Annotated in this window: 51 protein-coding genes, 1 tRNA gene and 1 riboswitch (1 of these 53 running past the window's edge); of the genes, 12 read left to right on the top strand and 40 right to left on the bottom strand. The window is 36.0% G+C overall.

Translation table 11 applies throughout. The annotated features are described in order from the left end of the window. The 3 genes from I5677_RS11060 to I5677_RS11050 form a co-directional block, all read left to right on the top strand. Positions 1-227, top strand: partial view of a response regulator transcription factor gene (locus I5677_RS11060; RefSeq protein ID WP_197661650.1) — the end only. It extends 436 nt beyond the left edge of the window; only the last 227 of its 663 coding nucleotides appear in the window; its start codon lies off the left edge, out of view; the stop codon is at positions 225-227. Further along, positions 224-1,612 (top strand): sensor histidine kinase, encoded by a 1,389-nt coding sequence (locus tag I5677_RS11055; protein ID WP_197661649.1) that lies wholly within the window; start codon positions 224-226, stop codon positions 1,610-1,612. The genes I5677_RS11060 and I5677_RS11055 overlap by 4 nt, the downstream gene beginning before the upstream one ends. Positions 1,613-1,859: 247 nt before the next feature. Then, positions 1,860-2,642, top strand: a complete 783-nt coding sequence (locus I5677_RS11050; RefSeq protein ID WP_197661648.1) for a hypothetical protein — start codon at positions 1,860-1,862, stop codon at positions 2,640-2,642. Positions 2,643-2,815: 173 nt separating this feature from the next. Here I5677_RS11050 and I5677_RS11045 read toward each other — a convergent pair whose 3' ends face one another. The 9 genes from I5677_RS11045 to gpr form a co-directional block, all read right to left on the bottom strand. Continuing rightward, the gene (locus I5677_RS11045; protein ID WP_197661647.1) at positions 2,816-3,844 is read right to left on the bottom strand and encodes a 50S ribosomal protein L11 methyltransferase; all 1,029 of its coding nucleotides are present in this window, start codon (positions 3,842-3,844) and stop codon (positions 2,816-2,818) included. A 211-nt stretch (positions 3,845-4,055) separates the two neighbouring features. Then, positions 4,056-5,192, bottom strand: coding sequence for a molecular chaperone DnaJ (gene dnaJ, locus I5677_RS11040; protein ID WP_197661646.1), 1,137 nt, complete (start codon positions 5,190-5,192; stop codon positions 4,056-4,058). Positions 5,193-5,514: 322 nt separating this feature from the next. Further along, positions 5,515-7,386, bottom strand: a complete 1,872-nt coding sequence (gene dnaK, locus I5677_RS11035; RefSeq protein ID WP_197661645.1) for a molecular chaperone DnaK — start codon at positions 7,384-7,386, stop codon at positions 5,515-5,517. Positions 7,387-7,497: 111 nt separating this feature from the next. After that, complete coding sequence (gene grpE / locus I5677_RS11030; protein ID WP_197661715.1) at positions 7,498-8,187, bottom strand: nucleotide exchange factor GrpE; 690 nt, start codon at positions 8,185-8,187, stop codon at positions 7,498-7,500. Positions 8,188-8,272: 85 nt separating this feature from the next. Next, positions 8,273-9,313: a heat-inducible transcriptional repressor HrcA gene (gene hrcA, locus I5677_RS11025; protein WP_197661644.1), complete on the bottom strand. Its 1,041-nt coding sequence runs from the start codon at positions 9,311-9,313 to the stop codon at positions 8,273-8,275. 463 nt (positions 9,314-9,776) lie between these two features. After that, complete coding sequence (gene hemW, locus I5677_RS11020) at positions 9,777-11,078, bottom strand: radical SAM family heme chaperone HemW (RefSeq protein ID WP_197661643.1); 1,302 nt, start codon at positions 11,076-11,078, stop codon at positions 9,777-9,779. A gap of 356 nt (positions 11,079-11,434) precedes the next feature. Next, positions 11,435-13,246: a translation elongation factor 4 gene (gene lepA / locus I5677_RS11015; protein ID WP_197661642.1), complete on the bottom strand. Its 1,812-nt coding sequence runs from the start codon at positions 13,244-13,246 to the stop codon at positions 11,435-11,437. A 266-nt stretch (positions 13,247-13,512) separates the two neighbouring features. After that, a complete protein-coding gene (locus I5677_RS11010; protein WP_197661641.1) occupies positions 13,513-14,904 on the bottom strand; it encodes a stage II sporulation protein P in 1,392 nt (463 codons plus the stop codon). A gap of 127 nt (positions 14,905-15,031) precedes the next feature. Continuing rightward, positions 15,032-15,943, bottom strand: a complete 912-nt coding sequence (gene gpr / locus I5677_RS11005; protein ID WP_197661640.1) for a GPR endopeptidase — start codon at positions 15,941-15,943, stop codon at positions 15,032-15,034. Positions 15,944-16,199: 256 nt separating this feature from the next. On the opposite strand from gpr, the gene rpsT reads away from it, so the two are divergent. Beyond that, positions 16,200-16,463: a 30S ribosomal protein S20 gene (gene rpsT, locus I5677_RS11000; RefSeq protein WP_197661639.1), complete on the top strand. Its 264-nt coding sequence runs from the start codon at positions 16,200-16,202 to the stop codon at positions 16,461-16,463. A 237-nt stretch (positions 16,464-16,700) separates the two neighbouring features. On the opposite strand, the gene I5677_RS10995 is transcribed toward rpsT, so the two are convergent. The 12 genes from I5677_RS10995 to I5677_RS10940 all read right to left on the bottom strand — a co-directional run bounded on the left by I5677_RS10995 (position 16,701) and on the right by I5677_RS10940 (position 30,064). After that, positions 16,701-18,995 carry a YcdB/YcdC domain-containing protein gene (locus tag I5677_RS10995; RefSeq protein ID WP_197661638.1) on the bottom strand — a complete coding sequence of 765 codons (2,295 nt, stop codon included), beginning with the start codon at positions 18,993-18,995 and terminating at the stop codon, positions 16,701-16,703. 276 nt (positions 18,996-19,271) lie between these two features. Then, positions 19,272-19,357, bottom strand: a tRNA-Ser gene (locus tag I5677_RS10990). Between the two features lie 77 nt (positions 19,358-19,434). Continuing rightward, positions 19,435-20,421 carry a DNA polymerase III subunit delta gene (gene holA, locus I5677_RS10985; RefSeq protein ID WP_197661637.1) on the bottom strand — a complete coding sequence of 329 codons (987 nt, stop codon included), beginning with the start codon at positions 20,419-20,421 and terminating at the stop codon, positions 19,435-19,437. 81 nt (positions 20,422-20,502) lie between these two features. After that, a complete protein-coding gene (lepB, locus tag I5677_RS10980; protein WP_197661636.1) occupies positions 20,503-21,207 on the bottom strand; it encodes a signal peptidase I in 705 nt (234 codons plus the stop codon). A gap of 215 nt (positions 21,208-21,422) precedes the next feature. Further along, a complete protein-coding gene (rpoZ, locus tag I5677_RS10975; RefSeq protein ID WP_197661635.1) occupies positions 21,423-21,683 on the bottom strand; it encodes a DNA-directed RNA polymerase subunit omega in 261 nt (86 codons plus the stop codon). Between the two features lie 101 nt (positions 21,684-21,784). Further along, positions 21,785-22,093 carry a DUF370 domain-containing protein gene (locus I5677_RS10970; protein ID WP_206762697.1) on the bottom strand — a complete coding sequence of 103 codons (309 nt, stop codon included), beginning with the start codon at positions 22,091-22,093 and terminating at the stop codon, positions 21,785-21,787. A gap of 24 nt (positions 22,094-22,117) precedes the next feature. Beyond that, positions 22,118-22,996, bottom strand: coding sequence for a YicC/YloC family endoribonuclease (locus I5677_RS10965; protein WP_197661713.1), 879 nt, complete (start codon positions 22,994-22,996; stop codon positions 22,118-22,120). A gap of 262 nt (positions 22,997-23,258) precedes the next feature. Next, on the bottom strand, positions 23,259-24,077 hold the full coding sequence (locus I5677_RS10960; protein WP_197661634.1) for an N-acetylmuramoyl-L-alanine amidase: 819 nt from the start codon (positions 24,075-24,077) through the stop codon (positions 23,259-23,261). 437 nt (positions 24,078-24,514) lie between these two features. Further along, positions 24,515-25,450, bottom strand: coding sequence for a cysteine synthase A (cysK, locus tag I5677_RS10955; RefSeq protein ID WP_197661633.1), 936 nt, complete (start codon positions 25,448-25,450; stop codon positions 24,515-24,517). A gap of 4 nt (positions 25,451-25,454) precedes the next feature. Next, on the bottom strand, positions 25,455-26,753 hold the full coding sequence (locus tag I5677_RS10950; RefSeq protein WP_197661632.1) for an O-acetylhomoserine aminocarboxypropyltransferase/cysteine synthase family protein: 1,299 nt from the start codon (positions 26,751-26,753) through the stop codon (positions 25,455-25,457). Between the two features lie 244 nt (positions 26,754-26,997). Then, positions 26,998-27,435: an RrF2 family transcriptional regulator gene (locus I5677_RS10945; RefSeq protein WP_197661631.1), complete on the bottom strand. Its 438-nt coding sequence runs from the start codon at positions 27,433-27,435 to the stop codon at positions 26,998-27,000. A 64-nt stretch (positions 27,436-27,499) separates the two neighbouring features. Beyond that, positions 27,500-30,064 (bottom strand): cation-translocating P-type ATPase, encoded by a 2,565-nt coding sequence (locus I5677_RS10940; protein WP_197661630.1) that lies wholly within the window; start codon positions 30,062-30,064, stop codon positions 27,500-27,502. Between the two features lie 79 nt (positions 30,065-30,143). Further along, a riboswitch (NiCo riboswitch) is annotated at positions 30,144-30,266 on the bottom strand. Positions 30,267-30,635: 369 nt separating this feature from the next. Between I5677_RS10940 and I5677_RS10935 the strand changes: the two genes are divergently transcribed. Next, the gene (locus tag I5677_RS10935) at positions 30,636-31,460 is read left to right on the top strand and encodes a Cof-type HAD-IIB family hydrolase (protein WP_197661629.1); all 825 of its coding nucleotides are present in this window, start codon (positions 30,636-30,638) and stop codon (positions 31,458-31,460) included. A gap of 124 nt (positions 31,461-31,584) precedes the next feature. Here I5677_RS10935 and I5677_RS10930 read toward each other — a convergent pair whose 3' ends face one another. The 10 genes from I5677_RS10930 to I5677_RS10885 all read right to left on the bottom strand — a co-directional run bounded on the left by I5677_RS10930 (position 31,585) and on the right by I5677_RS10885 (position 42,502). After that, positions 31,585-32,505: a DMT family transporter gene (locus tag I5677_RS10930; RefSeq protein WP_197661628.1), complete on the bottom strand. Its 921-nt coding sequence runs from the start codon at positions 32,503-32,505 to the stop codon at positions 31,585-31,587. A 375-nt stretch (positions 32,506-32,880) separates the two neighbouring features. Next, complete coding sequence (locus I5677_RS10925; protein ID WP_197661627.1) at positions 32,881-33,852, bottom strand: ABC transporter permease; 972 nt, start codon at positions 33,850-33,852, stop codon at positions 32,881-32,883. A gap of 2 nt (positions 33,853-33,854) precedes the next feature. Then, positions 33,855-35,201 (bottom strand): ABC transporter permease, encoded by a 1,347-nt coding sequence (locus I5677_RS10920; protein WP_197661626.1) that lies wholly within the window; start codon positions 35,199-35,201, stop codon positions 33,855-33,857. Beyond that, positions 35,191-36,738 carry an ABC transporter ATP-binding protein gene (locus I5677_RS10915; RefSeq protein ID WP_330617902.1) on the bottom strand — a complete coding sequence of 516 codons (1,548 nt, stop codon included), beginning with the start codon at positions 36,736-36,738 and terminating at the stop codon, positions 35,191-35,193. The genes I5677_RS10920 and I5677_RS10915 overlap by 11 nt, the downstream gene beginning before the upstream one ends. A gap of 537 nt (positions 36,739-37,275) precedes the next feature. Continuing rightward, entirely contained in the window at positions 37,276-38,412 is a 1,137-nt protein-coding gene (locus I5677_RS10910) for a BMP family lipoprotein (protein WP_197661625.1), read from the bottom strand. Positions 38,413-38,837: 425 nt separating this feature from the next. Then, complete coding sequence (locus tag I5677_RS10905; protein WP_197661624.1) at positions 38,838-39,593, bottom strand: peroxiredoxin; 756 nt, start codon at positions 39,591-39,593, stop codon at positions 38,838-38,840. Positions 39,594-39,947: 354 nt separating this feature from the next. Next, positions 39,948-40,712: an ATP-binding protein gene (locus tag I5677_RS10900; protein WP_197661623.1), complete on the bottom strand. Its 765-nt coding sequence runs from the start codon at positions 40,710-40,712 to the stop codon at positions 39,948-39,950. Between the two features lie 232 nt (positions 40,713-40,944). Further along, positions 40,945-41,547, bottom strand: a complete 603-nt coding sequence (locus tag I5677_RS10895; protein WP_197661622.1) for a thymidine kinase — start codon at positions 41,545-41,547, stop codon at positions 40,945-40,947. Between the two features lie 28 nt (positions 41,548-41,575). Further along, positions 41,576-42,070 (bottom strand): Gx transporter family protein, encoded by a 495-nt coding sequence (locus tag I5677_RS10890; RefSeq protein WP_197661621.1) that lies wholly within the window; start codon positions 42,068-42,070, stop codon positions 41,576-41,578. A 12-nt stretch (positions 42,071-42,082) separates the two neighbouring features. Continuing rightward, on the bottom strand, positions 42,083-42,502 hold the full coding sequence (locus tag I5677_RS10885; protein WP_197661620.1) for a NusG domain II-containing protein: 420 nt from the start codon (positions 42,500-42,502) through the stop codon (positions 42,083-42,085). 491 nt (positions 42,503-42,993) lie between these two features. Here I5677_RS10885 and I5677_RS10880 point away from each other — a divergent pair, with 491 nt between their 5' ends. After that, the gene (locus I5677_RS10880) at positions 42,994-43,983 is read left to right on the top strand and encodes an FAD:protein FMN transferase (RefSeq protein ID WP_408632536.1); all 990 of its coding nucleotides are present in this window, start codon (positions 42,994-42,996) and stop codon (positions 43,981-43,983) included. A 2-nt stretch (positions 43,984-43,985) separates the two neighbouring features. Here I5677_RS10880 and I5677_RS10875 read toward each other — a convergent pair whose 3' ends face one another. After that, entirely contained in the window at positions 43,986-44,813 is an 828-nt protein-coding gene (locus I5677_RS10875; RefSeq protein WP_197661618.1) for an Mrp/NBP35 family ATP-binding protein, read from the bottom strand. Between the two features lie 35 nt (positions 44,814-44,848). Continuing rightward, positions 44,849-45,193, bottom strand: coding sequence for a DUF134 domain-containing protein (locus I5677_RS10870; protein ID WP_197661617.1), 345 nt, complete (start codon positions 45,191-45,193; stop codon positions 44,849-44,851). Positions 45,194-45,471: 278 nt separating this feature from the next. Between I5677_RS10870 and I5677_RS10865 the strand changes: the two genes are divergently transcribed. Together I5677_RS10865 and I5677_RS10860 are read left to right on the top strand one after the other, a co-directional pair. Then, positions 45,472-46,512, top strand: a complete 1,041-nt coding sequence (locus I5677_RS10865; protein ID WP_197661616.1) for a DUF4474 domain-containing protein — start codon at positions 45,472-45,474, stop codon at positions 46,510-46,512. 13 nt (positions 46,513-46,525) lie between these two features. Then, positions 46,526-47,440: a metallophosphoesterase gene (locus I5677_RS10860; RefSeq protein WP_197661615.1), complete on the top strand. Its 915-nt coding sequence runs from the start codon at positions 46,526-46,528 to the stop codon at positions 47,438-47,440. A gap of 205 nt (positions 47,441-47,645) precedes the next feature. On the opposite strand, the gene I5677_RS10855 is transcribed toward I5677_RS10860, so the two are convergent. After that, complete coding sequence (locus I5677_RS10855; protein ID WP_197661614.1) at positions 47,646-48,212, bottom strand: flavin reductase family protein; 567 nt, start codon at positions 48,210-48,212, stop codon at positions 47,646-47,648. 283 nt (positions 48,213-48,495) lie between these two features. Here I5677_RS10855 and I5677_RS10850 point away from each other — a divergent pair, with 283 nt between their 5' ends. From I5677_RS10850 to I5677_RS10840, 3 genes are all read left to right on the top strand, one after another. Further along, positions 48,496-48,690, top strand: coding sequence for a ferredoxin (locus I5677_RS10850; RefSeq protein ID WP_197661613.1), 195 nt, complete (start codon positions 48,496-48,498; stop codon positions 48,688-48,690). A 67-nt stretch (positions 48,691-48,757) separates the two neighbouring features. Continuing rightward, a complete protein-coding gene (locus I5677_RS10845) occupies positions 48,758-49,033 on the top strand; it encodes a GNAT family N-acetyltransferase (RefSeq protein ID WP_197661612.1) in 276 nt (91 codons plus the stop codon). A gap of 208 nt (positions 49,034-49,241) precedes the next feature. Continuing rightward, entirely contained in the window at positions 49,242-49,952 is a 711-nt protein-coding gene (locus I5677_RS10840; protein WP_197661611.1) for a DUF421 domain-containing protein, read from the top strand. Here I5677_RS10840 and I5677_RS10835 read toward each other — a convergent pair. Beyond that, entirely contained in the window at positions 49,932-50,075 is a 144-nt protein-coding gene (locus tag I5677_RS10835) for a hypothetical protein (protein ID WP_197661610.1), read from the bottom strand. The genes I5677_RS10840 and I5677_RS10835 overlap by 21 nt on opposite strands. Before the next feature lie 305 nt (positions 50,076-50,380). On the opposite strand from I5677_RS10835, the gene I5677_RS10830 reads away from it, so the two are divergent. After that, on the top strand, positions 50,381-51,487 hold the full coding sequence (locus I5677_RS10830) for a M23 family metallopeptidase (RefSeq protein WP_243456571.1): 1,107 nt from the start codon (positions 50,381-50,383) through the stop codon (positions 51,485-51,487). Between the two features lie 492 nt (positions 51,488-51,979). On the opposite strand, the gene I5677_RS10825 is transcribed toward I5677_RS10830, so the two are convergent. From I5677_RS10825 to I5677_RS10805, 5 genes are all read right to left on the bottom strand, one after another. Then, positions 51,980-53,080, bottom strand: a complete 1,101-nt coding sequence (locus tag I5677_RS10825; protein ID WP_197661608.1) for a GerAB/ArcD/ProY family transporter — start codon at positions 53,078-53,080, stop codon at positions 51,980-51,982. 203 nt (positions 53,081-53,283) lie between these two features. Further along, the gene (locus I5677_RS10820) at positions 53,284-54,387 is read right to left on the bottom strand and encodes a Ger(x)C family spore germination protein (RefSeq protein ID WP_197661607.1); all 1,104 of its coding nucleotides are present in this window, start codon (positions 54,385-54,387) and stop codon (positions 53,284-53,286) included. Beyond that, a complete protein-coding gene (locus I5677_RS10815) occupies positions 54,388-55,860 on the bottom strand; it encodes a spore germination protein (RefSeq protein WP_197661606.1) in 1,473 nt (490 codons plus the stop codon). A 369-nt stretch (positions 55,861-56,229) separates the two neighbouring features. Continuing rightward, on the bottom strand, positions 56,230-56,496 hold the full coding sequence (locus I5677_RS10810; RefSeq protein WP_197661605.1) for a DUF6514 family protein: 267 nt from the start codon (positions 56,494-56,496) through the stop codon (positions 56,230-56,232). 737 nt (positions 56,497-57,233) lie between these two features. Then, a partial coding sequence (locus tag I5677_RS10805; protein WP_243456570.1) for a thiamine pyrophosphate-dependent enzyme occupies positions 57,234-57,671 on the bottom strand: 438 nt, incomplete at its 5' end.

Below are 57,671 nucleotides of genomic sequence, written 5' to 3'. Positions count from 1 at the left end.
TAGACCTTACCGCTCAGGAATTTGCTCTATTGGAAATCCTCATACAAAACCGAAACCTGGCATTAACCAGGGAACAATTGCTGGAAGCCGCATGGGGTTATGATTATATGGGTGAGACCAGAACCGTTGATATGCACATTCAAAGACTAAGAAAAAAACTGGATTGGGATAATGTGATAAAAACCGTATATAAATACGGGTATCGTTTGGAGGTTCCTAAGGAATGAAGCTTTGGATCAGAATATTTTTAAGCATATTACTGGTATCTTTAACCACCCTACTAGTAAGTTCTGTTATTATCATAAATAGAAATCATTTATCCAATCTCAAGCAGGAGCAGGACCGTTCATTGAATGAATTTGAGTTTATCACCTCATCAATAGGTAATAATATGGATTTCACTGCTTCTTCTATTGATACTATGGTGACTTTACTTAATCGTTATGGCAACTACTATGCCCAAAGGGGAATCCATCTGATGTTTTATAAGGATGGACAATATCTTTATAATAGTTTCACCGAAATCGAACAAGACGCCTATGATAAATTGTTATCGGTAAAAGAAAACACAAAGATGCTTCAGGTTTTTGAAGAGAATGGGAAGCATTTTATCATGGTATCCGGTTTACCGGTCGATCAAAAGACTGTATTTCTCTATGCGAGAGAAATTAATGAAATCTATACTGCAAGAGAAATAAGCATACGCCTAACCGTTTTACTATCCTTTGGATTGGTGATTTTACTAGGGCTACTTTCGTATCTTTATTCCAAATGGATTACCAGACCCATCCATTTGTTACAAAAAGGCGCTGTCTCTATCTCTCAAGGAGATTATAGTGTCCGTATTCCCGGTACCAAGGATGAATTTAACGATCTTGCAATTGCTTTTAATAAAATGGCATCTGCTGTAGAAAACAGAACACAGGAATTAAAAGACAGAGCCAAAGAGCTTCAGATATTCATCGATGATTTATCCCATGAGATGAATACACCCCTTACCTCCATTCAAGGCTACGCCGAGTTTTTACAAAATGCCAACGCCTCAGAGGAACAGAGAATAAAGGCCGCTGGCAATATACGTACCCAGGCAAGAAGAATGAAAGATATTTATACAAAGCTCATGACCCTCACTTTGGCAAGGGAGCATAAACCGGACATAGCTAAAGTGAATGTGAATAATCTTCTTTCAGATCTACAGGATACCTTTGATGTTATGTTAAAAGACCATAACATACAATGGAATACCGAAAACCATCTAACCGATCTGCACATTGATCGTACCTTAATTCATATGTTACTGAGTAACCTGGTTAAAAACAGTATACAAGCTATGCCGGAGGGTGGACGAATTCATATCAGGGCTTATAAAGAGTCATCGAAACCGGTTATTGAAGTATCGGATAATGGGATTGGCATACCTGAAGATAAAATCGATCAAGTAATAAAACCTTTTTTTCGGGTCGATAAGTCAAGATCTAGAAAAACCGGTGGAGCCGGCTTAGGTTTATCCATATGCAAAAACATTGCAGATATTCACAACGCACAATTATCCATTCATTCAAGGGAAGGGAAAGGAACCACCATAAGAATTAAATTCGACTATTTATCCTAATCCTCAACTTCTTTATTCATTTATAATAGAAGTGTTGTACTCTCATTGTACGGTAGGTTGTATTATGTTATTAACTCAGTTTATGTATCTATATATCAAATATTTGCTACTTTACTAACTAAGTGATAAGCTTAATTTACAACTTTGTTACAACTTTTATGTTTGTCGGATATATCTGTCCTTTACAATAAATTTAGATAATCAGTAAAGACATTATCACAAACATATTGAAAGGAAGAAAATATTTATGAAAAAATTATCTCTTATACTTATAATCCTATCCATCTCATTCTTAACATTTTATGGCTGCTCGAAGGCCGAGGTTGAGAAACATCCTGTAACTCTGACGGAAGAAAATAATAAAGATATTACCCGTCCCGAAGATGATGCATCAGAGGACACTGCTCTTTCGGAGGAGCCCTCAAGCGTTGATGATAAAACGAATGAGGAAAATACCACAGAACTCTCAGACGATCCTTCAGCAGATAAAGGGAACGATAATACATCAAAAGCGGAAGGAAAACCCCAAAAATATACCATTATCTTAGAGGGTATGGAGGAAGAATTCAGTGGTAGAATCTATAAAAGCAGATTGGGTTATCAGATGGTTTATGATATAGAGCGTTTCAATCAAATTGGCCATACCGAAGATGCAGACATTTATATGACCGAGAATCTCAATCCGGAGCTTTATCCTTTTGTATACCTAATCGTTAGAACAGTTAGTGATGAAGAAATTAATAATGATTTACTCTACTTTAACGGGGTTACAACAGAGCCAAATACCGATGGTCGTATTCCTGTAGAAGAAAGCGAAAAAGAAGTTGACAATGTTATGATCGGTGATTACGAAGCAGAACATTATATTTTAAGGACGGGAAATGAATGGAACTCTCCTGTAAGAAACTTGTATGTAATAAAAACGGAAAGCAATACCTTCGCGATTGAAACTCAATATTTTGTTGAGGCTGAGGAAGGATATGGAGCCCGTATGAAAGCAATGCTTGATACCTTTAAAATAATAGAATAAGAGGGCTTAAGGATTAATTATAAAACTCTACATCGAATACATTCCTAATTATCATATTATATATATAACAAAATCTCCCGGAAGTATCATCAATCGATACCTCCGGGAGTATTTTAACTATATGGACATTCGTCCACATAGAGTTCCCCATCTTAATAATGACAACCTAGTTCTTATTTTTTTGCCACAAAACAAACCCAATCACCCATCTTATTCACTTCTAAAATCTCAAAGCTGTTCCAAAGAAGGGCTTCTCTTACATCCTTTTCCTTAGTATTAATGATTCCAGAACTAATAAAAATACCTCCGGGTTTTATATTCTCTCCAATCACCTTTGAAAGAGGAATAATAACATCTGCCAATATGTTCGCAACTACAATATCATATTTATTTTGTCCTAACTGAGTTCGAAGCATATCATTCTCAATAATATTCCCGGTAACGAATACTAATCCGCCCGAGATTTTATCTGTTATATCCGAATTATCTGATCCAAAATGATACTCCGAAGCTTTTAGCAGGTCCAGCTCTGAAGGTTTGAGCCCATTCACTCTGGCGTTTTCAATCGCTGCATCCGTAGCAAGAGGATCAATGTCCATACCGATTACATAGTTAGCTCCAAATTTACTAGCTATGATCGATAAGATACCACTACCACTACCGGCATCTAATACCATGTATCCGGGTTTCATATATTTTTTTAGACTTAAGATACATAGTTTTGTTGTTTCATGAGCTCCTGTACCAAAGGAGGTTCCCGGATCAATTTCAATCACCATATCTGTAGGATTATGTTCCGTTAGCTCTTCCCAAGTAGGTTTTATGACAATTGTGTCATCAATACGAAAAGGCTTAAAAAATTGCTTCCAATTATTAATCCAATCCTTATCCTCCGTGTCGGATATCCGGATATTACCACTGCCAATATTAACATATTCGGAGAGTTCCTTTAAGCCTACCTCTACCTCACGAAGAATTTTATTAGAATCATCGGAAGCCTCGATATAGAAGCTTACTGTTGCTGTACCATCATCCTCTCCCAGCTCCGGAAGAAAATCAATAAACAGACGTTTTCTCTCCTCTTCTGTAATCTGAATCTTATCAGCAATCTCAATTCCTTCTATTCCCAGTTCACTTAACATATTACTGATTAAGTCAACCGCCTCCGTTGTTGTATCTAAGGTAAATTTAGTCCACTTCATAGCGCTCTCCAATTTAATACAAATCCAAAGATAAGCATATCAACTTTCATTTATGCTTATCTTCTCTTGTTTTTGTATTGTTTATTATATTGTTTTTAGTTAGTTTTGATTATTAGTGTTATAGTTTTTTTAGTTTTTGCTTTTACTTCTGATTGTTATAGATTATGAAATAATTAATCTCATTATATTAAATTTACCGAAACAGTTCTCTTCATTTCCAGAATTTTTTCTTTCCTTTTTCCTTCTCATCACTTTCGTTATGATCTTTTTTTCCTGTCATTGCTTCATCGAATTTTTTCAAAAGTTCTTTCTGTTCAGAAGTCAATCCTGTCGGTACCTGAACAACTAAAGTGACATAATGATCCCCTCTGATGCTCTTATTACGTAAGGTCGGAACACCCTTTTCTCTTAATCGAACTTTGGTATCGGTCTGAGTTCCCGGTTTTACATTATAAATTACATCTCCGTCAACGGTGCTAATTCTTATGTCTCCACCTAAAACTGCCGTAGCATAAGAAATAGGTGCTGTCGAGAATATATCATAATCCTGACGTTGGAAAATCGGATGTCTGCTTACCTGTACTTCTACTAAAAGGTCTCCTCTGCCACCACCATTGGTTCCCGGTTCACCCTTTCCACGAATCCTTACACTCTGTCCATTGTCAATACCCGCAGGAATTGATACCTTAATTTTCTTTTTACTGTTAATATAGCCGCTTCCATAACATTCAGGACATTTTTCTTTGATGATTTTACCGGTCCCTTTACAATCCGGACAGGTTTGTACATTTCGAATCATTCCAAATAAAGATTGCTGCGTATATACAACTTGACCTTTACCACCGCATTTAGAGCAGGTTTCCGCATGGGTTCCCTGTTTTGCTCCACTGCCATGGCAGACAGAACATTCATCCTTTAGAGTAAGCTCCAGCTCCTTTTCAACACCAAATACAGCTTCTTCAAAGGTAATTCTGACAGCGGTCCTAAGATTAGCGCCCTGCATTGGTCCATTGCTTGAGCGTCCCCGCCGTCCTCCGAATAAGTCGCCAAAGATATCTCCAAAGATATCTCCCATATCAAAACCGTTGAAATCAAAACCTCCGGCCCCTCCGGCTCCACCTTCAAAAGCAGAATGTCCAAATTGGTCATACTGTCTGCGTTTATCCGGATCACTTAACACCGCGTAGGCTTCCGAAGCTTCCTTAAATTTAGCCTCAGCCGTCTTATCTCCGGAGTTGGTATCAGGATGGTATTTTTTTGCAAGTTGTCTGTATGCTTTTTTTAACTCATCATCCGTAGCTGTCTTACTGACACCCAGGACCTCATAATAATCTCTCTTATCTGCCATCTTACCCTTCACCTTTCATAGCCAGAACTTTTGTATAGGCAAATAGGCAGCCTCTTAGACCACCTATTAAAATCCATATTAAAATCTTTACTATCTTACTTTAAATTCACTGTTTCGTCAAGAATTCTATAAACATATTACGATTTATCTAAAAGAATGAGTACTACAAGTGTAGACTTCAATAAAAAGGGTTTTACAGATTTACTATGGATCATCCACTGCCTTAATTCAATTAATCAAAATCTATAGGCAGTGGAATGACCATATTGATTGACTAACAGTTTCAAATCATATCATTGATACGATCTAATAAATAAAATTCTTATACTTCTGTGTAATCGCCGTCAACCACATCATCTCCGGCATAGCTTTGGGAAGCTCCGGCATCCCCTGCACCGGACATATCAGGACCTGCTCCTGCTCCGGCAGCACCACTCTGCTCATATAATTTAGCAAACAACGCCTGTGCATCGTTCATTAATTTTTCTTTCGCCGCTTTAATGTCAGCCACTTCACCCTCGCTCATTACTTCAGGGTTGGATTTTTCAACCAATTCTTTTAACCTTGCTAGATCTGCTTCTACGGTTGCTTTATCACTTTCACTAATCTTATCGCCAACCTCACTTAAAGCTTTTTCTGTCTGGAATACCATGGAATCTGCTTCGTTTCTTACATCAACTGCTTCCTTACGTCTCTTATCTTGAGCCTCATATTCTGCTGCTTCCTTCACTGCTTTATCAATATCAGCATCGGATAGGTTAGAGCTGGCAGTAATGGTAATATGCTGCTCTCTTCCGGTACCTAGATCCTTCGCAGATACATTTACAATACCGTTAGCATCAATATCGAAGGTTACTTCAATTTGAGGAACACCTCTTCTTGCCGGCGGAATACCATCCAGACGGAATTGACCAAGACTTTTGTTATCTTTCGCAAACTGTCTTTCACCCTGTACTACATTAATATCAACCGCAGTCTGGTTATCGGCAGCTGTGGAGAAAATCTGGCTCTTCTTGGTAGGAATAGTAGTATTTCTCTCAATTAATTTCGTTGCTACACCACCAAGGGTTTCGATGGAAAGAGATAACGGAGTTACATCCAGTAAGAGGATGTCTCCTGCACCTGCATCGCCTGCTAATTTACCACCCTGAATGGATGCACCTATTGCAACACATTCATCAGGATTCAAGGTCTTGCTAGGTTCCTGACCGGTAAGCTGTTTTACCTTATCCTGAACAGCAGGAATACGGGTAGATCCACCAACTAATAATACTTTCTTAAGTTCCGATGCTGAAATACCTGCATCCTTTAAGGCATTTTGTACCGGTGCTGTTGTTCTTTCCACTAGATCATGAGTTAATTCATTGAATTTTGCACGGGTTAAGTTCAAGTCAAAATGCTTCGGTCCGTCTGCAGTGGCAGTAATAAACGGAAGATTAATATTAGTTGTGGTTGCAGTAGATAATTCCTTTTTCGCCTTCTCTGCAGCTTCCTTAAGTCTTTGTAATGCCATCTTATCTAAGGATAAATCCACACCATCGGACTTCTTAAACTCCTCAATCATATATCTGGTAATTCTCTCATCAAAGTCATCACCACCAAGACGATTATCGCCGGAGGTTGCTAAAACTTCAATTACGCCATCACCGATTTCAATAATGGATACGTCGAAAGTACCTCCACCAAGGTCATAAACCATAATTTTCTGCTCATGTTCGTTGTCAAGACCATAAGCCAGTGCAGCGGCTGTAGGCTCGTTGATAATTCTTTTTACTTCAAGACCTGCAATTTTACCTGCATCTTTGGTTGCCTGTCTTTGTGCATCGTTAAAATATGCCGGTACAGTAATAACTGCTTCCGTAACCTTCTCACCCAGATAGCTTTCTGCATCTGCTTTTAACTTTTGTAAAACCATAGCGGAGATTTCTTGGGGAGAAAATCTCTTATCATCGATTTTAACTCTGTAATCAGTACCCATATGTCTTTTGATGGATGATATCGTCTTATCTGAATTGGTAACTGCCTGACGTTTGGCAGGCTCGCCCACCAATCTTTCACCTGTTTTGGTAAATGCGACTACGGACGGAGTCGTTCTGGAACCTTCGGTATTTGCAATAACTACTGGCTTTCCGCCTTCCATAACGGCAACACATGAATTTGTGGTACCTAAGTCAATTCCTATTATTTTTCCCATGTCTTTTTCCTCCTATATTATTATTAATTAATCAACAAATAAACCTATCTTCTATTGCTTCAATTCCTATTTGAAATACGACTGCTTTTTGCCACCTATATAAACAGCCGTTTAATTCACAACTTTAACCATACTGTGTCTTACTACGATATCACGGTATAAATAACCCTTTTGAAATTCATCGGATATAATATTCTCACCGAGATTTTCATCCTCTCCATGCATCACAGCATTATGAAGAGCCGGATCAAATTCCTTGCCTACCGCTTCAATCGGCTTCACACCGATTTCTTCTAAAGCACTGACTAACTGCTTGTAGATTAGTTCAATTCCCTGGGCAAAGGCACTTCCCTTTTCCTTCTCGCTAACTGTTCCCAATCCTCTCTCAAAATTATCTACAATCGGAAGTAATTTCTCGATAACACTTTTCGCTCCGATATCATACATCTGAGATTTTTCTTTTTCTGAACGTTTGCGGAAGTTATCAAATTCAGCCATGTTTCTCATCAATCGATCCGTTAATTCTTCAATCTTTTGATCTTTAGCTGTCATTTCCTTGTTTTTGTTACTTTTAAAGAAGTTTTTCATTGATTTTTCTTGCTTTTCACCGGAAGCATCCACGGCATTCGATTCCTCATCATTTACTTCCTCAGTATTTTGCATTGTATCGGTATCGATTTCAGTATCCTCCTCAACCAGATTATCACCTTCCTCAGAAGCTGCTATATTAGAATCATTCATAAGCGTATCTGTCTCCGGGTCTATTTGTTCATTCAATGTTTCAAATGATTGCTCCTTCATTTCTTTCTCCTTTTCCATGGCAGCTTTCATTATCTCAATTGCCTTATCCCTATCTTCCAAGTCTATCCTTTACCACCTTTCCTGCCTAAGTTTTCTTCTTAAATATATCATCCAGCTGCACCATCAAGGTTTGCAGTGTAGACACTACTTTTTCATAATCCATGCGTTTTGGACCAATGATACCTACTTTTCCATATACTCCTTCTTCAATCTCGTAGGTGGCCGTTACAACGGAACAGTCCTTCATGGATTTCACCGGGGATTCATCACCAATATAAACTTGAATACCTCTGTTTTCTTCACCATCCATTTTATCCTGAATGATCTCTGTAAGCATCTTTTTCTCTTCTAAGGTGTATAAGAGCTCACAGGCCTTTTCTCTATCACTTAACTCCGGATATTTTAATATATTAGTTGTACCGGAAGTATATATTTCAATATCATCCTCTTCCGATACTGCCTGCATAATGGCATCAAGAATATCGTTGACAATTGTTCTGTAATCGCCTGCCTGTTCTTTCATCTTGGTTATCACAGGTAAGTTTATTTCTGATAAATCCAAGCCTTGTAAAAATGTATTTAAAACAATATTTAATTTTAATATTGTTTCTTTATTTAAGGATGTTGATAGTTGTATAATTTTATTCTTTACAATGTTTCTTTCAAAAACGATGACAGCCAATAATTGATTATCATCCACCTCAGTTAATTGAAGGAATTTCACTTTCTTTTTGTATTGAGGTGTGGAAACCATGGTAGTATAGTTTGTATTCACGGCCAAAAGCTTTGCTACCTGCTGTAATAAACTTTCCAATCGATCTGCCTTTTGAACTAAAATTTCCTTCATATCTTCTACTTCTTTCATCTTATCCTTTAGAAGCATATCAACGTAAAGACGGTATCCTTTATCCGAAGGAATTCTTCCTGCTGAGGTATGAGGTTGAACAATATAACCCATTTCCTCCAGATCAGACATTTCATTTCGTATCGTAGCAGAACTTAAATTCAAATCCGTATACTTTGAGATGGTTCTGGAACCTACAGGCTCTCCGGTTTCCAGATAATTATGGATGATCGCCTGCAATATTTTTAATTTTCTTTCATCCAGTTCCTGCACTAAACCCACCTCAATCCTTTTGTTTTATTCTAAAATAAAAGTTCTTTTTGTATTTGTTAGCACTCACCTTGATAGAGTGCTAATATCTACATATAAAATATCACTATCATTTTCTTTTGTCAAGGATATTTTATAATTTAATAAAAAGATTGCAAATAAAACCGTCTGATAATTTAGCTCTAATTTCATTTAAAAAAGAGCTACCGCTCTAATCCTCATTATATAATTTGTTTGTATTATATATCTGTCGAGTCTATAATCTTTATTCTGAAAAAGGAGCTATTATGTAATATGCCAGATGCTTAAGATTATAACCCGTCTGACTGCTACATCTATTTTCTATCAGATACACATTCTTGTGTATATCGTCAAATCGCTTAATTACTTTACTTTTTTTTCATAATAATAATTTGTGCATTGTATTTGTATATTTTAAATTATAAAAAAGGGGCTACAGCCCCTTTAATCAAAATCAATCAAGTAAAAATTGTGATAATACCTGATTACTAATGTCAACCCCATATTCAGATAACTTCAGTTTATCCCCTTCACTAATAAGTAAAGTATTTTTAATTAAATGATCAATCACTTCTCCGAATATTGTATGAATACTTACATTAAAGCATTCAAAGAAATAATTCTTACTGATTCCCTTATCCCGTCTAAGACCTAGAAACATAAATTCCTCCATACGGTCTTTTATCGATAAAACTTGAAGGTTTTCCCTTATACCGACAGAATCTTTCAAAATACTGGTAAACACGTTTCTATCATGCTTAAATCGTGCATTTTCTTCATTCGTGTAAAATTTATTGCACGTCTTTATATATTGATTCAGTTCCGTAATATTATGAAACCGTACGTTTTGCACCAAAGAAGATGCTCCTAGTCCTAAGCCTAAATACTCCGTTCCTGTCCAATAAGAATTATTGTGTATGCATTCGTAGCCCTCTTTTGCATAATTGGATATTTCATATCGTTGATACCCATGTTCCTGTAATATTTGCTTCGTCCTCATATACATCTTACGGTCTTCCTCTTCATCCGGAAGTTCTTCTTCGTTTATTATTTTATCAGATTTCTTATATTCATGATTATTCCCATATCGTTTATAAAACGGAGTTCCTTCTTCAATAATCAGGCTATAGGCAGAAATATGTTCCGGATTTAAAGCTAACACCTTATGAAGTGATAATTCCCAAGAAGCAAGTGTTTGCCCCGGTAAAGCAGACATCAAATCAATATTGATATTATGAAATCCTAAATTTCTTGCCAAATGATAATTATCGACAAATTCCTCATAAGTATGAATTCTTCCAAGAAGTTTAAGTTCCCTATTATTCGTTGATTGTAGACCAAAGCTTATTCTGTTGATACCTGCACTTTTATAGATGTTTAGCTTTTCCTCATTGACAGTTCCAGGATTCACTTCAATCGATACTTCCGGCTCATTTTTGATAGAGAATACATTCCTAACCGTCTCTAAAATCTCTTTGATATAGTTAGCATCCACGGCAGAAGGAGTTCCGCCTCCAATAAATATGGTAGGTACTTGATAATCATTATTTCCACCTTTATAGCTTACAATTTCTTTCATAAGTCCTTCAAAATATCTTTTCTGTATCTCCTTATTCGCCGGACCGGATAAGAAATCACAATAATCACATTTTTTTTTGCAAAAGGGAACATGAATATATAATCCCAAATCTCTTCTCTTTCTTTGATCAATATGATCTTTTATTTCATTAAAATTGTTCCCATTAAGATTGTTCATTCGCAGCTCCCAATATCATTATCATTCATTTCATCTATATTTTATATATTTTATTTATCTTATTTATCGACTTTATCTTATTTATTATCTTTATCTTATTTGTTGTCTTCTTTTCTATTTCATCTTCATTATTATAATTTTTATGTATTAATAATTTTATAAGTTATTCATAATAATAAACTTTAGAATCACCGATAGTCTTTTTCGTGTAGGATAACCGTTAAACTTCTTTTTTAGATTTATTACTAATCTTGTATAAAAAGAATGGTTAATTTGCTCTTAATCAAGCATATAACCATTCTTAGTAACCTTCATTTAATCATATAATAATAATTATCAATCGTTAATCATCACTTTTAATCGTCATCTAATTTTAGAACACTCATAAATGCTTTCTGAGGTATCTCTACATTACCAACCTGTCGCATTCTCTTCTTTCCTTCTTTTTGTTTCTCTAAGAGTTTTTTCTTTCTTGTTATATCACCGCCATAACATTTCGCCAATACATCTTTTCTCATGGCTTTCACGGTCTCTCTGGCAATGATTTTGCTACCTATGGCTGCTTGAATTGGTATCTCGAACATCTGACGAGGAATTTCTTCCTTAAGCTTTTCACACATCCTTCTGCCTCTTTCATAAGCACTTTCTGCATGGACGATAAAGGACAGAGCATCCACTTCTTCTTTGTTAATTAAGATATCCAATTTGACCAACTCTGACTGAACATATCCCTTCAATTCATAATCAAAGGAGGCATATCCTTTGGAACGGGATTTTAAAGCATCAAAGAAGTCATAGATAATTTCATTCAAGGGCAACTCATATTTTAGTAGGGCTCTGGTAGTTTCCATGTACTCCATACCAAGATAAATACCCCTTCGTTCCTGGCATAAAGTCATAATAGCACCCACAAAATCAGTTGTTACCATAATTTCTGCCGATACCATCGGTTCCTCCATGTAATCAATCTGGGTAGGTTCCGGAAGATTCGTAGGATTCGTAATATCAATTACTTGTCCATCTGTTTTATGAACCTTGTAGATAACACTGGGAGCGGTAGTTACCAAATCAAGATTATATTCCCGTTCCAGTCTCTCCTGAATAATTTCAAGATGTAAAAGTCCTAAGAAGCCACAACGGAAGCCAAAGCCTAAAGCTACGGAGGTTTCCGGCTCAAATTGGAGGGATGCATCGTTTAACTGAAGTTTGTCCAAGGCATCCCGAAGGTCCGGATATTTTGCTCCGTCTGCGGGATACATTCCGCAATATACCATAGGATTAACTTTTTTATAACCCGGCAGCGGCGCTGCGCAGGGACGCTGTTTATCCGTCACCGTATCTCCAACCCGGGTATCCTTGACATTTTTTAAGCTGGCTGTAATATAACCAACCATACCAGCCGAAAGCTCTTCTGCAGGGATAAATTGACCAGGTCCAAAGATACCCAGTTCTACCACCTCTGCAGTCGCACCGGTAGCCATCATCTTAATCTGGGTTCCCTTTCTTACCCTGCCTTCCTTGATTCTGCAAAATACAATGACACCTTTATAGGAATCATAAATGGAATCAAAGATCAAAGCCTGTAAGGGTGCTTCAGGATCTCCTGACGGTGCAGGAATTTTCTCAATTATCTGTTCCAGTACCTGATCAATGTTAACTCCTTGTTTGGCAGAAATTAAAGGTGCCTCCTGGGCTTCCAGACCAATTACATCTTCAATTTCCGCAATTACTCTCTCCGGGTCCGCACTGGGAAGATCAATCTTATTGATAACTGGCATTATATCCAAGTTGTGATCAAGTGCCAGATATACATTGGCAAGAGTTTGTGCTTCAATCCCCTGGGCCGCATCGACAACCAAAATGGCTCCCTCGCAGGCTGCAAGACTTCTGGATACTTCATAATTAAAGTCTACATGCCCCGGGGTATCAATAAGGTTAAAGATATATTCTTCACCGTTCTTTGCTTTATAGACCGTTCTTACGGTTTGTGCTTTAATCGTAATTCCGCGCTCCCGTTCCAAATCCATATTATCAAGAACCTGTGACTGCATCTCACGGCTTGTTAATAATCCAGTCATTTCAATTATCCGGTCTGCTAAGGTTGATTTCCCATGGTCAATATGAGCTATAATACAAAAATTTCTGATTTTGCTTTGGTCTAAGGCCATCTTACTCCTCCTGTGTACAATATATCTTCATTATTTCTGTTTATTATCTTATTTATAGTGACTATTTTTCACGCATCTCTAAATATTTTATTATTACAAAATCACATATCATTTTCTAATTAAACTTAATATTCATATTCTGTCACTTTATAACTTGCCTTACTAATGGCTACAAAACGTTTTTTCCATTGGAGCTTGCGTTGTACCAGACATCATTATAGCATACCCTTTTTGGAGTTACAAGCTGATTAAATTGTTGTATGGATTTATTTACCTTGTAATACTGCATCCAGTATTTCGGCAAAGGGTTCCATTGCGTTTTTAGCCGATTGTAGGGTGTTTTCATGGGTTCCAAGCTCCATTAGAATACATTTTGGTCTAACGTGCATATTATAGCGATAACATTGCAGATAATTCTTATAAAAGAGTCCCGGGTATAACTCAAGAGATTTCATCTGGAGCTGAAGGCTAAAAGCCAAATTATCCGAGAGATATGGATTGTCAAGATGGGTGATTGGTCCGTTTTGATCCCTGCTTAATCCGTTCAACAGCATAATCTGCGCTGTTTCTTTTCCATCAATTATGGTTGATCTCTTCGCAACCCCATCTCTATGTAAGTCAATAACCACCTCAATGCTTGGATGCTTCTTTAGTAATTTTTCAATCCCGTCCTTCGCCAAATTATATGCAAAATTTCGATCAAGTTTTCCGTCTACGACATCATAGCAGGAGGTATCATGTATAACATTATAACCGTATTCATTTTCCAGTATATCTGTCAGATAAGATCCAATTCCAACTACGGAATCTGCTTTTACATTCTTTCGACTATCTACAAAAGCTTCTTGAGAATGGGTATGGTAGATTAATATTTGAGGAGCATTATTTTCTTGTTTCAATGTCATGTCTTTACTTAGAAGCTTTTCTGCATCGAACAGACCCTCTGTTATTTTCGTTGATTGATCAATAATATAAAAATTACGTACGAAAAATGCGGTATCTTTTAACTGATCTAACGTAAAAGATACTCTACCGTTCGTATGCATGGTATCGATAGCTGAGCCTTCGCCATTTGTTTCTTTATCTTCGGTTTCTTCAAAATAAAACTCTCCTCCAATCACTCCTATAGGTAATTCATTCGAAGTAAAATTCCCTGAACTGTTCTTAGCAAACTGAAAATCTATATTACCATAAGAATCGTTGCGATGAAACATCGCTCCATTTGAAAGTATATAATCCTTTGTTAGTTGATTAGTGGATATGTTATAAAAACTAATTTTATTATTTACTTTCTCCTCTTTTCTATTATGTATACCCTGTATCACAAATGGATTGCTGTTTTGTAACAATACAGCATATGAGTTTGACTCCTTCATATACTTTTGTAGTGCAAACTCATCCGAGAGCAGATTAACCGGAAATTTATATGCAGTCTCCTCTTTCTCAGTTACGTAATTTAATAAAGAGGAACCTGATTCAAACACATTGATACATAAACCTGACATTATAACAGAACCGATACTTCTCTTAGCTTGGCCTACATCATTTGAAAAGGACAGGGCGACAAGGCGTAGCAATAAAAATATCGACCCTACTATAATAAGGGTCCATATCCCCAGATGTAGTCGTCTCCTGTCCCTCATCTTCATCCTTCTCATTACTGCCTCCAAACCAGGAATATAATTTCCCAATAACCTGATTCATTATATTCATTTAGCTTGGTTTTATTACCCTGTCCAACAAAGTTCATAATTTAAGAGTTTCTTAAACTGCTTTAAAACAGTTCTAAACCGTTTGAGAAAAGCAGGAATTAAGAGCTTCCGAAACCGTATAACTAATACGTTTGATGGAATCATCAATATTTTTTGGTGTAACAAACATGTTATCAATATGTTGTTCATTCACTTCGGAGATAAACTTAAAAACTTCTTCTTCCGTAAATCCACTGTTTTGCATATATTTTTCCAAGGTATCTGCTACAATAGTGGCAGCATCCACAACAGTAGGAATTCCCAGAGCAATTGTTTTGGTACCGAGCGTTTCCTCATTTAATGCCTTTCTGTTGTTACCAACTCCGGAACCCGGACTGATACCGGTATCGGTAATCTGAACCGTGGTATTTAAGCGACTTACACTGCGGGAAGCTAAGGCATCGATAACAATAAGTAATTTCGGTTTTGTCTCCTTTACAATTCCCTTTATAATTTCCTGTGCTTCCATTCCGGTCTGAGCCATAACACCCGGAGATATGGCACTGACATTACCAAGTCTATTCCTTTCACTAAACTCAGTACCATATTCATTAATTAGGTGCCTTGTCACGAATAAATTATCCACCACTTGCGGACCAAGGGCATCCGGCGTTACTTCCCTGTTCCCAAGGCCTACAACCAATATCTCCTCTTTTTTCAGTTCACCTGACAGCTTCATTAAATTCTGTGCAATCACATCAGAAACAGATTTATGGTAACTATCGTCTGATTTACTAAGTTCAGGAGCTTCTATGGTAATGTAAGTGCCTATGGGTTTCTTCATTGCATTAGCTCCCTTTTCATCTTTTATCACTACGGTTGTAACCCGTATCTTACTCTTCTCATCATATTCCTCGGTTAGTGCAACTCCCCTAATTTCCACATCATCCTGGGGAAAGCTTTCCCTGACTTCCAATGCCAAGTCGGTTCTAACTTTTCTTAACATGTCCTGTTTCCTCCAATGTTCAATTAATATTTTATTTAAACTTATTTTCTACAAAGTTTTTCAAAAATATGTATTGACAGAATGTAACGGATATACTACTATATAATAGTATGTTTTCATAAGAACGTCCGTGTCCGGATCTTAATGAAACAATTATCGAAACAACCAAACCCAAGTTTGGCATCTCACTCTCAAAATTTGTTGTCCTTGGTGAAATGGTTGGTCAATTAAATATTAATAATTTGGAGGTGGAATATTGGCTAACATTAAATCTGCTAAAAAAAGAATTTTAGTTAATGAGAAAAAAGCTGCCAGAAATAGAGCGATCAAGTCTAAGGTTAAGACTATGGTGAAAAAAGTAGATGCTGCTGTTGCTGCAGGTGATAAAGATCTTGCAAAAGCAAATTTAGTTTCTGCTGTTTCTGAAATCAGTAAGGCTAGTTCTAAAGGTGTTTATCACAAGAATACAGCCGCTAGAAAGATTTCTCGTATCACTAAGGCTGTTAATAATATTGCTTAATTAATAATATACGAAGGGAATGTAGTGATTTGCTACATTCCCTTTTTCATGTGTACATTTGTTGGTGATGGCTATTTTCCTATAAAAGATATACCAAAGACAGGACCTAGGGTTCCCACACACTCTCGTTGAAATGCATTAGGGGAAATCCTAAGTCCTGTCTTATCCATATATTGAATATAGGAAACAGCCTTTCTACTTATATAACATACTATTTGCCTATCATTTTACATTTAATTAATAGATTCCATCCCTTTGAACCTTAATAAAATTAAGGATTAGATGAACTGCTTCTTTTCTGGTTACATATTTCTTAGGATAGAAATAATTGTTATTATCTCCGGTCATCAGCCCTAATCCTTTGGCTAATGCTACTGCCCCAATCGCATCAGAACGTATCTCTGACTGATCGTGGTAGCCAGTATTATAAATTCCATTGATTGCTGCAATTTTTTCTAGTCCAAGTCTTTGGATAAAGCTCTTTGCTAACTCTTCATTGGTAACTTTATTCTCAGTTGCCTTATCCTCTTCTGTATAATATCCATAGCCAACTTTCTCCATCAAACCGATTAGTTCAGCTTCTGTTATTTCTTTTTCCGGATAAAAATACTCACCTTCAAAACCGATGTTCATATCAGAAAGCAAAAGGATTTCACGATTTTCCCTCGTGTCTGCAACATCCAGATAGGAATAAGGTTTTATCTTCTTGTATACTTTCCCATCATAAGTCAACTGTTCTCCGGTAAACGGAGAAATCAAAGCAGGATTAACATCAGGACGGTAAACCAGACGAACCTCATATTTCATACTGTAAGCTTCTGAATCATCATAATATCTTGATTCCCCCTTATAACTTGGATCATAGATATTAATTTCATTGACTTCATAAACCAACTGGTACCCTTCTTTTGAAATATAATGTTCAAATGCTTTCTCCGAAGACATAGCTCCTTTTGGTGATTCAAACACTACATTGTCATTCCAGGAAGAACGATAGGAATAGATCTTACCGCTGACTCCGTCTACGGCTCCATAAATATGATCGTAAGGATAAATCACACCCTCATTTACTCTGTTGTATTTATATTGGTATCCGCCATATACCGGTTCATCATTCTTATAAAAGGCGACATAATCATCACTGATAGTTACCAGTTTTGAGTTAGTGAAGCGATCCTTAATCTGGCTCTTTAAAAATGATTCCAGTTTGGTCTGACTTTCCTCTTTATTATATTTAATTTTTACTTCATTCCAGGTTCCGTTCTTATCATTATAATTACTGTCAAGACTGGCTTTAAAGCTCAGTATTTTACCTGTTTTTGCATCGACCTGTGCATTGGCATAGGCTCGGTAATACTTACTATCCTTATCATAATCCACAGGCCTGGGGTCTCTGAGTTCTATATTCCAGACATAATTTGCTTCTTTATTTCCGTTATAGGATTTATTTAAGTAAGCGTTATATGACATTAGATTTTTATCGATATAAAGATAAGAATTTTTCGTCACTTTCTCTATCGCTTTATCCTTCGTGATCAGTTCTTCCAGTTCATTGATTTTAGCTATTTCTTCTTCTGTTAATACATCGGAAGCTGTTTTCGCCATATCATTGACTGCTTCCTCTTTTTCATAGTCTCCGCTTCCTGCATATCTGGTTTTATCAATCCACTCTGACCGGGTCAAATAAACTTTGCCTGTCTTGGCATCAACTGAGATATATCCGGGATTTGGTTCATAAACCAAATAAGCTTTTTGCACATAATCCTTTTTATTACTGTCATAGATACGATAATAATCCGTTCTGTATACCAGCTCCATCTTTAGGTTTTCACCGATGATTTTGGCTGCCTCTTCTTTGGTCAGCTTGGTATCTGCCTTTGGAATAGTGACATCATAAAGCCACTGAACAGAAGCGCTCATAACCTCTCCTGAAACACTGTTAACCGATACATTTACCTTATTATCCGGAAAACTTACTCCATTTTCCTTCCTTTGATAAGAATAATTATAGGTACCGCTATAGATACTTTCATAATTCGCATCCAAATATTCCACCTTAGAAGAGATTTGCGGAGCAATCTGTTTTATAAACTGATCTGCTGTGCTTTTTAACTCCTTTTTAAGATACTTGGGGATACCGGTACTCTTCGCAGAATAATCATACTTACTGTAATGTGTAATATGATTGTTTTTATCACAGCTTACCTGGATATAACTTGAATCTTTCGGATTACGCCAGGTCAAGTTCCAATAAGTATCTGCATAGGAAGTGGATCCGTAAAAATAGTAATCAAACTCCGAATATTCCTTAGGAATTGTTATTTTTCCCTTCACTGCTTTGATCGCAGCCTCCAAAGCATCCTGTGACGGATCTAACGCTCCCCTCGATGGCTTCTCCGGCATGGGTAATATGGATATGTCGGAATCTGCAACTATTTCATTTGTAGCCATCATATCAGCTCTACTGTTACCTGCCGGTATCGAGGTAGCTAAAATCACACCACTTAATAGCAAGGTTATTGCTTTTTTCATATAAATCTCCTTTCTTTTATTGGAAATTTCTCTTTCCTATCGACTATTAGACGATGAAATATATACCAAGGTTTCATAATATTATTAAAAATATAAATATATTTTACCACTCATTCTAAATATTTACTACTTGGTTTTTCTTTCTTGTGCTTAGAGCGGCATCAGAGTGAAAACGTGTCTTTCGTTGGATAATAATTACCCTTAGTAAGACCTACTGTGTGATAAACATCTCTAACGTAAAAAAGTGCCGCACAATAGTGCGACACCCCCTGGTAACGGAGACGGTGGGATTCGAACCCACGAGCCCTTGCGGGCTACCTGATTTCGAGTCAGGGCCGTTATGACCACTTCGATACGTCTCCATATTTATAATGATACAGTTTACACTGTATATTATTGAATTTTGTGGTATAATTCATCCATTCCTTACTCACTCTATTTAGCTTATCTTTCTGGTACTGAAAGTTATAATTAAAAGTTCTACACCTATTTTATCAATCATCCTACCGGTCTTTATTTGTTCCTCCATATCAGCGGCAAATTCCAAAGCATCCTTAAGATGACCGGATGAAAAATTCTTAGCTTGCCCAATATACTTATTAACCGCAAAGGGTGGTATTCCTACCATCTCGCTGATCGAGGAAGGGTTACTGCCCCTTCTGAATAAATCCTTCACTTGTAATAGGGTATTAAAATGCTTGGTGATTAAAAAAAGGATGGACATAGGCTTTTCTCGTAAGGATAGCAGGTCATAATATAATTCTAATGCTTTATTTTGTTGCTTTGAGCCGATTGCATCTATCATATTAAATATTTTACCGGTTATCTGCGTAGTAACAACTGCATCCACATCCTCCGGTGTCACAATAGCTCGATCCCATATATATCCAACCAGCTTATCGACTTCATTCTTAATATTTGCCATGTCCGGGCCGGTTTTTTCCAGAAAATAGTTTATTGTACTCTCAGCAATCCGTTTTCCCTCCTGTTCTAAGAGAGAAACCACGAACAGTTTTAAATTCTTTTCATCAAGACCGTTCATCTCTGCTATAGTTCCAAGATCTCTGACGGTTTTGAACATTTTACTGCGTTTATCTACCTCCTCCTCAATAAAAAGGAGTATGGTACTATCCGGCATATGAATAAGTTGATCACTAAGCTCGCTCTGACTTTTGAACAAGCCGCTGTTTTCAATGATTATTAGCCTTTTATCACGAAAAAAGGGTAAGGTTTGGGCTATTTCATTAATCTTCTTCTGATCGACATCTTTACCTTCAAAATAATTAAAGTTCATATCATCACTGTCACCAAGAATCGCTGTTTTTAATTTATCTCTATAAAGCTTTTTTAAATAGCTTTCACTCCCATATAGAAGGTAAAAGGGTTTAAAGCTTCCGGATTTGATATGATCTTTTATTACTTTCATAATATCTTTCCAGCCTTTCGAACATTATCTATTCTACCCAATTCCAATGTAAAAAGCAAGTGATAAAAAGTAGAATTTGTACTAATCTATGGTGCCAAACTTCTTAAATGGACTTACTCTGAAAAATGCACGTCCTCCAATATTTTTCTTCTCAACATTGCCAACGACCGAAAATCTGCTGTCTTTACTGATGGTTCTGTTATCTCCCATAACAAAATATTCATCTTCATCTAAAATGATTGGCTCCGCTGCTCTGCCGGGGTCCGTAATTGGATCTTTTCCGTAGTTCTCCTCAAGGATTTCCCCATTGATATAAATATCATAGATTTCACTGTTATCTTCCTTTGGTTTTATTTGAACTGTTTCTCCGGGGAGACCGATAATACGTTTCACATAATACTCATCACTGTCTCTTCCATAGGGATAGAATACAACGACATCAAATCGATCCAACATATCAAAACGATAAGAAAGCTTTTCAACATAGAGATGATCACCATTGGATAATGTGCTTTCCATTGAAGAACCATCTACAATTGTTCGCTGTAATACGAAATTAGGAATAATATAAATGCAGGCAAAGATAAGTGCTGCATAAAAAATCAAATCCAACAATAGGTTCTTTACTCCACCGTATGATTTCTTATTAACTGTAGAAGTCGCATCATACGGTTCTATATATTCAAAATCTTCTGTTTCGTTATAATCTTCGTCACATAATGTACTCTGATTCTCCAGACTATTAAGTTCATCATCTTTATTGTATTGATCATGCTCAAAATCCATAAAAATACTTCCTTCCTGACTTAACCTATCAACTTCTCCATACACGATAAAGCACCTTCATATTATTTCTATATGAAAGTGCTATATTTTTCGCATATGCAGCAATAGTTCTTGCATGACGACATGCATATTGCTCGCACCTCGCGATTTAAATCCTGTTATATACACATAGGAGATACTCGCAGTCGTGTTCCATACGGTTTTGATACATCGTGTTATACATTATATTTATCGTCTTCGCTCATTTCATCGTCTCCGACAATCTTAACTCTTGATTGATTTAATTCTTCAACTGCTATAGATAAGGGCTTGGGATAAGTGACATCTACCAATGGTGTCGCCCCATTAATTAATTGTCTTGCACGTCTTGCTGTTGCAATAACGATAGAATACCTGCTGTTAACTACAGGCTGTTCACCCGGTTCTACCTCACTATTTACTACTTTCATTAAATCCGTATATGATGGATGCAACATATTATAAAACTCCTTCCTATTACAGCAATTATTTTTGTTGTTTTTTATATATAAGTTGTTTATTGTATAATCTTTCTGTAAATATAAATACATATATTATGCTAATTCGCCCTGCTACCTTCATTATGCACTTCTTTTTGATTGTCTGATTGCTCTTTTATTATATCATGCTCTTTTTGATTAACCCTGCTTGCAATCGTTTCCGGTAACAAAGAAGATAATACAAGGTGACCGCTTTCCGTAACAATTACTGCCTTTGTCCTTCTACCACAGGTAGCATCAATTGCCATGCCATTATCCTTCGCAGACTGTACCATTCTCTTAATCGGTGCCGCGTCAGGACTGATAATACCAATAATTTTATTGGAATTCACAACATTTCCAAAACCTACATTAATTAACCTATTCAAAGTTATTCCTCATTTCAATCTTGGCTATTCGATATTTTGAATTTGTTCACGAATTTTCTCAATTTCTGTTTTTAAGTCAATTGCCTTATTGGTAACCTCTAAATCATTTGCCTTTGATAAAATTGTATTGGCTTCCCTATTCATTTCCTGTGCAATAAAGTCAAGTTTTCTGCCTACATTATCACTGTCTTCCAAAGTATCCTTCATATTTGCGATATGGCTTCTTAACCTAACTGTCTCTTCATCTACACAGATCTTGTCAGCAAATATAGTTACCTCTGTAACAAGCATGCTTTCATCTACTCTGGTATCTCCAAGTAGTTCTGTTACCTTCGTCATAAGTTTATTACGATATTCCGTAACAATTTCCGGAGATCTCTCTTCAATGTATTCAACCAAAGATAACATACCATTGAGCTTGGATATAATATCCAGTTTTAGATTTTCCCCTTCGGCTATTCTGGTTTCAACAAAGCGCTCGGCAGCACCTCTCACAGCATCTTCCACCAATTGCCAAAGCTCTTTTTCATTAATGGTTTGCTCCTCCAAGGTTAGCACTTCAGGATATCTGGATAAAGCGGATACTCTTATATCATTCTCTATCCCGAATTCTTTACTCATTTTATCTAAATTTGTATAATACTCTTTTGCCAAATCAGAATTGTATTTTACGCAGATATTATTTTCGGTAAAATCTTCATATGTAATAAAGACATCAATTTTACCTCTTCCGATATACTGTTTTAAAACATTTCGGATACCGGCTTCAAAGAAACTAAGCTTTTTGGGCATTTTAACAGAAATATCACAATATCTGTGATTAACAGCCTTCATTTCTACGGTAATCTTACGGTCTTCTCCTGAGATTTCACTTCTCCCAAAGCCTGTCATACTTTTTAACATAGGTAACACACTCTTTCCTGCCCACTCACCCGGCATTACATTTACTTTTATCCCATAAATGATATTCAATTAATTATAAATGATATCAATTTACAAGTCAAGTGACCAATTATATAAGTAAGCCTTACAACAAATACATAAGTAAACCCATGTAAGCAATAATTAAGATATACGGAAAATCTTCATCTAATAACCTTGAAATTGAGAGTACTATATTCCATCCATAAATTTATTTATGGTCTATAATACTCTCATTCACTTCTCATACCGATACCACTAAAGTATTATATCCTAACCATCGTAGAGCTAATTCTTGTTGTACCGCTTGCGTTAAATCATGATACAAACCAACCAATACCACATAATATTTTTCATTCTTAATTATTTCAGCCGGATAACCTATACAAAGAAATTTCTTTTGAAGGTTTCGTGCATCATTGTAACAGGATAATAATCCAATCTGAATTCGATAAATGCATGTTCTTACCTTATCGCTAGTATTTATTCTGGCTTCTGTACCCGAGTTACCATGCAAGACATTGTCAGCCTCTTTATCCTCCAGAGAATTCATAATCCCCCTGGCAATAGATAAAGCGATTTTATCAAATTGTGTATCAAATAACAGATTATCTAGTTCCGAACTTAAGTTTCCTACACCAATCATAACCGAAGGCATCTGCGCCTGTCTAAGCAATGGTAGATCTGTTCGAACATTAATCCCATAGTTAATAAATGAGATCGGTTCTAATTCTTTCCCTATATTTTTTGCCGTATCTTCCGCTAAGCCTCCTTCGGAATAGATGAAAAAACCCAGCCAGGGAGACGGAGATTCGAATTCACCGATAATACGATGAATAGATACTAAAATATCTCCCTCCTCTTGATTTGCTATTTTCACTCTATCCAGTTGAGAAACATAAGTATCATCGGTTCGCGTAAATGATACCTCGTAGCCTTCATTTCTTAGTATCTCCCCAATTGCTAGGGCCAGTCTTAGATTATCATCCTTTTCTGCTCTTCCCTGATAGATATCTCCGGGATCATTACCGCCATGGCCGGGATCCAATATAACTTTTCCCATACTAACCAACAACCTTTATATATGATTCTTATTATAATATATGTTACTTGCGGTACATCGTTGATTTTATATATCAGGTTATATTATCGTCAGAACCATAAGACATTTTGCTCCACCATATGTACAATTTTCCGGGTTGGGCCACCTCATCAATTGTTTGAAAAACTCCAATTCTAACCGAATAACAATTCTGTTATTATAGATAGCACCCACATCCTGATCGCCAAGAACAGTATCTATAATTTATTTTCTAGAATAAGTATGTCACGTCACACCACAGGTTGAAAACACGCTTTTTAAGTATTCAATAATAAGCCAACTCAGGTTCTCTTTTTAATACAAAAAACCGTTACGGCTTACTAAGCATAAGATACTAAAATCTAATGCTTATAACCGTAACGGCTTTTATAATATTCCATGATATTTAATCGATTATATTATGCTTCTGTAAACATTGGAGTTGAGAGATAGCGTTCACCGGTATCCGGTAAAAGTACAACAATGTTTTTTCCCGCATTTTCCGGTCTTTTTGCTACCTGGGTAGCTGCCCAAAGGGCCGCTCCGGAAGATATACCAACCAAAACACCGTCTTTCTTCGCAATTTCTCTGCCTGTTTCAAAGGCATCTTCATTCTTTACTGTAATTACTTCATCATATATTTTTGTATTTAAGGTGTTTGGAATAAATCCTGCACCAATTCCCTGAATTTTATGAGCTCCTGCCCGACCTTCTGACAATACAGGAGAATCAGCCGGTTCAACAGCAACTACTTTCACATTCGGATTTTTTGATTTTAAATATGCTCCTACTCCGGATATCGTACCACCGGTACCGATTCCTGCAACAAATATATCTATTTTACCTTCGGTATCATCCCAAATCTCAACACCGGTAGTTTCCTCATGAACTTTGGGATTATTGGGATTTTCAAATTGCGAAGGTATAAAACTATTCGGAATATCCTTCTTTAACTCATTGGCTTTCTCAATAGCCCCCTTCATACCCTTAGCTCCCTCGGTAAGCACCAGCTCAGCTCCATATGCCTTCATCAGGTTTCTTCTCTCGATACTCATTGTTTCCGGCATCGTTAATATAACACGAAGTCCATAGCTAGCGCAAACGCTGGATAAACCAATCCCGGTATTACCGCTGGTAGGCTCAATGATAACGGTATCTTGATTAATTTCTCCGCTTTTTATTGCCTCTTCAATCATTTTTCTGGCAATTCTGCACTTCACACTTCCTCCGGGATTAAAGTATTCAAGTTTAGCAATAATCGTAGCGTTAAGTTCATGAATTTTATTATAATTAGTAAGCTCCAACATAGGGGTCTTCCCTATTAATTCCGTAATTCGTTTTTTTATTCCTCCCATAACATTACTTCCTTTCTGCACTATTAAGTGCCTGTGCTAAATCTTCAATTAAATCGTCAATATGCTCTGTTCCGATTGATAATCGAATGGAATTGGGTTTTATACCTGAGGAGGCTAATTCCTCCGCGTTCATCTGTGAGTGCGTTGTACTGGCAGGATGAATCACTAAGGATTTTACATCGGCAACATTAGCCAGAAGTGAAAATATCTGGAGTTTGTCAATAAAGGCTTTCGCTGTCTCTGCATCTCCTTTTATCTCAAATGTAAAGATAGAACCGCCACCCTTAGGAAAATAGTTTTTGTATAATTCATGATATGGATTATCCGGTAAGGAAGGATGATTTACCACTTCAACCATAGGATGGTTATTTAAGAATTCAACTATCTTCAGCGCATTTAATACATGTCTTTCAACCCTGAGGGATAAGGTCTCCAGTCCTTGCAAGAACAAAAAGGAATTAAAAGGACTTATGGTTGCACCGGTATCTCTCATTAAGGTAACTCGTATCTTTATAATATAGGCTGCTGCACCAACAGCTTTTGTAAATTGTACTCCGTGATAACTTGGATTCGGTTCTGTTAAATATGGGAATTTACCGGAGGCCTCCCAGTCAAATTTACCGCTGTCAACTATAACGCCTCCAATGGAGGTTCCATGTCCTCCAATAAATTTTGTAGCTGAATGAACTACAATATCCGCTCCATATTCAATTGGTCTAAGCAGATATGGTGTTGCAAAGGTATTATCTACAATTAACGGTATTCCGTTTTTATGTGCGATATCTGCAACTTTTCTGATATCTATAATACTGGAATTAGGATTTCCTAAGCTTTCAATAAAGATAGCCTTCGTATTTGGTCGAATGGCTTTCTCAAAATTATTAACATCATCACCATCCACAAAGGTTGTTGTTATACCAAATTCATCTAGGGTATGGGCAAATAAATTATAAGTACCGCCATATAAAGTCTGAGCCGCTACGATATGATCTCCGGCATGGGCAATATTTTGAATGGAATATGCAATTGCTGCTGAACCGGAGGCTGTTGCCAAGGCTGCTATTCCACCCTCCAATGCAGCTATTCTTTGCTCAAATACATCGCTAGTCGGATTCATCAACCTGGTATATATATTTCCACCTTCACTTAAGTTAAATCTTCTTTCTGCCTGAGCTGAATCATCAAAAACATAGGATGTTGTCTGATAAATCGGAACACATCTGGCTCCAGTGGCGCTATCCGGATTTTCCTGTCCAGCGTGAATTTGTAATGTTTCAAATCTAAGTTTTTTCTCTATTCCCATATTTTGACCTCCATAAATATATATTAGTATTTGTTTTCCCAAAAAACTTATGCAATCTAAGGGAAATGTGGGAAAAACATTGTATATATATTTTTATCATAGTATTCATACTTATTTAGTATGATTTAGTTTATGAAATAATAATAAGCCCACTTGATAAATTTGTCAAGTGGGTTTATATAAAAAAATATATTTTTTTGTTTTTTATTAACAATACATACTATTTTTTTATCTTATCTATGTTTTAAATAGAGTAATCAAAGGGTACCATATTCTTCTGTCTGTCTAACAGATCCTGTAATGTTATATGATCAATAACACCTAAAATTGCATCATATAATTGCTTCCACACTTCTCTGGTTACACATCCATTACTTCTATCGCATCCCTCGATATCACCATCAATACAATCTACCGGTGCAATATTACCTTCCGTTAACCGTAGAATCATCCCTACTGTATATTCAACCGGTTCTTTTGCTAAACGATATCCCCCTCCGGCACCCCGAATACTTTTTACATAACCGGCTCGATTCAATATGGATATGATCTGCTCCAGATATTTTTCGGAAATATTCTGTCTCGCAGCAATACTTTTGATGGTTATATACTCTCCGGTATTATTCATGGCCAAGTCAAGCATTAGCCTTAAAGCATATCTTCCCTTTGTTGATACCCGCATAGTGATCCTCCAATATTTTAATCATACGTGTTTGTTATAATAATAACATAGTTTTGACAGAAGTTCAATCATCCCTTTCTTTTCTTCTTTTGATTAATTTATAAAACTCATACCAGAACACGGAGAAAGCGGATACCATAACCATCAATATAAATAGTTTTGTTGGTAAGGGCGAAAATTTTAATAATTTAGCTAAGGGAGAATATACCATAATCAACAATTCCGTTAATGTCACTAAGTTTACAATCCATACTCCTTTTTCTTTTTTTAGTTTATTTAGAATTTTAAAAATTGATTCCGAATCAGAACTATTCGTAATAACCAGGAAAATATTTGCTAAGACAAGAACTCCATAGCCTGCTGTTCTGGCTACTTCCGGTGAGAATGATGAACGTAGCAAACCATAATACAAATAAAAACTTCCGGCAAACACCATAATACCCTGTAGAACACTTTTTAACAAAAGTCTACCGTTAAATATAGACTCATTCGGATCTCTAGGAGCTTTATTCATAATATCACCTTCAGCCGGCAACCGTTCCAGTGCAAAAGAACAGGTTGGGTCCATAATTAATTCTAATAATACAATGTGAAGTGGTAATAACAGCAGGGCCCTCGGTGATATATTGAGCAAAGGAATAATTAATGATAATAAGGCTATAGGGATATGAACAGCAAAAGTGTATCCTACTGCTTTTCTGATATTTTGATAGATACGTCTACCATCGCATACAGAATCTAAGATTGTCGAAAAATTATCATCCAATAAAACCAGATCTGCCGCTTCCCTTGAAACCTCGGAACCATATTTTCCCATAGCAACTCCAATATCTGCTATTTTTAATGCAGGTGAATCATTTACACCATCTCCGGTCATTGCCGTGACCTCTCCGTTATCTTTTAAAGCTTTCACAATTCGCATTTTATGCAAGGGAAGTACTCTGGCAAAGATATTATATTCCATTACCTTTTTTCTTAAACAATCATCTGACATTTTTGTTATCTCATCTCCGGTAATATAATGAGTCGGATTATGAATACCTATTGATTTTGCAACGGTAACAGCTGTAAGAGGATGATCCCCTGTAATCATAATAATTCTAATACCGGCTTTATAACACATCCGTAATTGCTCATCAATATTCTCTTTTGGAGGATTGGTTAATCCAACAACACCTTTTAGATATAGCTTACATTCTGTGAGGCTATCAGGGATTTCGTTTTCATTCTTAATGTTACAATCAGCGACAGCAATCACTCTTAATCCTTTTTTCAACATATCATTCATGGTTTTATCAACCTGAAGCATCTGTTCTTCTGATAACATACATAAGGGTATTATTGTCTCCGGACTACCTTTTACAGCTATAGAAATACGATTCGTAAATTTCCAAACCTGCCCCATTGCCTTTAATTCGTTGGTGAAGGCGTATTCCCTAAGAAATGCGGAATGCTGGTTTGATAGCATACAGGCCTTTACATATTCTACATCATCCTTACCTTTTTGGAATTGAAGGCTGCAAAAATCTAACATTGCTACCTCCATTGGATCATAAGTATTCTCCTTACAGGATAATATTAATGCCCTACAAAGGCTATCAAATATACCATCAAGGGTCCAGAATTCCTGTACCTTCATCCGGTTATTCGTAATTGTTCCTGTCTTGTCAACACATAATACAGATACTGCACCTAAGGTTTCTACAGCAGAAAGCGTACGAATCAAGGCATTTTTTTTGGCTAATCGTAAAGCACCCATAGATAAAAATACCGATTGTATCACTGGAAATTCCCCCGGTACCATAGATAATGCCAGTACAACGCCTGCGAGAAAACTTTCAACTAATCGGGTAATAAGCGAAGACTCCACGCGATGAAAAAAAGTAACTGTACTTACTAAGAGAAACAGTACCGCTGCGATATAAGTACATTGTTTAGCAAGCTTTTTCAACTGCTTCTGCAGTAATGTACTTTCTAGTGGAGCTTTTATTATTTTATCTGCAATTTTACCATATTCCGTATCATTACCTGTTTTTTCTACTTTTATAACCCCATCCCCCAGAATAACCAAGGTTCCTGTATAGCAATAGTCTCTTCGAAAGAAATCATCCTGGGGAAGCTCTCTTGATAAACACAAATTCTCAGGGATAGAACTTTTCCATACTCCTTCGGATTCTCCGGTTAATATACTTTCATCAACGCATAATCCATTCGTATATATGAGACTACCGTCGGCAGGTATTTTAACCCCTTCCGATATAAACATAATATCTCCGGGAACCAATTCAACACTGCGGATCATCATTTTCTGTCCTTCCCGAATCACTTTAATCTTCGGTGTAGAGATATCTTTTATTCTTTTTAAAGTTACCCCTGCTCTCATTTCCTGTATCATGTCTATTCCTACTACAAATATAACAAATGCTATCATTATAACACCATGGGAGGCTTCCCCTAGAAAAAAATATATAATCGCTGCCGATAATAATAACAGATAGATCGGTTCATCTATGATATGTTTTATTTTAGTAATAACCTTGCCTTTGTTGTTTTTCCTTATTTCGTTTCGACCATATCTGGCCTGTAAATCTTTTACCTGCTTCATGGTTAATCCATTAAATTGCATCATCAAAACCTCCTAAACCCATGAAATACGGATAATGTGTTCCAATGGACATAAAAAAACCTACGGAACACTTAGCGTAAACTACTGTCCCGCAGGCTGATGAAACCTGCTGCTGTAATACAGCCCGGCTGCACGATGTTACTATCAACTCAATCTATAAAATAGCATTATGCTTTCATATCGTCGCCTGATCAGATTGTACTGTTGGTTGGCATATAGATTGCCTTTGCAGTGCAAAGTGATTTCTATGTTATATCATATGAAATTTCATTATATTGGTGACAGTAAGCCAACTTTTTTGGGTCTATAAAACTAACTTTCCTTGTGTCAACTTTTATTTTAAATACAACTGCTTTTTATTAATGAAAATCTTTTTTATAACTATGATTTATGAACACATCAGATATGTGATATAAAATAGTAGTCGAAGATGAAATACTCTGAAATTGGGTATAGGATTTTCTAAGCTTATCCTTTATAATAAGGAAGCAGACGATGTAAACCAAACCTATAGCAAAAAATTACTGTATCATAAAGTAGTTGATAAACATAGGAATTTAGAAAGGATTTATTCATGAACTATAATATACTATTTTTAGATGTGGACGGAACTTTAAAGCAAGAACCCTATGGAATATCAGATAAAAACAAAGAAGCAATTACTTATGCATGTAAGCAAGGTAAAAAGATTTCCATTGCATCCGGTAGAAATAAAGATATGATTTTACGTACAGTCAAGGAATTACAACTGGATGAATTCGGAGAATCCTATACCGTTGCCTTAAATGGTGCACATATTGTTGATAATCTTACCAAAAATACACTTCATACCGTACCGATACCTTTCGATTTAACTAAACTTTTATTTGAAAAAGCTTACGAATATGAATTCACCTGCCACGCATATACCGAAAATCTGGTTTATTTTAATTATAATGATTATCAATTTGAATGGTATCAAAAAGAGGGATGCACCTGTAAGTTAGTAGATATGGAAAAACCGGATCTCGGAATAGAAGAAATTCCTTTGAAGTTCTTTTTATTAAGCAAGGATAAGCCAAAGATGGAACGGTTTAAGGAAGATCTGGAACCCTATGTAGATGGTATCTTAAACGCTGAATTCTCCAGTAAATTCACCTTAGAATATACCTCCATTCATGCCAGTAAAGGACTGGGTCTGGAATATGTGTGCAAACTGTTCGGCTATCCACTTCAGACCTCGATTGCTGCCGGAGATGGTGAAAATGATATCTCAATGCTTCAGATGGCAGGACTGGGTGTTGCTATGAAAAATGCACTGGACACCGTGAAGGAAAAAGCTGATATTATCACAGAGCTTAGCTGTAAAGAAAATGGTGTCACTGAAATCATCCATAAATATTTACTAAAAGATAAATAATTTTAATTATATTCTATTTCTATATATTTTAAACAATATTAGTTATGATGTTATTATTCAATAAGCACATCAACCTTCACAAATAAAAGTTGATGTGCTTATTTTTATTTCTTTAATAAATTTCTTAATACTTATTACTTTCTTCTAATATTAGCTCCAAGCTCTTTCTATCCTTTTTAAGAAAATATAGTTTTGTTTCAGAAATGATGATAGCCACAAAAATCAAAAAGAAACCAAGTAACAGCTTAGGAGTAATCTCCTCTTTATAAAAGATAACAGAAAAAAGAACCCCAAAGACTGCTTCCAGACTTAGAATAATGGAAGCCGGAGCCGGTTTCGTATACTTTTGTCCGATATTTTGTAATAGCAGAGCAATCATTGTAGCAAATACCGATAGATATAATAATCCGTTAATCGTTTCCATGTTAATGGATTTTGGCATATCTTCAAAAAGAAATGCTATAATCCAGGAAAATACAGCAGCATAAAAAAACTGAAGTATGGTAATCAAGACCGGCTCCTTATCCTTACTATACTTTGCAACCGCCACCATATGGGCGGCGAAAAAAATTCCTCCTGCCAAAGTAAAGGCATCTCCGTACTCAATTTTGAAAGCTCCGTTTAAAGACACCAAACCAATGCCAACTATACTGATAATAGCAGCAGTATAATTATATATATCCGGCTTATGCTTATCAACAATCCAATATAAAAATGGTACGATAACACAATAAATAGCTGTAAGAAATGCATTCTTACCGGGGGTGGTGCCGGTAATTCCAATTGTCTGTAAGCTATAACCTAGAAATAAACATATCCCTATAATTGCACCTTTTTTTAAATAATCCATATTTAAAGCCTTAAGTTTTTTATAAAATATAATCACCAGCAATAAACATCCGGTCATAAATCGTAATCCCAGTAATACATGAGGATCCATCACATCCATGGATGTTTTTACAATAAGGAAGGAGCTTCCCCAAATAAGTGAAGCTCCGAATAAAGCGCTTTTTGCTCCGATGTTTCTTTTTGTCTCTATATTCATTATGATTACCTCTTTGTATATACTATGTAACTTATATTCTGCTTGCAGAAGCAATTATATAAAACTGTTTCTTACCTGTCAAGACTGGGAAAAAATGAAATAAAAAATAAATTCAATTCGTCTTACATCATTGATATGGATAGGAGCCCTGCAATTTATGCAGGACCCCTATCCATATACTTTAATATATTTACTCCATTATATTTACTTCAATATTTTACTTCAATACTTTCTTCAATACTTACTTCAATATTTTTTCTACAGTAAAAATCCTATCATATTAATACTTTATATTTTATTAATATAACTTTATACTAAATACTATCAGAAATTCATTATATTAATTGTCATTAAAAATCACTCCTGAGAAACAGCTTATCTCATACCCTTATCATAAGGGATACCCTCCGCTTTCGGTGCGCGGGATTTCTTGGAGGTAAAGGCTAAAACCACCATAGTAGCTACGTACGGTAACATTTTATAATAGGTCTGGTTAATATTCAATGCCCGTAAGAATGGAATTAACGCTACCGAGTATGCCAAAGTTCTTAAAAAAGCAAAGAATAAAGCGGCCAGTAAAATTTTAAGCGGTTTCCACTGACCGAAGATCATAACTGCCAATGCAAGGAAACCAAAGCCTGCGACTCCCGTATGTCCATTCGCATTTCCGTTCATAATACCTACTGCATAGAAGAATCCGCCGGTTCCTCCTAGAATGCCGGATAACCCTACTCCTGCATAACGCATATGATAAACATTAATACCGACAGAATCAGCAGCATGAGGATGTTCTCCACAGGCTCTAAGATGCAGTCCGAAACTGGTCTTATAGAACAGAATAGTTGCTATAACTAATAATAACGCTCCTACGTATATTGTTAAATATGTGTTTTGAAAAAACAGTTTGCCTAGCACCGGTATATCCCCGAGAAGCGGGATTTTTCTTATATAAAAATTAGTATTGGTCGTTACACCATCGCTAAAGAAAAACATTTTTGAGAATAAAAGCACTCCTGCCGGAACCAACATATTCAGCGCAGTTCCTACAATCGTTTGATCTGCCTTCATATTAATTGCAGCTAAAGACAACAACATAGAATATAACAATCCGGCTAGAGCTGCAACCACCATACCTAAGAGTAAAATCATCTGCGGTTGACTCTTTAAGGGAGTTTTTTCGATAAAAAACACGAAAACACAACCAATAAAAGCTCCGAATAACATAATACCTTCCAATGCAATATTGATGACACCGCTTCTTTCACTAAACATTCCGCCAAGGGCAACTAAAAGCAAAGCTACTGCAACCGGAAGCATATTCTGAATTAGATAATACAAAATATCCATATTTAGACCTCCTCTTTCTCTGCTGGATTAGAATCCTTAATATCCTGTCCCTTGTGTTTCATAAGCTCGTCCTCTTCACTGCCCGAACCATGATTTTTTATTTCATGATTCTCAGGTACTGATGTATCCGTAACATCTGTAATATATACATCATCATCCATATCTTCTTTATCCGGTAAATCCACGCCTGTTTTTAAAGCAGGCCCTTCTGAATTAATCCGAGGATCAACATCTTCTGATTGTACATGCTTTCGATTTTTCCGAAGAAAGGAACTGGCTGCTGATTTCATCAACATGGAAAAGGCGGAGAAATATATGATAATAGCAATAACGATATCAATAATCTCTGGTTTATATCCATATAAGCTGGTTAAAGAACCGCCTCTTTGAATATGAGAGATAAAAACTGCAGAAAAGATAATTCCAATCGGACTAGAATTACCAAGCAATGCTACGGCGATACCGTTAAAACCGTTGGCAGCAATAATATTGATCGGCTCATATGTCATACTACTGCCTTGTATCGTTGCCGGTGCCAAGATGGCAAATGCTCCACCAAGACCTGCCAATCCCCCGGCGATTACCATTGTAAGTATAATGTTTCGTGTCCCATTCATGCCTGCATACTTACTGGCATGCTTATTATAGCCGGTAGCTTTCAGCTCATAACCGAAGGTTGTTTTGTTCAGTATGATAAATAAAACAATGGCGATAAAAATAGCAATGTAGATGGATACATTTACGCTGGAATTTCGAACTCCCAGAGAAGGTATCTGTGCAGATGTAGGTAAATATGCTGTTCTGGTTGTGGATGCAACATACATGGTTGCATTTCCCTGTATCATCATATCCACCAGATACATTCCGATATAGTTAAACATAATTGAGGTGATTACTTCATTTACATTAAGTAATGCTTTAAAAACACCGGGAATAAATCCCCACATCATACCACCAATCATTCCGGCTATGATACAGGCAATCCAATGGATTCCATCCGGTAGATCCCACATAAAACCTACATACAGGGCAAAAAACATACCCATAGTATATTGACCGGATGCACCGATATTAAAAAGTCCCATTTTAAATGCAAAACCTACTGCAAGACCGGTCATTAAAATCGGTGTTGCAAAATAAAACACATTACCAAGACGGGAAAAACCACCAAAAAGGACGGTTTGAAATCCTGTAAAAGCCTTTGCCGGGTTCGCAATTATCATTACGATAAAACCGATTACAAGTCCTAAGAAGATAGCTAATAAGGCAGAGGTAAACGCTGAAAACGACTTGCTTTTTGTAATTTTATGAATTGAAAACGCTTTTTGCGCATGATTATTATTTTGCATTCCCATTCTCCTTTGCTACGTCCCGTTTTGCACCAGACATATATAGTCCCAGCTCTTCCACGGTTGTTTTCTTAGGATCGAGTTCACCGACAATCTCACCTTCATACATCACTAAAATCCGATCACTTACGTTCATAACCTCATCCAGCTCAAGAGATACCAATAAAACCGCCTTACCCGCATCCCTGGTAGCAACCAGCTGCTTATGAATATATTCAATTGCTCCCACATCCAGCCCTCTGGTTGGCTGCACCGCAACCAAAAGCTCATGCTCTTTATCTATTTCACGGGCTATGATGGCTTTTTGCTGATTACCTCCGGACATACTTCTCACGACGGTAATCGGTCCTTGTCCGCTTCTGACATCATATTGTTTTATTAAATCCCTAGCATAATTACGTACTTCCTGATGCTTGATAAAGCCCTTATTTTGAAACCTAGGCTGCCAATAACGCTGAAGTACCATATTCTCTTCTAAACTATAATCCAGTACCAGACCATGTTTATGTCGATCCTCTGGTATATGGCTCATTCCGGATTTTGACCTGGTACGAATGGATGCTTTCGTAATATCTTTTCCACATAAAGATATACTGCCTCCACTCATTTTCTCCAAACCGGTTAAGGCAGATACAAATTCCGTTTGACCATTGCCATCAATACCGGCGAGGCAGACAATTTCTCCGGCTCGAACATCAAAAGAAACGTTTCTGACAGCATCTTTTTTATGAGCTTGCGAAGGAACAGTTACCTCTCTAACGGCCAACACTACATCCTTTGCTTTGGAGTCTTCTTTCTCAACCTTGAAATTAACGTCACGGCCTACCATCATCTTCGATAGCTCTTCTTTCGTTGTGTCCTTTATATCAACTGTACCGATGCATTTACCCTTACGAAGTACCGTACAACGGTCTGCAACAGCCATTATTTCATTCAATTTATGAGTAATAAACAGAATTGATTTCCCTTCTTTTGCAAACCCCCGCATAATCTCCATCAACTCATCAATCTCCTGGGGCGTAAGAACTGCGGTAGGTTCATCAAAGATCAATATATCATTTTCACGATAGAGCATCTTAAGAATTTCAACTCTTTGCTGCATACCGACAGAAATCTTTTCAATCAAAGCATCGGGGTTGATTTTTAGTCCGTATTTTTCACTTAAGGCCATAACCTTTTCTCTGGCTTCTTTCTTTTGAATAAAGCCCATCTTATCAGGCTCAACACCGAGAATGATGTTCTCTAATACCGTAAAGATCTCTACCAGTTTAAAATGCTGATGTACCATCCCGATACCTAAGGCATTGGCATCATTCGGATTATTAATCTGTACTACTTTGCCGTCTTTTCTAATCTCGCCCTTTTCTGCCTGATAAAGGCCAAAAAGAACACTCATAAGGGTAGATTTACCGGCACCGTTCTCCCCAAGCAAAGCGTGAATTTCACCTTTTTGAAGCCTGAGCGTAATATTATCATTGGCGATAATACCTGGAAATTCCTTTGTTATATTGAGCATTTCAATAATATAATTCTCCACATTAACCTCCACGTTAGACGAATTAGTCCATAAAAGACAGAACGATTTATGTGCTTGCACAATAAAGAGTTTTGTCTTTTATGGATAAGCGTAGCGTGAACGAAAAGGGCAAAGCCCTTGAGTTCTAATTCGTCGTAACAATTAAAATGTAGTTACACAAAACTTAGTCCATATGACAGAACGATTTATGTGCTTGCACAATAAAGAGTTTTGTCTTTTATGGATAAGCGTAGCGTGTACGAAAAGGGCAAAGCCCTTGAGTTCTAATTCGTCGTAACAATTAAAATGTAGTTACACAAAACTTAGTCCATATGACAGAACGATTTATGTGCTTGCACAATAAAGAGTTTTGTCTTTTATGGATAAGCGTAGCGTGTACGAAAAGGGCAAAGCCCTTGAGTTCTAATTCGTCGTAACAATTAAAATGTAGTTACACTTTTACTAACTATTGAAAAAGGGGAAAGACCTTGTCTTTCCCCTTTCAAAGTTTATACATAAGGCTCAGGACAATATGTCTGCTATTTACTATAGTGACTACTATCTAACCTCAACAGCAACCTTACTAAGACCTAAACCGTTAACCAACTCATCTGCAGTAGCAACACCATTAGGATCTTCTACTTCAAGAGTACGAATTGGATCAACAGTACCATCCACTAAGGTTGCATATACCGTATCGTATGCAGCTTTGTCAAAGGTATCAAAACGATCGAAGGCATCACCTTTTGTATCACCGATTACTTCGGTAGGAAGGCCTACACCATTATTAGTTGCGTTAAAATAAGTTGTTTTACCGGAAAAGTCATTCCATTTATCTGTGTCATAGATTGCCTCAAGTACTTGTATAACTGAAGCGCCAAGGCCCTTCATAGCTGATGTAATAACTGTATCGCTGTCATATCTTTGATCAAAGTCAACACCGATTACTTTTCTATCCGCTTCGGATGCAGCAGCCATAACACTTTTTCCTACGGAACCACCGCATGCAAAGATTACTTCTGCACCTTCCTGATACATAGTCTTTGCAGTTGCTTTGTTAGTATCATTCTCTTCGAAGTTGCCGGTATAATGATAAATAACTGATACTTCACCATCGGCAAGACCTAATTCAGCAGCAGCTACTTCTGCACCCTGTAAGTATCCATATCCAAAGGCCTGTACCGCCGGTACCGCCATACCTCCCATAAAACCAAGGTTTCTCATACCATCTTTAACAGCGGCATAACCTGCCAGGTAACCGGATTCTTCTTCTGCATACATAATACTAGCTACATTGGATTTTGTCTCAAAAGTTGACCAGTCAGCTGTATGAGGAGAACCATCCAACAGAATGAATTTAACATCAGGATATTTTGTCTGAGCTTCATAAACTGCAACTTCAAATAGATAACCGGGAGTTACCACAACTTTAGCTCCACCGGCAACCGCATCATCGATTTTAGCCAGATATCCTGCATCGGAAGCCTCTTCCGGCTTATAATACTGATGAGATATCTTATTCGCCTCAGCAAATTCAACAACACCTTCCCAGGAACCCTGGTTAAATGACTTATCATCTATGTTACCTTTGTCTGTGATAAGTGCGATTTCATAAGTTTCATCCTTACCGGCACATCCGGCCAGCATACTTACTGCTAAAGCTAAAACTAATAATAAAGACAATAATTTCTTCATAAAAAAATTCCCTCCATCTTTTTTTCGGTACATGCACCGTTATCTACATTATACTAAATCTGCTAAAATTTTCAACCACTAACTACAAAATGTTGTAATAAAAATTTATTATTCCCATATATTTTAAATTATTATTATCTTTATCATTCTCGGAAAATTTTATACTAACCTACCCTAATAGGTAAATGAAATTATATACATTATAAAGATGCATTATTTTGTATATAATGATGCAATATTTTATTTATAAAATTGCAACATTAACCTTATTGGTATTGCTCTTTATAGTGTTTACAACACATTATAAGCTTGTAAGCCTCATTATATACCATGAATAAAAATAGAGACCTTTCATATCATTTATGATTTAAAAAATCAAAAACACTTATGAAAAATCTCTATCCCTAAGTTACATGAATCTATAACTACCTATGATACAAATTTCTGCTCCGATTCGGATAATCAGGCAAATAATGAGGATGTGACTGATATTCATAATCACAGGGCGTACAATTAGACTGCTTAAAACATAAAAACCAGTCTATGCAATACATATATTCATCCATTCTCTCCAATCGTTCTCTGGCAGCACCACAGGAACCCGGCGGAGGTAAAATCACATCATCACAAGGCATCCAGTTAGCCGGCGTGGCCACTCCTTCACAATCTGCCTTTTGTAATGCTATAATCATTCTCTTTATTTCTTCTATGTTACGCCCCGTAGATGCTGGATAATATAGTATTGCTCTAATCTTACCTTCCGGATCGATGATAAAGACCGCTCTAACAGTCTGCGTATCAGACATATGATGAAGCATTCCATATTTTTTCGATATATCCATAGTAATATCTTCAATCAAGGGAAATGTAACCTCAACATGCTTGATATCCTTCCATGATAATTCCTGAATCTTTCGAAGCCATGCAATATGAGAATAGATAGAGTCAATCGATAACCCAATTAACTCCGTGTTCAAAGCTTTGAATTCATTTATCATAGAAGCAAAAGTCATAAATTCCGTTGTACAAACCGGGGTAAAGTCTGCCGGGTGTGAGAACAAAATTACCCATCTACCCAGGTAATCCATCGGAAAATTTATTTCACCCTGCGTAGTAACAGCATGAAACGCAGGTGCCATATCTCCAATTAAAGGCATACGGTTTTCTTGATATTCATCCATAATAATCCCCTTCTTTATTCTATATTACAAAGATATGTTATGAAGATATCAATTGTCACTGTCCTACGAAAAACAATCCGATTGAAGGATGACTTAATAATAAATATCCATTAATGCAAAATAAAAAACATGAGTCTTTTCCTATAAACAAGAAGGAACCTAGGGTCATCTCACACACTGGTTGGAGTACAACTTCTATGATTTGTCAGCCTGTTTACGTACATCAATATACGTAACAGTCAAACAAAACATAAAAGCTGTTCTACAAATAGTGCATTAAATTAACCCTAGGTTCCTTCTTATCATTCATCTATAAAGAAATGAAATCACTACTTATCTATGTTTTAAACAATATTAATTTTCGTCTAATACGGTGCCATCTGTAGATATGGTTATCACTTTCCAGGGTATCATCTGCCCGCTGTTTAACATGGCTGTTTTTACCGCATGGACGATACCGCCACAACAGGGTACTTCCATCCGAATCACAGTAATGCTTTTAATTTGATTATTTGATAAGATCGCTGCAAACTTATTGGCATAATCTGCGTCATCTAATTTAGGACAGCCAATCAATGTAATCTTATTTTTCATAAAACGATGAAAATCACCAAAAGCGTACGCTGTACAATCCGCTGCAATCAATAAATCAGCTCCGTCAAAATACGGCGCATTGACAGGCACCAATTGAATCTGAACCGGCCATTGTCTTAGCATGGATGGAGCAGGTTCATTAGTGTTATTTAACTCTGCATTTTCAGTCTTGGCAGCTGCCTGATGATTCATATTTCTGATTCTTGAACCGGGACATCCGCTAAAGGGAATATCTTGTTTATGGTCTGATTGTTCCTTCTCTTTTTTTTCCTCTAAAGCCTTCTTAATCATCTCTTGATTACGCATTACTTCTTCCTCATTAAAGGGAAGTGCCTCCCGTTCTATAAAGCTGATGGCATTGGTAGGGCATACCGGAAGGCAATTGCCCAGTCCGTCACAGTAATCATCCCTAAGTAGTTTTGCTTTTCCCTCTACTAGAGCAATCGCTGCCTCATGGCATGCATTAACACATAAACCGCAGCCGTTACATAATTCCTCATCAATCTGTATAATCTTTCTTATCATTCTCAATTCCTCCCGTTATCTAAATTATATGGTTTGTTTTTCTCTGTTACTGTGATTATAGATGAAAAATAAAACAAAATGTGTATCCATGGCTACATATCTCTTTGCATTAAAAAACCGTTAATGAAAAGCATGATAAACCGCTTATGCTTTAACTTACTTTCATTAACGGATGAATTGAAATCTTATGATAACTCATATCAAGAGTATAAACATCCTATTTTCATTGTTATTATTCCAAAAATTTAAAATTATTCTTACTTTGATTTTTTTGTCCTTCAATAAAGCATTGATAACACATCGGCGTATATCTGTCATTTCCACCAATTAGTATTTGTTCACCCTCAGTTATAATTTTGCCATTTTCATCCATTCTCACATTTACCGTAGCCTTTTTTCCACAGGAGCAAATCGTTTTAATCTCGGTAATGGAATCAGCAATCTCCAACAACCGTTTACTGCCGGGGAACATCTTGGTACGAAAATCCGTACGTAAACCAAAACATAACACAGGTATCTTATAATCAATCACTATCATAGACAACTGATTCACCTGATCCTCAGACATAAACTGGCACTCATCCACTATGATAACATCAACCGGTTCCGATAGTTCTTTATACGTATCATAAACATTTTCTTTAAAATGAAGTACATAAGCCTTTGATGAAAGTCCAATTCTGGATTTTATGATACCCTCCCCATCTCTAGAATCTATCTGCGGCTTAATTAGCCAGACCTTCATACCTCGTTCCTCATAGTTAAATTTCGTAATTAATGCCTGCGCTGTTTTTGAACTGCCCATAACACCGTATTTGAAATATAATTTCGCCATGGTTACTCCCTATTCTCTGTGGATTATATTATCTTAATATGTTTCTGATCCTTTTCACAATCATAGCACCTAATATTCCGATTAACGTTCCGGTTACAACACCGGAAACCAATAAAAACGGTAAGTAATAGAACAAATTAATATTATCAACAACAAAGATAGCTACTAAAATCTGTCCGATATTATGGGATACTCCTCCGATGATACTGACTCCGACAATGCTAAAAAGCTTACTCCATTTAAATATTGACATCAGAGCCCAGCTGAGTAATCCACCACCCAGACTGAACATCATGGTAGACGGGTTACCGAAGGTAAATCCGACGAGTAATATTCGTATTAAAGATAAAACAAAAGCTTCCTTTGCTCCCATACTGTATAAAGCCGTTATTACTACAAGATTGGCAAGTCCCAATTTTATACCGGGTACAGCAAAGGGGATCTGAATCAGACTTTCAATATAACTTAATATAAAGGCCAATGCAACTAGCAGGCCATAGGTTGCAACTTTTTTTGATTTCATCTTAACTCCTTATTAATTGGCCACAGCATCGACTTCGTTCTCTTCACCACCGGTAATTTTAAGTACCACTTTATTAGGAAGACAGGTAATATCTTCTGTATTATAATGAATATCTTTGTGATTAACACAAATCTTATCCGGGCAGCTAGCATCAAGCATATCTACTTTCCCATCTTTTATCTCAAACAGATTCCATTCTCCGTTGTCAAGCTCCACCTTTTCTGTCATATCTATATTTAAATCTAAGGTTTTATACTCTACGTTATCTATAAATATTTTTACTTTACTTCCCTCAGTTTTTGTTATTTGCATAACAATAAATACTATTAAACCAAGGAACAATACCGCACCGATCAAAATAATATCTTGTTTTCTAATCAGCTGATTCGATGTATCATCCTTCCGTTTTTGTTGCTCAGTTATTTGTTTCATTCTATACCAGCCTCTCGATATTGTTAAGAAAACTTATAATCCTATCTATCATTATAGCTACTTATATCTTGTCAATAATAATACTAACAAAGGAAAAAGTCAAGTAAATCTCCACTTTTTAGCCTGTAATCCGGTAATAATTATTACCAGAAATCCCAGTACAATCGTTCTTTCTTGACACATTAATTTTACTAAAATACAATGAATGCAAGATAGCGTGAAATGTTTTAATAGATCTATTTATTATTTATTTCACATTAAAATAGTATCCATATTATGAAAAGTCTAGCGAAAATATTAGTGTAATAGGTGAAACTATGATATTAAAAATTCAAATTCCTTTCATACAAAAAAAGCATGGTAAGCATGCTCTCTGTTCATTTACCGGATTGTTACCTAATGACCAAACGCATATTTTAACTAAATACAAAAACAAAAAGAAACTTAAGAAGCATCGAATAACCTTTTTGTTTATACTTGTATCCGTTCTAATGTTTTGGAGCTGTTCTAGATTAAACCCGATTGAAAGGTCTAAAGAAAATACATCAGCATATATAACAAAAACTGCTTTCCTCCTTAATACCGTAGTTACTATTACCATATATGATAAGCAGGAAGAAAGCCTATTGGATGAAAGCATGGACTTAATCCGTCATTATGAAAAAATCTATAGCCGTACTGCGAAAGACAGTGAATTATATGCATTAAACCATAGTATGGTTCCTTTTAACGGGAAAACACGCCAAATTTCTAATGAGCTTTCCCAGTTACTTGCATACGGATTATCTTACAGTAAACTATCCGAAGGTGCCTTTGACATATCGACTGCACCAATCAGTTCTTTGTGGAATTTTACCGGATTAAGTCCTATCCTTCCCTCAGAAGATGATATAAATAATGCTTTACAGCTGGTAAATTATGAATTTATTCAATTAAACGGTAATGAATTAAGTTTTTCGAAGGAAAACATCCGTATTGATCTTGGTGCCATAGCGAAAGGTTATATCGCAGATAGAGTAAAGGAATATCTTCAATCCAAAAACGTAAAAAGTGCAATGATAAATCTAGGGGGTAATATATTATGCATCGGTAATAAACCCGATGGTTCTCCCTTTCATATTGGTATACAAAAACCCTTTGCAGACAGGAACGAAACAATCGAAGTCATGAAATTGTCCGATGTATCTGTGGTTTCCTCCGGTATTTATGAGCGCTTCTTTTCTTTAGATGGAAAGTTGTATCACCATATACTAAATCCTGAAACAGGTTATCCCTATGAGAATGATTTAATCTCAGTAACTATCATATCGAACAAATCAGTAGATGGTGATGGTCTCAGTACCTCCTGTTTTGCTTTGGGCTTAGAGAAAGGACTAAAATTACTTGCTGATATTCCGGACACCTATGGTGTTTTTATCACGAAGGATTATGAAATCATCTATTCAGAAGGATTTCACGATGCGATTGAGTTAGTCAGATAAGTTTACTTTTCTAACTTATCTGCAATAGGGTCAAGCCAGTTACCATCAAATAACTCTATCATTCCTTTATCACAGGCAGCAGCCAGCTTCGGATCAATCGGAAGCTTAGCAAATACTGGAATTTTATGTTCTTTTGCCAGCTCTTCTATATGGCTTTCACCAAAAATGGGATATTCTTTATCACAATCCGGACATTTAAAATAAGACATATTTTCAACAATACCTAATATCGGTATGTTCATCATCTCAGCCATTTTGACTGCCTTTGATACAATCATGGATACCAGCTCCTGAGGAGAGGTAACTATAATAATTCCATCAACAGCCAAGGACTGAAAAACTGTTAGGGGAACATCTCCTGTACCGGGAGGCATATCAACAAACATATAATCCACATCATTCCATATAACATCGGACCAAAATTGTTTTACAGTACCTGCAATAATCGGTCCTCTCCAAACAACCGGATCTGTCTCATTATTTAGTAGCAAATTAATTGACATAATATCGATTCCTGTTTTCGTTTTCACCGGTAAAAGACCAAGTTCATTGCCCATTGCTTTTTCTTTAATACCAAAGGCTTTGGGTATGGAGGGTCCGGTAATATCCGCATCTAAAATGGCGCTGTTATACCCTCTTCTGTTCATGGTTACCGCAAGAAGGGAGGTTGCCAGGGATTTTCCGACACCACCTTTGCCGCTTACAATACCGATAACTTTTTTAATACAGCTTAATTCATGGGGTTGTACGCTAAAATCCGGTTTCGTTGTTTTTCTTTCTGTACAATCCACACCACAGGAATTGCAGTTCATATTACAGTTCTCGCTCATCATTTATCTCCTTTTACTTTGATTTTAGTAACAAATCAGTCACTCTTTTTTATACAATTACCTTTACAACAGGATTTATCAAGACCATCACAAACAAGAATATCTCCCCCTTCAATTCTTAATAGATTACCGTTTACCAATGACTGGGCTAGTTTTTTTCTGGCATCATTATAAATTGCCTGAATTGTTGTTCTTGCCACTTTCATTTGGTTGGCACATTCCTCCTGGGTATATTCGTGCAAGTCAATTAATCTGATCGTCTCATATTCATCCACCGTCATGGTTACATATTGTTTATTACACTGCGCCTTATTCAGAGGACCAAATTGATCACTATCCGGTAAATTGCATACTTTTCTGCATTTTTTAGGCCTTGGCATCCTTTCACCTCTCCTGCATATTATAGGTAATTTTCAAACAACACAATTATACTACTTATTTGACATATGTCAATATCTCATTGTTCAATGATCACACAACCACATAGCTTTATTCTATGTTTTAAAAGCATTTTGGATGGATTCTCTAAGCTTATAATTATATTCCTATACTTATTTCAAACTTCAAAAAATATATGGTTCCTGCAATTTATTATTTTTAACAACAAAGGTATATCACGAATATGATGATATATAACATGATGAAAGGAGCTGATAAAATGTTAGAAATACAGGTAGGTAGTCTGATTTCAGGTATAGTAAATGCTTCTGCGCTTTGGCTTTTATATACTCAAAATAAAGTATTAGTTATTCTCGGTTTATTGGGTTTACTTTTTATTGTATCTATCTTCTACCGGATTAGAAAAAAGAAAAAGAAGAAACAAGAACCGGTAGTAATCCGTCCGATTACCGATGTTATAGGAACCAATCCTGAACGCTTGGCCATATTAAATAAGGATCTATCCCCCTTCGGTTTTGCATATGAACCTTTACAGGATTTTTTCTATTCACTTATGGACGGATGGCAAAGGAAATTTGGCTATTGCAGACTTTATGACGAAGCTAGTGCAACACTTAGCATGATTATAGATTGTGAACCGATTTATTTTGAATATGCCGGAAAAAAATGGCTCATTGAATTTTGGAAAGGTCAATATGGGATGACCACCGGAGGCGAGGTAGGTGTATATTATACCACCGGTCCGGATCTAAATATTCCGGGTGTTTTCAATGGGACATTTTATTTTGCACTTAAGGATGAGGATCGTATTAATATGTCCTTCGCCTTTCGCAAAAACGGTAATCTATTATTTACCAGAAGTGCTTACCATTGGTGGATTACGGGATTTAAATTGGGTGAATTTTCTTACCCATCAGAGCTGACGATGGATATCATTATGGATTTATATGATTATCCTATGGCGGTTGCATTCGCAAAAGCTCTTATGAAGGCAGGTTATACAGAAGAAGAATTTGCTGTAAGAGGGCCAAGAGTATTTATCCATTTTGATAAACCTCATACACCGCAACCATTTACCAGAAAACCATTAACAGAGTTTCTTGCTCAAAAGAACAACAGATCTTTTTGTAATTCCTATAATAAGCTAACGCAGGCTTACACTGATACAGTAGATAAGTTGACTGCATTACGAAGCGAATCACCGGATATGTATGACCGTGCTTTAAATATTGGCAAAACACGTAAAGTATTCGAAGCCTACAATAAAATTAAAGATTTTATCGAAAAGGATGAAGAATGAAGGGAGTGAGGGAATGTCTACTTCAAAACGATTATCCCAAGTACTAGCTTCATCTAAGGTTCTTCCCTTTGACGACAGTTCCAAAATTGTTATTATGAGTGACTGCCATCGTGGTGATGGAGGTTGGACTGATAATTTCCTTGCAAATCAAAATCTGTTTTTTGCGGCACTATCCTATTACTACGAGCGAGGTTATACTTATATAGAGTTAGGCGACGGAGATGAGTTATGGGAAAACAGAAAAATTGAGAATATTATCAATACCCATAGTGATGCATTTTGGCTTATGTCACAATTTTACCGAGTCGGACGCTTATATATGCTCTACGGAAACCATGATATCGTGAAAAGAGAACCAAGATATTCAAGAACAAAATGTTACTCATTCTATTGCGATAGCGTAAACTCCACAATTGCACTGTTCCCCGGAATAGAATTTTTAGAAGGTTTGATTTTGAATTATATTAACACAGATTATACAATTTTTCTCACCCATGGTCATCAAGCGGATATATTAAACGATACTTTTTGGAGGTTGTCCCGCTTTTTAGTGCGTTATCTATGGAGGCCGTTAGAATTAATCGGGATAAAGGACCCAACCAGTGCAGCAAAAAACTATGAAAAGAAAAATAAAGTTGAGAAAAGATTAATAGATTGGTCAAAAAAACAAAACCAAATGGTAATCACAGGTCATACCCATCGTCCTGTTTTTCCTAATGTCGGGGAGTCTCTTTATTTTAATGATGGTAGTTGTGTTCATCCCCGTTGTATAACAGCAATCGAAATAATTAATGGAACCATTACATTAGTAAAATGGGCAGTTATGACAAAGTCGGACCGCTCTTTATATGTAGGTAGGGATGTGCTGGAATCTCCGGTCCGATTACTAAATTACTTTGAAGCAAACTTAGGTAAACCGGGTCAATAAAAAAGCCTTAAATTACGATAGAATTAATATATAAGCGTATTTTCATGGGAGTACTATCCGGCTCTTCACATTTTCTTAAGAGGTACTCGTTTCCTACGACTATAGTTCAAGCATTGTATGAGTCCCTTCTGTAGAGATTACGAAAGATTAGGATACAGACTCCCATGTTTATTCTAAACAGCAAAATGCTAATTTTATAAAGCACTTACTTCTTTTTCTTAACTGAATAGCCGAATTTACCTAGCTGTTGACCTAATCCATAATATTCACCATGGGAATATACAATCAGTCTCGAATTGTTAAGATTGAATTTTCCCGATTGATCCATATATTTTTTATCTACAGCTACATTTACTACTTCTCCTAGAAACATATCATGGGTTCCTAGGGGAATGATATCCTTTACCTTACATTCGATACTTACAGGGCTTTCTCCGATCAGTGGGGCCTTTACTTCTTTACCCTGTATGGGTGTCAGTTTCATTTCCTTAAATTTATCTACATCTCTACCGGATCTTACGCCACAATAGTCTGCCTGTTTGACTAAATCTTGTGTTACAAGATTAATCACAAATTCCTGACTATCTTTTATCATCTGATACGAATATCGTTCCCTACGGATTGAGATAGACACCATTGCAGGATTACTACAGATGGTTCCGGCCCATGCCACCGTTATAATATTATGTTTTAAATTCTGATCTGTACAGCTGACCATCACTGCAGGAATTGGATATAGCATATTACCCGGACGAAAATATTCTTTTTCCATACGATTTATCCTTTCTATAATTTGTCTAATATAAGTCTAGTATGATTTATTGTATCGGTATTTTATTTTACTGTCAAATAACATACAATATTTTGTTACATTGTTTTTGTTACTTTGTATTTACTACTTTGTTTTATAACCTTATTTTGTTCCTATAAAAACAAACATTGAGATTAATTCAATTTAATTTTTGCAGACTAATTTCATATAATTTGTATAATACATTTCCAAATTTATAATAATATAGTAGAATTGTATTATACCATGAAAGGAGAAATAAACGATGAAAGCATATGTTGATCAAGATGGTTGCATCAGCTGCGGTTTATGTATTGACTTATGTCCGGAGGTTTTTAGTTATAATGAAGATGATGTTTCTGTAGCGATTGAAGGAGATATTCCTGAAGATGCACTGGAAAGAGCTGAAGAATCCAGAGATGGTTGTCCGGTTAGTGTAATTGACCTGAAAGATGAGTAATAAATAAGGATTAATTATATTAGACCATCGCACCTACTGCATGGTCTTTTCTGTGGAGGATGAATGAATGTTTGAACATGAGAAAAATCGTATCTATATGGTTGATGAAGACAATCAAATGCTGGCCGTGATTACCTTTCCGACCCATTCCGATAATACCGTGATCATCGATCATACTTATGTAAGCCCTTCCTTAAGAGGCCAAGGGATTGCAGGTAAGCTTATGGAGGAAACCGTCTCTCACTTAAGGGAAAACAATTTAAAAGCCCGTCTTTCCTGTAGTTATGCCAGAGAATGGTTTCAAAGGCATCCTGAATGTAATGATGTACTTGATAAGAATTAAATAATACTTATCTTCTTAAGCTGTTGACATGATGTATAACGAAGCATAAAGGGATAGCTAACCTTGCTGCGTTATTCATTATGTAACAGCTTTTTTATTAAAAAGCATACGCGATCTCATTCATATTTTCTATTTATTTGGTCATTCTAATAAGAAAGATCTATTTATTAGATATGTTTCTAGATTTAAATTACATTTGGAGGATTTTATGGGTATCACGAAAATTGTTGTTTCAACCTTGGTATCCCTCACTGCATTATTCACTGTTACAAAGTTAATGGGAAATCGGGAAATGTCTCAGTTAAGTATGTTTGATTATGTAAGCAGTGTTGCGATAGGTTCTATTGCCGGTGAGATGGCTATTCTATCAACTGATAGTATTATAGAACCTCTGGTTTCTATGTTGATTTATACTTTCTTTGCTATTTTTGTATCTTATATGACATGTAAATCCATATATTTAAGAAGATTTTTTGAAGGTCAGGCAATACTACTCTATCAAAATGGTCAGATATTTGAAAAGAATTTATTAAAAGCAAAATTAGATATTGATGAATTATTATCTGTTTGCAGAATCAGTGGGTATTATAATCTAGAAGAGGTCCACACAATATATCTTGAAACGAACGGTAATATAAGTGTCTTGCCAATGACAAAAAACCAGCCGGTTACACCAAAGGATTTAAACATTGACGTAATACAAAGCGTTCCCCTTTCTAATATTATCATCGATGGTAAAGTTATGAAAGATAATTTAAAAAGCACCGGAAAAAATATTATGTGGTTGGAGGAACAATTAAAGCAATATCATGTTGATAATATTAAGGAAGTCATATTGGCAACCTATGATGAATCAAAGGATAAGGTAAATATATATTTTAAAAATCATAAAAAGATGTTACGGGATATCTTTGAATAAATATAAATCCACTCGAAATTCTTTCTCGTGGATCGCGGTCTCGTTCGCTTCTTCTTTCGTTACGAGCGCCTTCTTTTCAGCTCTTTCAGAGCTTTCAAGCGATAATAAAATACTCGCTTTCATTCAAGCATGACTCCGCTTCATCCACTCGAAATTCTTTCTCGTGGATCGCGGTCTCGTTCGCTTCCTTTTTCGTTACGAGCGCCTTCTTTTCAGCTCTTTTAGAGCTTCTAAAGGACAATAAAATACACGCAATCATTCAAGCAAGCTTGATGATGCGTGTATTTTGTTGTCCTCAAAACTGCTAAAGCAGTTTTGGCGCTCGTAACTTACTTAATTGCTCACTTTGTTTTCGCGAATTTTAGTTATACTTGTTTCATTTATCACATAAAATGTTACAAGTTTCAATACAAGGATGTTGTACCCTTATGGTTTTTAAATCTAAATTTAAGCATATTGTTATTTATGAATTAATTCTTTTATGTTTTTTTTCTTCCGTTCTTATCAAACAAAATTTTGAGGAGAAGGCCGCTATCTTTGCATCCATGTATGATGCAGAAAAGGATTTTATTAAATGGGTCAATTTTGATGTTTGCTATAAAGCCCTAGTCAAGGCTTATAAATATGATGTTGAGTCCCAGACTGAGGAAGTGAAATTGAATTGGATTGAACTTCTGGCATATCTGGGTACGAAGTATGGTGGAGATTTTTCCAGATATAGAGAAAAACATATGAATGATCTTGTGAAAAAGTTAAGAGATAAAGAGGAAACAATGGAAACCATCACCGATGGAATGAAACATTATGATTATTATTTAGAGGCTTATGGAGCTGTCCTTGGCGGTATGGTCGGCGATTATAAAATAGAAGTGCCGGACGAAGCAAGTCCGGGAGGTAAGAAGTGGGAAAAAAAGTATGGTCTTAAAGCCTTTCTACCTATAGCAAAATATTATCCCTATAGTCATTTTGATGACTTTGGTGTATCCAGAAGCTATGGATTTAAAAGAAAGCATCTTGGACATGACATGATGGGTCAGGTAGGAACACCAATCGTCGCTGTTGAATCCGGTTACATTGAGGCCCTTGGTTGGAACCAATACGGTGGCTGGAGAATCGGAATTCGAAGCTTTGATAAAAAAAGGTATTACTATTATGCCCACCTGCGTAAAAATTTCCCCTTCAATAAATCTCTAAAAGTAGGAAGCATCGTTCAGGCCGGGGATGTCATCGGATATCTTGGAAGAACCGGCTACAGCACCAGTGAAAACTCCAATAATATCCGTACCCCTCATTTGCATTTTGGTCTTCAATTAGTCTTTGATGAATCACAAAAGGAAGCCCTTGCAGAAATCTGGATTGACTGCTATGACCTAATCCTATTTCTATATCACAACCGATGTGAAACCGTTAAAAATCAAGCAACCAAGGAATATCATAGAGTTTATCAATTCGTTGACCCAATTGCAGAACATTACATTAATCATAGTATCTATAAATACGATGACGATGAATTCAAGATACACATCTACGAGTAATCATTAACTAATAAAAGTATATGAGATGTCCTGATCAACCTACTATAGCATCATCTAAACCATAAAGTGATAATCATACATACCATATGTTCTAAACCGAGCGAAAAATTTGCCTACTTTATTATAGTTCATAAATCACTTATTACGTGCTAAGTTCTTCTTCGATCTATACTATAAAGGATGATATACATCTCTTTTGTTTAAACCAGACTCAGAATTCGTCTACTTTATATCTAATCGCTTAAACGTACAAAGGACTGTTTTATTCTATACTATAAAATGATGAAATAAGACATTGGATTTCACTTAATACACTATTTGGTGAACAACTTCTATAAAATTGTTTGACTGTTATGTACATTCATGTACGTAAACCAAGCAGACAATTCATAGAAGTTGTACTCCAACGAGTGTGTGGGGAACCAATGTCTTGTTTCATCTTACACTTTCTATATATAAAACAGCCCTCTTCATATAATCTAGCTAACATTCCTAATATTGCTTTGCAATCTTCTTCCTCTTTAGTAATCCAATAATACCGATCAATGCAGGTATGATATATTGGAAAATCATATTGGAATTGACTATGAAATAACGATATAAAAAATCAAACTCAAACTGCGTACTACTGATAAAATAAGTCAGATAATAAACAATCATAGCTAAGGGTACAAACAAATAGCCAATTTCAGTTAATTGAAATAGCCACATAAAACATCTGTATAAAATAATCGCTGAAACACATACCGCAATAAAGTCTGAAAGAATACAAATTAAAGTAATCAATACTTCAAACCGCTCAAATATATTAAAGAAAGATATACTTTTCACTGTAATATAGAAAGGAAACGGAAGGTTTGTGGCTAAATCTGCTCCGGTAATACCAAAAGTAAATATAGTAATAACAAAAGAGAGGACGATAAATACTACAGCTGCATACCAAAGCTTTCTCATCTGTTGTTTTGATATGGTTATACCTAATTTATCAGCAAAAAACAACACAATGATGATATTCCCACCCACTGCTATCACATTTTTCGATGCAGTCATTGTTGTAGGTAAATTTATGGTCGAAACCGGAAGCAAATAGTCCATTCGAAGTCTGGTTAGAGCGCAGAAGAATAAGATGCCAAACAATACAAGAATTGGACCTAGGGTAAACTCTGAAAATCTAAAAATTGTTTTCATACCTCGCATTAACGCATGAAACACTAATATAATCAATATAACCATAAAAAAATTCGATCTGGTATGGGGCATTAAGGTAAATTGCATCGTAAGAGAGTATGCGTTAATCTTAGCTGTTATTGATAATAAAATCCATATCAAATAACTTAAAATGATTAATTTGGCAAGAAACCTTCCAATCAATTGTTCCATTATTTCATAAAAGCTTAACCCGGGAAACTCCCTAAGCAAAATAATGACAATCCCCGTAAGCGGTAGGATTACAAGCACTGACCATAGAGGACTTAAATATCCGCTTTTTCCTGCTTCCCCTGCCAAAGCGGATGGTATCTGCCGAAGTATCGGAGATAATGATAAAAACAGATACGTGTATGCTATTTGTCTGATTGATACTTCCTTGTTCATTATAATCACCTCATTTTATATATTTTTCTACAATATATACTAAGCTGGAGACATGGGGTGAAAGCATGTGAACAACCCCCAAAAATCCCCCTAAAAAAGATAGAAATAAGAATAATAACATATTACGTTTTTTTCGAAACAGTGTATCTTTTTCTCTAATTAACGTATAAATCAATAAAACCCCAAAAATATATATCATTCGTTTACCTCACATTTCCCAGGATAAAAGATTTATCAATCTTAGAATTTAATACATATTGATATTCAATGTCCGGTATTATTTCTACCCAATCCTTCTCCATATCCTTCCATTCCCTAACATGGTTATATTCCACCAAACGGGCTATCTGTAAAATATCAGAACCACTGTTAACTGAATAATCTGTGGCCTTTTTTAAAAGCTTTACAATATACTCATTCTGTGCCTGAGTAAGTTTATCTAGACCCTTCCGGGTAAATATATCTTCCTCGGTAGTTACCTCTTTAATCATTGTTTCAAAATCATGATTTATAATAACTGTAACTTCTTTATCATTTAAATGTGTCTTTAAATCCGTACTTGTATAAGATAGTTCCAATCCCACTCCTTCCTCAAGAAATATAGGATGTCTTCTTATTATGTTTCGAATGAAGTCTACACCTGTAGAGGTTTCCTTATCTAAATAATCTTTAAGTTTCATCTGATCCAAAACTGTATACCCCTCTATCAAAAAACTACTTTCATCCGAGATTAGATAAGGTATCAAAATACTGGAACTAGTTTGTTTCATTTCATTTAAGAGATTTACCAGTGTGTTATCCAGTCTGGTGAACATCTCATTTTGTTTTTGCTTTATTGCCTCTAAATCCTCGTGTATCTTCTGTTTTGCTTCCATACCCTTCTTGATAAATGTTTTAGCATCTATACTTTTTGTAACAAAAATTAAGGATTCCATCTTGATGGTTTCATCCCGTGACAAAAAATCAAGACAAGTATCAATCCCATTCTTTGCAGCCGAATCTCCGATTAGAAAACTTCCTGTCTGGGCAAGGGTTATTGTCTTTTTATTCTTTAATTTCAGGTCTTCTAGGGCGGCATAAGGAGTTTTTCCGGACCCCTCTGCTATCTCCTCTTGGTCTGCACTGCCTCCCTGTTCCGGATCAGCGCCCCCACCGGTTTTATATAAGGCACTTAAGGTATACTCATCCTCCGTATAATCAATACCTAAAACCAAAACAATATTAATTTCATCAATCTCTCTTCGATTCATATCATGAGAGCAACCACAGAGTAATAACGGAAATAAAAGTAAGAATATTTTATTCATCTAAACACTCTTTTCCTGTTCTTTTTGTTTTTTCTTATTTTTCTTAGCAATATCCTCCGGTCTTCTTAGAAAAAACCGTATTGGAAAACGAAACAAAGTATCCTTTTGATTTCTACCCTCCACGTCGACAAATGGAGATAGATATGCTACCCCATAATTATCAAGACTACATAAATGTGTAATAATTAGGATTAATCCTATTGCCAACCCGAAAAATCCGCTAAATGCAGCCAATATCGCCATAAGAAACCGGATTAAGCGAATTCCGTTACTTAAATCCTGATTCGGCATTACAAATCCTGCTATGCCCGATAATGCAATTATTACAACGACTGCCGGTGAAACCAAATTCGCAGCTACAGCCGATTGTCCAACTACAATACCACCAAGAATTGAAAGGGCAGTTCCAATTGCCTTCGGTAATCTTAAGCCGGCTTCTATTAATACTTCAAAGGCAATAAGCAGTCCGATAATCTCCGATGCGGAAGAAAACGGAACATTTTGTTTTGCCGCCTGCACAGATAATGCCAGTTGTACAGGCAGCATCTGATTCTGATAGGTCGTGGCAGCGATATAAAATGCGGGTAAGAATATTGTCACAATCATAGCAAGATATCGGATAATTCGAAGGGAAGATCCAAGAAGATAATGATTGGCATAATCCTCCGGTGATTGTAACAACATCGGAAGCTGGCAAGGTAACAGATACACAAAAGGAAGCCCGTCGACGACTAATGCAATTCTTCCATCAGAGAGGTTTGCCGCAACCCGATCCGGTCTTTGGGTATACATAATCTGTGGAAATATACTGTTTTTATTTTCAATCAGATATTCTTCAATAAACGCAGGTGTTGAGATACTGTCAATATCAATCTTATTGATGGTATCTCTTATTCGGTTGACAGTATTGATATCGGCGATATTACTGATATATAGTAAAGCCATATCGGTCTTTGATATTCTACCTGCACTTAGGTTTTCTGCTACAAGATATTCTGAGCGAATTCTTCTTCTGATTAATGCCGTATTCATTCTCATTACTTCGATAAAAGAATCTTTTGCACCCTTTACTACTCCTTCTTCCTGAGGTTCGGATACCGATCTTTTTTCGAACATTCTGATATCATATACAATTGCCTTTTGTTCAGCATCAAATAAAAATGCAACCATACCGCTTAGCACATATTTTAGCAGTAAGTTATAATCCTTTTCTTCCTTTGTAAAAACATGGTAAGCTCCTCCACCCAGTAGATAATCCATTAATTCTCTTTCGGTCCTACATTCCGCCAGATATGGATCAATTTTTAAGGAGCGCAGTAGTGCTTCATCCAATAAAGCTTGGTTAATTAATCCGTCCACACAAAACATATGAATTATTATATTATTTTGATTTATTTTAATTGGCCTTACTAATACATCATTACTTTGAGAGAATAATTCCTTAATCAGTGAGGAATTAATAAAGTTCTCCATAAACTTCCTTCTTTCCTAATAAAAATCCGTACCTCTATATTTTCCCTTGGTTCCCTTAAATTATGCATATTTAAGATTATTAATTATAAGTGAAAATAAATTAGTATAGGTCGTTTTTGAACTATTATTTTATTTACCCTATATAAAAAATCGTATTAAAAAAAGACTGTTGCATAAAGGTTGTTGAAAAACGGTTAAGCAGGGTGTACAAGGTAAGTCATACACCCTAAAGTTACATTTTTGCAACAGCCTCTTTGGGACAGTCTTTTTTTAAGTCATGGTAAATCTTATGTAGCCATAATCTTATATCTATGGTATAATTTGAAACGCACTTGTTTTTGATATGACAAAATCTCAGAAAGATAAGTTTTAGACTCTGAAATAGTCTTCTACCATATCCTTGATATGTATCGGAAAAACCTTTCCCTTCACCATGGTATAGAGAAAAGCCTCTGCTTCTCCTTCATCATCTGTGATATCTTCTATAAGGCAATAATTATTAAGGTCCGTTTTATTGTTTCCTTCCTTGTAACATTCAAGACTATACAAGGCATTCTTAAAAATAAGATTATAAACTACTTGGATCTTTTCACTGCTCATTGTTGTAGTACTGGATTTCATTGATAATCCTATCACGCAATGCCACCCCTCTTCAATTGTATTTTAAAATGACCACATAAAATGATTTCATTAGACAGTTTCATTATACCACAAATCTATTGAAAACAAAGAAGGATTGTCGATTTCCTCCATGTAAATAGTAGTAAATTACCTATATATTACCAATTAATTCGGAAGAAAAAGGTTCCGTTCTCCATTGATTCCAAGGATACCAAAACTATGTTAAAATATTGGTTTTTCATGACATCTGTTACGTTTCTTTCAATTTTTATGATATAGGGAATTCGGAGGAATTATCTATGTCGATTAGGGTGTCAAAAGCCTTCTTTTAACTTGAATTTGTCAATTTGCACATAGCTTTCTCTATTCAAAGTGAAGTAAACACAGTTTAATGAGCAACTGTTATGAAGTCGTTCGTACTTAGTTCGCGTGTGTTCGGTCTTATGTACCACTTTGTACTTCATCTAAGCGAGAGCGTGTTGCACATAAACTGTGTTTTGTTCACGAATTCAATAACTAAAATTGTGTAAATTGACGTTTGTTACTTTATTATAGTCCTTGTGACACCCTAATCCTATATCATAAAAAAGGCTTGTTGCAAATGAATCTTTTGAGAGCATACTCCCAGCATATCCATGATACAACAGCCCTTTTTATATACTATCCTGTTTATATTTATCTTACTATCTCAATTTTAATTTATACAATCTCATATTATATCCTGCTATATTTTATAACCAAAATCCTTATTATTAGACAGTAATCGGTTCTTGTTGAGCTATCTGCTTATAGATTTCATAGCGTTCTCTCGCTAATCTCTCTGCTTGCTTAAATAATTCCTCTGCCTGCTCAGGGAAAGTCTTTTCCAGTGCACTATAACGAATTTGTCCCATAATGAAGTCACGGAAGCTTTCTGATGGTTCCTTAGAATCTAAGATAAACGGATTCTTTCCCTGCTCCTTTAAAGTCGGGTTATATCGGTACAGATGCCAGTAACCGGCTTGAACTGCTTTTTTAATGGTTGCCATACTTCTTCCCATACCTTCTTTAATACCATGACTAATGGTAGTGTAAAGTTTGGTATGAAAAACTGATATAAAAAAATATGTCCCTTTGAACATTGAAAAAGCAAATATTTTAACCCTGAATTTATGCATTGGCAGGTTACGCCAACCTTGAGTGCAACAAAA

Source organism: Mobilitalea sibirica, assembly GCF_015999265.1.
In the GTDB taxonomy this organism is placed as follows: domain Bacteria; phylum Bacillota; class Clostridia; order Lachnospirales; family Lachnospiraceae; genus Mobilitalea; species Mobilitalea sibirica.
Note: the sequence above shows the minus strand (reverse complement) of the source record. Positions and strands in the feature narration are given on the sequence as shown.

Excerpts from the sequence above, each read along its gene's own strand:
- I5677_RS11055 (WP_197661649.1), top strand. The coding sequence starts at position 224 with ATGAAGCTTTGGATCAGAATATTTTTAAGCATATTACTGGTATCTTTA.
- I5677_RS11050 (WP_197661648.1), top strand. The coding sequence starts at position 1,860 with ATGAAAAAATTATCTCTTATACTTATAATCCTATCCATCTCATTCTTA.
- I5677_RS11045 (WP_197661647.1), bottom strand. The coding sequence starts at position 3,844 with ATGAAGTGGACTAAATTTACCTTAGATACAACAACGGAGGCGGTTGAC.
- dnaJ (WP_197661646.1), bottom strand. The coding sequence starts at position 5,192 with ATGGCAGATAAGAGAGATTATTATGAGGTCCTGGGTGTCAGTAAGACA.
- dnaK (WP_197661645.1), bottom strand. The coding sequence starts at position 7,386 with ATGGGAAAAATAATAGGAATTGACTTAGGTACCACAAATTCATGTGTT.
- grpE (WP_197661715.1), bottom strand. The coding sequence starts at position 8,187 with ATGAAGGAGCAATCATTTGAAACATTGAATGAACAAATAGACCCGGAG.
- hemW (WP_197661643.1), bottom strand. The coding sequence starts at position 11,078 with ATGAACAATCTTAATGGGAACAATTTTAATGAAATAAAAGATCATATT.
- lepA (WP_197661642.1), bottom strand. The coding sequence starts at position 13,246 with ATGGCCTTAGACCAAAGCAAAATCAGAAATTTTTGTATTATAGCTCAT.
- I5677_RS11010 (WP_197661641.1), bottom strand. The coding sequence starts at position 14,904 with ATGAGAAGGATGAAGATGAGGGACAGGAGACGACTACATCTGGGGATA.
- gpr (WP_197661640.1), bottom strand. The coding sequence starts at position 15,943 with ATGTTAAGAAAAGTTAGAACCGACTTGGCATTGGAAGTCAGGGAAAGC.
- I5677_RS10995 (WP_197661638.1), bottom strand. The coding sequence starts at position 18,995 with ATGAAAAAAGCAATAACCTTGCTATTAAGTGGTGTGATTTTAGCTACC.
- holA (WP_197661637.1), bottom strand. The coding sequence starts at position 20,421 with ATGAAAGTAATAAAAGATCATATCAAATCCGGAAGCTTTAAACCCTTT.
- lepB (WP_197661636.1), bottom strand. The coding sequence starts at position 21,207 with ATGGATTTTGAGCATGATCAATACAATAAAGATGATGAACTTAATAGT.
- rpoZ (WP_197661635.1), bottom strand. The coding sequence starts at position 21,683 with ATGTTGCATCCATCATATACGGATTTAATGAAAGTAGTAAATAGTGAG.
- I5677_RS10965 (WP_197661713.1), bottom strand. The coding sequence starts at position 22,996 with ATGTTAAAAAGTATGACAGGCTTTGGGAGAAGTGAAATCTCAGGAGAA.
- I5677_RS10960 (WP_197661634.1), bottom strand. The coding sequence starts at position 24,077 with ATGGGAAAAGTTATATTGGATCCCGGCCATGGCGGTAATGATCCCGGA.
- cysK (WP_197661633.1), bottom strand. The coding sequence starts at position 25,450 with ATGGGAGGAATAAAAAAACGAATTACGGAATTAATAGGGAAGACCCCT.
- I5677_RS10950 (WP_197661632.1), bottom strand. The coding sequence starts at position 26,753 with ATGGGAATAGAGAAAAAACTTAGATTTGAAACATTACAAATTCACGCT.
- I5677_RS10945 (WP_197661631.1), bottom strand. The coding sequence starts at position 27,435 with ATGCGGGTATCAACAAAGGGAAGATATGCTTTAAGGCTAATGCTTGAC.
- I5677_RS10940 (WP_197661630.1), bottom strand. The coding sequence starts at position 30,064 with ATGATGCAATTTAATGGATTAACCATGAAGCAGGTAAAAGATTTACAG.
- I5677_RS10935 (WP_197661629.1), top strand. The coding sequence starts at position 30,636 with ATGAACTATAATATACTATTTTTAGATGTGGACGGAACTTTAAAGCAA.
- I5677_RS10930 (WP_197661628.1), bottom strand. The coding sequence starts at position 32,505 with ATGAATATAGAGACAAAAAGAAACATCGGAGCAAAAAGCGCTTTATTC.
- I5677_RS10925 (WP_197661627.1), bottom strand. The coding sequence starts at position 33,852 with ATGGATATTTTGTATTATCTAATTCAGAATATGCTTCCGGTTGCAGTA.
- I5677_RS10920 (WP_197661626.1), bottom strand. The coding sequence starts at position 35,201 with ATGCAAAATAATAATCATGCGCAAAAAGCGTTTTCAATTCATAAAATT.
- I5677_RS10910 (WP_197661625.1), bottom strand. The coding sequence starts at position 38,412 with ATGAAGAAATTATTGTCTTTATTATTAGTTTTAGCTTTAGCAGTAAGT.
- I5677_RS10905 (WP_197661624.1), bottom strand. The coding sequence starts at position 39,593 with ATGGATGAATATCAAGAAAACCGTATGCCTTTAATTGGAGATATGGCA.
- I5677_RS10900 (WP_197661623.1), bottom strand. The coding sequence starts at position 40,712 with ATGATAAGAAAGATTATACAGATTGATGAGGAATTATGTAACGGCTGC.
- I5677_RS10895 (WP_197661622.1), bottom strand. The coding sequence starts at position 41,547 with ATGGCGAAATTATATTTCAAATACGGTGTTATGGGCAGTTCAAAAACA.
- I5677_RS10890 (WP_197661621.1), bottom strand. The coding sequence starts at position 42,070 with ATGAAATCAAAAAAAGTTGCAACCTATGGCCTGCTAGTTGCATTGGCC.
- I5677_RS10885 (WP_197661620.1), bottom strand. The coding sequence starts at position 42,502 with ATGAAACAAATAACTGAGCAACAAAAACGGAAGGATGATACATCGAAT.
- I5677_RS10880 (WP_408632536.1), top strand. The coding sequence starts at position 42,994 with ATGTTTTGGAGCTGTTCTAGATTAAACCCGATTGAAAGGTCTAAAGAA.
- I5677_RS10875 (WP_197661618.1), bottom strand. The coding sequence starts at position 44,813 with ATGAGCGAGAACTGTAATATGAACTGCAATTCCTGTGGTGTGGATTGT.
- I5677_RS10870 (WP_197661617.1), bottom strand. The coding sequence starts at position 45,193 with ATGCCAAGGCCTAAAAAATGCAGAAAAGTATGCAATTTACCGGATAGT.
- I5677_RS10865 (WP_197661616.1), top strand. The coding sequence starts at position 45,472 with ATGTTAGAAATACAGGTAGGTAGTCTGATTTCAGGTATAGTAAATGCT.
- I5677_RS10860 (WP_197661615.1), top strand. The coding sequence starts at position 46,526 with ATGTCTACTTCAAAACGATTATCCCAAGTACTAGCTTCATCTAAGGTT.
- I5677_RS10855 (WP_197661614.1), bottom strand. The coding sequence starts at position 48,212 with ATGGAAAAAGAATATTTTCGTCCGGGTAATATGCTATATCCAATTCCT.
- I5677_RS10850 (WP_197661613.1), top strand. The coding sequence starts at position 48,496 with ATGAAAGCATATGTTGATCAAGATGGTTGCATCAGCTGCGGTTTATGT.
- I5677_RS10845 (WP_197661612.1), top strand. The coding sequence starts at position 48,758 with ATGTTTGAACATGAGAAAAATCGTATCTATATGGTTGATGAAGACAAT.
- I5677_RS10840 (WP_197661611.1), top strand. The coding sequence starts at position 49,242 with ATGGGTATCACGAAAATTGTTGTTTCAACCTTGGTATCCCTCACTGCA.
- I5677_RS10835 (WP_197661610.1), bottom strand. The coding sequence starts at position 50,075 with ATGAAAGCGAGTATTTTATTATCGCTTGAAAGCTCTGAAAGAGCTGAA.
- I5677_RS10830 (WP_243456571.1), top strand. The coding sequence starts at position 50,381 with ATGGTTTTTAAATCTAAATTTAAGCATATTGTTATTTATGAATTAATT.
- I5677_RS10825 (WP_197661608.1), bottom strand. The coding sequence starts at position 53,080 with ATGAACAAGGAAGTATCAATCAGACAAATAGCATACACGTATCTGTTT.
- I5677_RS10820 (WP_197661607.1), bottom strand. The coding sequence starts at position 54,387 with ATGAATAAAATATTCTTACTTTTATTTCCGTTATTACTCTGTGGTTGC.
- I5677_RS10815 (WP_197661606.1), bottom strand. The coding sequence starts at position 55,860 with ATGGAGAACTTTATTAATTCCTCACTGATTAAGGAATTATTCTCTCAA.